Genomic DNA, 57,671 nt, shown 5'->3' with positions numbered 1-57,671 from the left:
TGTCCAGCCACTCGATGGCCAACCGGATGTTGACGTTGGGCGTGGGAATCTCGCCGTCCTCGAGCATGCCCCAGCGCTTCATCAGCGCCAGTTCCGCATTGGCGTGACGCTGCTCCTCGGCGTGGAAATACCGGTAGATTTCCGCGATTGTCGCGTTGGGCGCCTTCTTGGCGAGCGCCGCGAAGCCCCGGGCTCCGATGTTCTCGATCCAGCACAGGTCAGCCATGAAGGCCTTGAGCTTGGGCCGGAACTCGGGCCGAATGGTGTCGGTGCCCGGCGCGTCCCAGTCGATGTCGGCGAGCGCCCACTGCCGATCCTTGATTTTGGCGAGCATGGCTTCCATATCCATGGCCATAACAGTTTCCTTCCCCTCCGGTTTATCAGTGCATGTTCGCGCGGGATAGCAACCCGACCGCGCGGGTATATGACTGTGGGGCAATGCGTTTGATGTTCCAGCCGATCTTGGCATCGAGTTGCGGCATGCAGTAGAGCTCGCCGCGGTCATGTGCGTCCAGACAGGTTCGTGCCACTTTCTGCGCCGACAGGCCCGTCCAGCGCATCAGCTTGGCGGCGAGCTCGCCGGATTCCTGGGTGATCCGTCCCGATTCGACGATGTTGGTTTTGACGAACGTTGGGCACAGCACGGTGACCCGGACCGCGGTGCCGGACAATTCGGCGGCCAGCGTTTCGGAAAGCGAAAGCACACCGGCCTTGCTGACGTTATAGGCGGCCATGCCGGGTGCCGCGCCGAACGCGGCGGCCGAGGCGACGTTGATGATGCCGCGTGGGGCAACCGATGGCCCTGCCTCGCGCAGGATCGGGGTGAACACATGGCAGCCGTGTATCGGTCCCCACAAGTTGATGCCCAGGGCCCATGCCCAATCATCCAGGGGCACATCGCCGATCGCCGAACCGCCGGCGCCGACGCCGGCATTGTTGACGACCAGGGTTGGGGCGGCCCCGAAGAAGGACTGCGCTTGGTCGGCCAGCGTGCTCACGTCCTCGAATCGCGAGACGTCGCATCCGATCGCCACCGCTTTCGCGCCATGCTCGGCGATCGCGTCGACGGTCTGCTGCGCGGCGACTTCGTCGATGTCGCTGCAGACCACCGCTCCGCCGCGGCGCGCGAGCTCGACGGCGAACGCGGCGCCGATGCCGCTGCCGGCCCCGGTCACCACCGCCAACGCGTCGCGGCTGGTGCTTGTCGAATTGCCGAGCAGCTTGTCCAGTGGACCCAACATGGTCAGCCCACCTCGTCGGCGCGGGCATGCGCATCCTGCAGCGCGTGGGCGATGAACCGTGCCACATAGGCCATGGCCTTGGCGGCTTCCGGCGCCATTCGCGGAAGTGCCTGGAACACATGGACTTGGTGCGGCCACACCTGCAGCTCGCAGCGCCCGCCGGCCGCCAAGATATCGGCGGCCAGCCCTCGCGCGTCGTCCTGCAGCATTTCGGCGCCACCGGCCTGAACCAGGGTCGGGGGCAGCATCGCTCCGCCGGCGACGTCGAGCGTCAGGCGGGGGTGGGTGAGATCGATGCCCGGGTGATAGAGCGCGACCAGGCGGGCCGCGTCGCGCACCCGGATGGCGGGATCGCGGCGTATCCGCTCGCGTGCGAGTGACAGCGCGAAGGTCATATCGATCAGCGGTGAGAACAACACCAGCGCGGCCGGCGAGTTCGCGGCGACGTCGGGCTGCAACAGCATGTCGACCGTCAGGTGACCGCCCGCCGAATCACCGGCTACCACGATCTGTTTCGCGGGCACGCCGCAGGTGTCGACCAGCCAGTCCCAGCCCGCACGGACGTCGTCGGCAGCGGTGGGGAAGCGATGGCGCGGCGCCAGCCGGTAGTCGACGCTGAAGACCGGCAATCCGGTCAGCGACGACAGCCAGGATGTCAACCGCCGGTGGGTCTTTGGCGAACACACGGCGTAGCCGCTGCCGTGCACGTAGTAGATCGCACCCGCGTTTGTCGACGAGCGCGCAGCTTCGCTCGTCGGAGTGCGTGGCCCGTACACCCATTCGCCCTTGACCCGGCGGCCGTCGGGCAACCTGGTGTCGACCTGCTCGACGCGGGTGCCCGCCAGCGACGGGCCGAAGGTGGCCATGACCCGCGAGATCATCCGGCGGGACAGCCAAATTCCCCACCCGCGCTCGGGCGGCACCAGCCCGCTGAACGGCCGCAATGTGTAGGTGCTTACCGCTGCCGCGCCGCGAGACCGCAGTGACCCCCGGGCCGGGACGACAATGTCCGCCATGCAACGGAGTCAACCGTAAATGGTGACATTCGTCAATGGCAGCTTCAGGAAAACGCGCAGCGCTGCGGTCAGCGGGTCAGCCCAATGCGCGGCGCTCACTCAACAATCGACAACAAGGCCGTGGTCAGCTCGTCCTCCTCGACCGCATCGGTGAAGTGTGTCAGGTAGCAGCCATTGGGTCCAAGGACGTAGGTGAACGCCGAATGCGGCATCCGGTACCCGTCGGGTTCCCCCTGGTCGGAGACCTCGGTGGAAAATACCCGAAACGATCTCTTAGCCCACTCGATCTGCTGCGTCGAGCCGGTGAGACCGGTGAAGCGCGGATACGACGACGCGAGAAACTCTTTCATCACCGCAGGGGTGTCGCGTCGCGGGTCCACCGTGACGTAGAGCGGCTGTATGCGCTCGGCACGCGGACCCAGGCGATGGAGCACCACCGACAGTCGGGACAGAGCCCGCGGGCATATCGCTTTGCAGTGAGTGAAGCCGAAAAAGATGATGACGTACTTACCCCGGTAGGTCCGTCCGTTGACTTCGTGCCCGTTGTGGTCGATGAGATCGAATGTTCCGCGAACCGGGGGCGCGGCAAGCGTGGGGGAGGGCTCATTCATCGTTGGACCTACTTGTCGCCGGTATCTGAAGCTCGAAAGCCCTTGGCGCGCCTGGGGGTATCTCGACTCGGATGCCCGCCGCGGTTCTACTGATTTGAATATCCGCCGCACCGCCGGTGACGTCGGCTCCGTTTTCGCGCAGCGACCAAGGGGCTTGGTCCGCGACGTTACCGAGGACGACAAAGCCATCACCGCGTCGTTCGCCGTGTCGTTGGATGCGGAACTTCAGTATCCCGGAAGCCGGCGTGAACCGTGCCTGGCTTACCGAGATGTCCCCGGCGACAACGGTCAGCGCGGGCTCGGCGAAATGCGCTGTGCCCCAGGGCTGGTTGTATAACTTCCAGATGCCGTCCGGCACATTGAGTCGTGCGTATCCGAGTAGGACGTTGCCGGTGAGTGGCTCCATCAGGGTGCGGTTGCCGTGCGCGTCGCAGTCGGCGTCGTTTCTCGGGTAGTACAAGCCGCCGTCGCGCCAAGTGGGAGACATGTATCGGTCGGCGTGCGAAAGCAGCCCGTCTAACGTCGCAGCATCACCCATCTCGGATGCCCACGTCGCGACCCAGCCGAAATTGCACGAATCGGTGATCAGTTGTTGCCCCATAACCTCGACTTTTGGCTCGGGGTGCACGAACTTCGTCTGGTCGGGCCCGTCAACCAGCAAGTCCTTGACTTGACGGGGATAGTTGGCGCGCACGAAGTCTCGGTTCCACATGTTCATCAGCATCCCGCACCATGCGTCGACCCATGCCGACATCGGCCTGTTGGGGACCGTGGTGCGGGAGTCTTGGGCGAGGTACATGTTGTAGTGCCCCGTGGAGTCGAGTCGGCCGAACGTCGACCACGCCCGCTCGTAGCTGCGCGTTACCTCTGCCGCCACGTTTTCGCCGGTCACCAGATCGTGCAAGCGAAAGCCAAGGATCGCCGGCTGGTTGCATATTTGAAAGGCGCAATTCGGCTCGCAGGCGACGCCGAGATAACCGCTCTGGACCATCTGCCAATAGATGTGCTCGTTGAGTGAGTTCTGGTCATAGGTAAAACGTTTGGCCTCTCCACCCCAGAAGTAGGTCCAATGCTCGAACGTGATGGCATCGGGCTCCGCATAACGGGCATCGCCGAACAGGTAGTTGTACATCAATGTCATTGATTGGACATAGGCGCTGTACATGATGTTGTCACGGGCGACCGGATCCCACTCCTCGTGGTAACTCTCGGACAGGTGGGCGTTGAACACGGCACCGCCGCGGCTGACATCACGCCAATACAACCACACTTCAGGCAGGGTGATCTTTTCAATGAGGCGTTCAAAGATCGGCTTGAATGCTCCCGGCGCGTTTGGCAGTCGGTGCATATGAGTCAACGCCAACGCGTACGCCATGTAAGCCAATTGGAACCGCAGGCCACCGAAATCGAACTGACCAAGTCCTTTGCCCAACATCAAAGACCAGTCGTTGGGCAGTTGCCGCGAAAGGTTGTCGAAATGCCGAATGTGCCCGAGTTGTTCTACCGAAAGCACCGGAGCATCGCTGTCGGAGCTCGGTTTAAGCGCGGGGCGTGAAGTGTTGTCGACTGACATGGCCGCCCGAAGTCAATTCCGACGCTGCAGCGTGAACACCGGGATGGTGCGCGTGGTCTTGGTCTGGTACACCCCGAAATTCGGGGAGACGGACACCACCGCGTCGAACAGCGAATTGTGCTCTGCGCCCAGGGCTTCGCGAGCGGTGGCCTCGAACATTTCGGTACCCACCTCCAGGCGAACTTGCGCAGTGGCGCGCAAGTTGTGCACCCATGCCGGATCCTTCGGTGCGCCCCCACGAGAACCGATGACCACCATGGAGCCATCGATGGTGAAGTACGCCAGAACCGTTAGGCGCGACAGACCAGACTTGGCGCCGGTCGTGGTCAGCAACAACATGCCGATGTTTTCGAAGACGCCACCGACTTTGCCGTCGTTTTCCCGAAACTCGCGAATGATCTGCTCGTTGAAAGTATTCAGCGCGGCCGTATCCGTGCGGAATCGTTCGGGGTCAAACTCTTGCATCCTCGTCAGGCTAGAGCGCCTCGCACCGTGCATGGGCTCAGCAACCGATTAAAAACTAACGTTGTCAGCTACTGGGAGGCGATAGCGGAATGCCGGCGTCCGACCTGATTTCCGCCGGCCCGTTTCGCCTCGTACATCGCGGCGTCGGCGGCCTCTACCAGGCATTCGATGATCTGCCGTCCGGGGGCTTCAATCGACGCGCAGCGAGGTATTCCGACAACCAGTCGTAGTGGTCGGGTTGACGCCACCACACGCTGACCCAATGCATTTACCGACGCCCCCCGCCCTCGGTGGCAGCACACAACCGATGCGGCCGACCGAACCTTGGTCGTATGTTACGTATCGCTAGCAAACACGCCGGGGCTTTTCAGACAATGCGGCTCAGGGGCCCCGACCTGTGCAATTGCCGGCCGGGAACATTGTCGATGCCCGAAATGTTCTGGGTTGGCGCCAGCATGAAGGAAGAAGGCCGTCAAATGACGATGCGAGCTCAGGAATCGTATGAGCCGCTGTTCACGCCCGCGGTGGTCGGGCGAGTTGATTTGAAGAACCGTGTCGCCGTTGCTCCGATGACCCGGATAAGCGCCACCACCGAGGGTCTGGTCACCGAACGGAATGAGTCTTATTACGGTGTCTACGCCGACGGCGGCTTCGGGCTTCTACTCACCGAAGGTCTCTACCTCGACGAGCAGGCCAGCCAGGGCTACTTCTTCCAGCCTGGCATTGCCACGGCTGCTCACGCGCAAGCATGGCAACCGGTGGTTGAGCGCGTCCACGGGGCAGGCGCCAAGATCTTCGCCCAGTTGATGCACGCCGGCAGTCAATCGCAGGGCAATCCCCACACCGCCACGACTCTGGCCCCGTCTGCGGTACGTCCCAGGCGCGAACAGCTGGCGATGTACCGCGGGTCAGGGCCCTACCTGATCCCTGAAGAAATGACCCTTGAGCAAATCCACGAGGTGCGCCGGGCGTTCGTGACCGCCGCGACGCTGGCCCGAGATGCCGGCTTCGACGGTGTCGAGATCCATGGCGCCAATGGATATTTAATCGACGAGTTCCTCACCGACTACCTGAATGTCCGCACCGACCAATACGGCGGCAGTGTCGCGAACCGCGTTCGACTGGCCGCCGAGATCAGCCGCGACGTCGCGGCTGCAGTGGGCTCGGAGATCACCACCGGAATCCGCATCTCCCAAGGCAAAGTGTCCGACAATCGCCACCGCTGGGCTGGTGCGCAAGACGATGCTGCCGTCATTTTCTCCGCGTTGGCAGACACCGGCATCGACTACATCCACACCACCGAATATCGGGCTCTGGCACCGGCGTTCGATAGCAGGCCGGAAACCTTGGCCGAACTCGCCAAACAACACAGCGGCCTGACCGTCATTGCCAACGGGCATCTCGACGATCCCCGCGACGCCGCTGCCATCATCGGATCCGGATCTGCTGACGTGGTCGCCCTGGCTAAACCTGCTCTGGCTAACCGTAATTGGCCGCACCTGGTGCGTACCGGACAAAAGCTTGCCGGAGATCTGCCCGCCGACCTGTTCGGCCCCGTGGCCTCCATCAAGGACTGGGAACTGATCAGCCCGGACAACAGGCTTTGACGATGCCTAGTGCTGCGGCAGTGGGCGACTACGCACCAGCGTCGGCCACCAGAACCACGGCCCGAGGATTCGCAGAATGCACGGCACGACGAACGACCGCACGATCAAAGTGTCGAGCAGCAGACCAATACAGACGGTGGAACCCACCTGACCGATTGTTCGCAGATCGCTTGTCAGCATTGCCAGCATCGTGAACGCGAACACCAACCCCGCAGACGTCACCACGCCACCGGTGCTGCCCAGCGCGCGGATGAGACCGGTGTGGATTCCGGCGTGCAGCTCCTCTTTGACACGAAGGATCAGCAGTAGGTTGTAGTCCGATCCCACCGCCACCAAGATGATGAACGTGAGTGGCAATATCAACCAATGCAGGGGCAAGCCAATCAGGTGCTGCCAGACCAGTATTGAGAGCCCGAACGCTCCGGCGTAGGAGAAGGCCACCGTGCTGGGAATGACCAAGGCGGCCATCAGGCTTCGGGTGAGGAACAACATGATCAAGAAGATCAGCACGAAGGCGGCGATCGCCACGATCAGCAGATCGGACGCGGCGTATTGCTTGATGTCCTTGTTGGTTGCTCCGGAACCGCCGATATAAACTTTCGAGCCGGCCAGCGAAGTCTCTTTGAGCGCCACGGTTATTGCGTTGGGGAACTGTTGCACATGCTGTACGCCTTCGGGGCCATTGGCGTCCCCCTCGTGGGTGACGATGATCCGGGCGGCCTGGCCGTCCGGCGACATCAGCAGTTGCATACCGGTCTTGACGTCCTCGTTGTCGAAACCCTCGTGCGGGATGTAAAAGAAGTCGTCGCTGCGGGATTGGTCGAAGTCGAGCCCCACGTTGATCTGGTCGTCGAAGGTCTGCGAGGTCTGGGTGGACTGTAGCGACGACTGGCCGTAGGTGCTGACCAACAACGAGGCCAAAGCCTCCGAGTCGTCGGCCATCTTGTCCAGGCCGTCGATCGACTCGAACAGCGACCTGAATGCGTAGCAGACCGGAATGTCGAAACAGTGCCTCTCCCAATAGAAATAGCTGCGCATCGGCCGGAAGAAATCTTCGAGGTTGGCGAGGTTCGACCGCAACTCGTCGGTGACCTGCTGCATGTCCTCCATCGTGAGCACCGTTTTGTGCATCTCATCCGACATCGTCTGGAAGAAGCCGATTTCCTTGCGCAACACCGCGACCGTGTGCTGCGTGATCTGCGCCTGCTGGTCTGTATTGGCGTTTTGCTGCTGGTTGAACGGGAGCTGTTGGCCACTCCCGCTGCCTTGTGTGGTGAACAAGTAGGGAATGGTGGCGTGTTCCAAAGCTCGGCCCATGGGTCTGGTGATGCTTTGCACCATCGCAACACCGGGAAGGCGTTCGAGGGCCTTGGCCGCGCGGTCCAATGAGATGAAGTCACCCGAGTTCCGCATGTCGTGATCCGTTTCGATCATCAGCATCTCGGAGAACAGCTTGCTCTTCGGGAAGTGCCAATCGGCCGCCTGGAAACCCAGATTGGCGGGCGCGTTGTGCGGCTGGTACTGACGGTCGTCGTAGTTCTGCCGGTACGTCGGCACGAAGATCGCTCCGAGCAGCACGGCAGCGGTACTGGCGAACAGGACCGGCACCGGCCACCGGACCACGCTTGTCCCGATCCGCCGATACAGGTGCGCTTTGGCCTTGCTTTTCGGGTCGAAAAGCCCGAAAAGGCTGCCCACGGTCAAGAAGGCCGGGCCGAGCGTCAGCGCCGCCGCGATAGTGAACAGCATGCTGATCGCAACAGCCGGCCCCATGGTGTGGAAGTAGTTGAGTCGCGCGAACGTCAGGCAGTAACACGCCCCCGCGATCGTCAGCCCCGAGCCAAGGATGACGGGCGTGACGCTCTTGTATGCGGTGTAAAACGCCTCCTCCCGGCCTTCGCCGTCGTGCCGCGCCTCGTGATAGCGGCCGATCAGGAAGATGCCGTAATCGGTCCCCGCTCCCAGGGTGAGCGCAACGACGATGTTCACGGCGAACGACGAGAGTTCGATGTACCCGAGGTGCCCCAGAGTTGAGATAACCCCCTTCGCGATCAGCATCTCGAACAGCACTCCGGCCAACGGCACGAACAGGGTGACGATGGAGCGGTACACCAGCAGCAGCATTCCGATGATGAGGAAGATCGTCACGATCGTGATGTCGTTCAAGCTTGAATTCGCAATAGCCACCGTGTCGGAGGCGAGTGGCGCCGCGCCGCTGACGTAGACCTTGAGCCCGGGCGGCGGCGTGTCCTTCGCGACGATATCTCGAACGGCGGCAACGGATTCGTTGGCTTGCATCTGGCCGATATCGCCGGCGAGACGCAACAGTACGTATGAGCACTTGCCGTCGAGGCTCTGCGCCCCCGCCGCGGTGATTGGCTTGCCCCACAGATCCATCGCGTACTGCACGTGCTTGGGGTCTTGCTTGAACCGCCGCATCAAATCGTCGTAGTAGTGGTGATCCGCGTCGCCCAACGGCCGGTTGGCTTCCAGCACGATCATGGCCAAGCTGGTCGAGTTGGACTCGCGGAACTTCGCACCGATGGACAGCAACGCCCGTTGCGACGGCGCGTAGTGCGGGACGACCGGCCCCGCCAGTTCTTCTGCGACCCGCTCTACCTGGGGCATGAAGGTATTCGTCGACACCGCGAGGAGGGCCCAAAAGGCGATGATCGGTATCGCCAGAGCGCGAACCATTCTTGGCACCAAGGGTCGTTTTACCCGAGGCTCTGCCTGGTGCTCGCTCACGCGGATTTCGCCAGGCAAAAGACGTGTGCATCCTGATTGATATCGGACTGTTCAGCACGGATTACGCCATTCACCCGCAGCCGGCAGCCGACTTGACCACCTTGAACCTGCGCCGAGATGCTGCCCGACACCACCGTGAGTGTGGTCGCCTCCGTGTGCGACCACGGCAAGGTCGTCAGATCAACCCGATGCGGATGCCCGCTGACGTCGACCCAAACGAGCATCCCGCCTTGCCCGACGGATCCGAACAACTCGTAGGTGAGCCGCTTGATGCTGAACTCCGGCGGTGCTGCCGGCTGATTGACGGTGATGACGGGTTCGGGATTGGAGGACTCGTGCACCTTCCACATGCAGACAGCCCCCACGGCGACCGCTACGACGGCTACCAACGGCATCCAGACTCGCGCCAACACAGTTCTGCCGACCGAACGAGGGCTCATTCGATCACCTTCTCGATCTCGGGTTCAGACCTTGCGCTCGCATCCGACTCCGCCCTCGCGCCGCCCAGATAGTAGACGGTCATGTGCCCAATTCCATGGACTGATCGTCAAGAGTAGCGGCTTTGCGCCAAAACGAGAACACGATGACCACGGACGTTGCCACCCGCCGGAGCTCACGGCAAGACGGGCGCGCTTGGTCAGGCCGACGGCATCACCAATTGACGCGACAATCCGTTTTGCTGATGGCGCTGCCGACGGCGTGAAAAGGCGCGTTAATCACGTGTCGGCGACGCACATACCGTTGCTCAGGACAATTCCCGGAGGCGCCGTTTCAGCCGCACGTGGCGGAGAATCTGCGTCGTGAAATTGATGGAGGCCAGCATCGGGAACACCCCGAGGAAGGTCCGTTCGGAGGGCGTCGCTCCGTGCAAGTGGTAAAGGCTGCCAAACACGTAAAAGCATCCCACCATGAATAAAGCGCCGGGGATGCAGAACGTCATCAGGGAACTACGGTCGGCAACGATTTGCTTCGCATAATTCAGCTCGTCCTCCGACATCGGTTCGCGTTTACGCACCTTTTTGGTAATCGCTTTGGCGATTCCAATCTCGTTGCTGATCGGAGTGGCAGGCCGGTCTCCCAGGCGTTTCACGTGGACGGCAGCAACGGCGGCGAACACCAGCGCCAGCGCCAAGGTGAGGACGGTCATCAGTCCATACAAACCCTGCGCCATGCTGTCGCTCCTTTGCTCCGCGGTGTTGTGGACGCGAGCGATCACTAGCTTAGGCCTGGGTCCGGTGCTGTGGGAATCGCTGCCAGCGTTGGGTCAGGCGACGGTAACGGTTCGGGCTCGTTTCGGTTATGCCTGCGCACGTCGGGCGCTGCCGCCGATCCCGCGGTTGAACAATTCGGGACATGACGCAATCGCGGAAGTCCGACGATGGCGCGTGAGATCTCGCGGCAGACGTTTCTGCGTGGTGCGGCCGGAGCGTTAGCGGCCGGTGCTGTTTTCGGCACCGGCCGGCTCGGCTCGGCCCCCGCTGCCGCCGCGCCGAATGCCACTGGCTGGGACGGACTTTCGACCGCTCTCGGCGGGAAAGTGCTGCTCCCGGACAGCCCGCAATTCGGGGCGGCCAAGCAGGTGTTCAACACCAACTACAACGGCTTCACTCCGGCGGCGATCGTCACCCCCACATCGGCGGCGGATGTGCAGAAGGCGATGGCCTTCGCGACCGCCAACCACCTCAAGGTCGCTCCGCGCAGTGGTGGGCACTCCTACATCGGCGCGTCGACGGCGAACGGCGCCATGGTGTTTGACCTGCGCCAGCTACCCGGCGGAATCAACTACGACGCCGCCACCGGCCAGATCACGGTGACGCCGGCGACGAGTCTGTACGCGATGCACGAGACGCTCGCAGGCGCCGGCCGCGGCCTGCCCACGGGTACCTGCCCATCGGTCGGTGCGGCCGGACACGCCCTGGGCGGCGGGATGGGCGCCGATTCCCGGCATGCCGGCCTGCTCTGTGACCAGTTGACGTCGGCCACGGTGGTGGTGCCCGGCGGCCAGGCGGTTACCGCGTCCGCCAACAGCAATCCCGACCTGTTCTGGGCGCTGCGCGGCGGCGGTGGCGGCAACTTCGGGGTGACCACCTCAATGACCTTCAACACGTTCGCCACCCACGACGTCGACGCCGTGAACCTCAACTTCCCGGCGCAGTCGTTCGCGCAGGTTCTCGTCGGTTGGGCCAACTGGCTGCGTACCGCCGACCCCAACAGCTGGGCATTGGCGGACAGCACCACCGACGGGATGGGCACGCAGTGTCGCATTCTCGCCACCTGCCCGGCTGGGTCGGGCCCCAGCGTGGCGAAGGCGATCGTCGCGGCCGTCGGGTTGCAACCGAGCGGGACCGACAACCACACGTTCAACCGCATGGATTTGGTGAGGTATCTGGCCGTCAACAACCTCAACCCGGCCCCGCTCGGGTATGTCGGCGGATCGGACGTCTTTCCGAGTCTCACCCCGGCCGCCGCGCAGGGAATCGCCGCCGCGGTCAACGCATTTCCGCGCGGCGCGGGCCGGATGCTGGCCATCATGCACGCCCTCGACGGAGCGTTGGCCACCGTGGCGCCGGGAGCCACCGCGTTTCCCTGGCGCCGCCAGGCCGCGCTGGTGCAGTGGTATGTCGAGACCGGTGACCCGGCGGCGGCGGCCAATTGGCTCAGCACGGCTCACCAAGCGGTGCAAGCGTATTCGGCTGGCGGCTATGTGAATTACATCGAGCCGAACCAGCCGCCCGCGCGCTACTTCGGCCAGAATCTCTCCCGGTTGTCGGCGGTACGACAGAAGGTCGACCCCGGCCGGGTCATGTTCTCCGGCCTGAACTACTAGCCGCCCGGGGCGCTCCGCCGTCGTTGAGTGTGCACTGATGGCGCCGAGTGTGCACTCGATGTCCCCAGAGCTCGACTACGCGGCGCCGACCTGACGGACGATCGCCTTCTTGTCGATCTTCCCGATCGGTGTGGTGGGCAGCGCCGGCATCGCAACCAACATGTCGGGCCGCGAGTGCGCGGCGACCCCACGCTGATCGAGATATGCGTTCAGCTCGGCCAGGCCGATCGGCTCACCGGTGAAAACAACTGCGGCGCAGATCTTTTCACCGAGATAGGGATCCGGCAGCGGCACCGCGGCGGCCGAGAAGATCGTCGGGTGACTTAGCATCTGCTCTTCGAGGTCCCCGGCGGCGATCGTTTCACCCGCGCGGGTGATGACGTCCTTAACCCGGCCGGTCACCACCAGGTAGCCGTCTTGTCGCCGACGGACCAGGTCGCCGCTGCGATAGAAGCCGTTGGGGTCGAAGCTGCGTTGATTGTCGCGCTCGGCGCGGAAGTAGCCGTTAAGGGTGTAAGGGCCGCGCACCAGCAGCTCACCCTCTTCGCCCGGCGCCACCGGCTCACCCGCGCCGTCCACGATCCGAAGTTCGTCGGCCACGCACAGTGGGCGGCCGACAGTGTTGTCAACCACGTCCGCCGGGTCCTCGAGGCGGGTGTAGTTCAGCAGCCCCTCGGCCATCCCGAACACCTGTTGCAGCCCGGGAGTCAGCGTCTCGCGGATCCGGCGGGCGTCGTCGGGTTCCAGCCGCGCTCCGCCGACCTGCAAGAGCCGCAATGTCTTTGGTGTCACCGGCTCCCAGTCGCAGGCTTGCGCCCACAGCTTGGCCAAGGCGGGGACCAGGGCGGTGACCGTGACGCCGTGACGCGCGATCGTGTCGAAGGCGGCTTCGGGGCTGGGATCGGTGCCGAACACCGTGCAAGCGCCGACCGTCATCGCGCCGAGCAGGCCCGGACAGGCCAGCGGGAAGTTGTGGCCCGCCGACAACAGCACCAGATAGATGTCGTCGGAGCGCAGGCCGCACAGCTCAGCGCTGGCGGACGCGTTGAACACGTAGTCGTCGTGCGTGCGGGGGATCAGCTTGGGCAGGCCGGTGGTGCCGCCGGAAACCAGCAGCAGCGCAGGCGATTCCGTGTCCGCCGGCGGCAGGGCCTCGGCGCGGGTGGCCGACTCGCACAGCTGCGTCCACGACACGAACGACTGGGGATCACCGTCGACGATGACGTGCCGCAGGTGAGGGTGTGCCCGGACAAGCTTGCGCGCCATCTCCCGGTAGTCGAAACCGTTGGCGGTATCGGCGATCAGTAAACCGGTGGCCTCGCTGACCGAGGCGAAGTGACTCAACTCCGCCGCGCGATGGCCCGGCAGACACATGACCGGGGTCGCCCCGGCCCGCAACAGCCCGAACAGCGCCACCGCGAACTGCGAGCCGTTGGGCAGCTGCAGCAATACCCGGTCGCCCGGCGCGATGCCCACAGCGCGCAGCCCCACCGCGGCGCGGTGAGCCCGCTCGTCGAGTTCGGCGAACGTCATCCCTTGTTCGCCGGAGGCTTCGACTACCGCGAGTTTGCTCGGCCAGCGCGCAGCCGCCTCGGTCAGGACGGAGTCCAGGGGTCGGCCCGCCCAATAACCAGCCGCGCGGTAGGCGTCGGCGCGGTCGGCCGGGAAGGGCACAAAACCGTCGATCGGTTGCGCTGTGTTCGGGATCACCGGGGCTCCTTAGAGGGGGCTTGGTAGCAAAGGCGCCGGGATAGAGGATAGGGTAGCCAAACAAAATTAGGGCAGCCTGTGCTAATTCAGGAGGATTCGTGGTGCGTGCCCCCGCGGGCTCGGAGGACATCCGTGCGGAGGTAGCCGAACTGCTCGGCGTCGATGTTGCCGCTGTTCAGCCAGCTGACAATCTGATCAGCCAAGGTCTGGACTCGATTCGGATGATGTCGCTGGCCGGTCGTTGGCGCCGCCAGGGCATCGACGTCGACTTCGCCACGCTGTCTGCCACGCCGACCATCGAGGCCTGGTCGGAGCTTGTAGTAGCCGCAGGCTCGCAAGCTTCCGAAGCCGATCGGACCCCCGACGAGCATGCCCGGGAGGCCGACGGCACCGACGCGTCCGGTGAGCCGTTCCCGCTCGCCCCGATGCAGCACGCGATGTGGGTGGGCCGCCACGACCACCAACAGTTCGGCGGCGTCGCCGGACACCTCTACGTCGAATTCGACGGCGGCTCGATCGATCCGGAGCGACTGCGCGCCGCGGCGACCCGGCTGTCGCTTCGTCACCCCATGCTGCGGGTGCGGTTCGGGCCCGACGGCACGCAGCGCATTGCTGCGACGGACGAATGCGGCGAGTTCCCCGTGGTCATCGAGGATCTGCGGCACCTGGACGCGGGTCGGGTCGCTGACTGGCTCGACGAGATCCGGGAGGACAAATCGCATCAGCAGCTCGACGGCGCGGTGTTCGAACTTGCGCTGACGCTGCTGCCCGGTGAGCGCTCGCGGCTGCACGTCGATCTGGACATGCAGGCCGCCGACGCGATGAGCTACCGCACGCTGATGTCCGACCTTGCGGCCCTCTACGTCGGTCGTGACCTACCTGAATTGGCTTACACCTACCGGGAATACCGTCAGGCCATGGTGCGCGATGAGGAGCGCCCCCAGCCGGCTCGCGACGCCGACCGCGAGTGGTGGGCGCAACGCATCCCGCAACTGCCCGACCCGCCGATGTTGCCCACGCTCGGAGGCCGGGACTCGCAGCGCGGAACACGTCGCTGGCACTGGCTGGACGCGGCAACCCGCGACGCCCTGTTCTCCCGCGCAAGGGCCCGCGGGATCACCCCGGCGATGGCGTTGGCCGGATCGTTCGCGACCGCCCTGGCCCGCTGGTCGGCCACATCCCGCTTTTTGCTGAACGTCCCGCTGTTCGGGCGTCAGGCATTGCACGCCGACGTCGACTTGCTGGTGGGCGACTTCACTTCGTCGCTGTTACTCGACGTCGATCTGACGGGCTCAGCAACGCCCGCGGCACGCGCGCGGGCGGTGCAGGACGCCATGCAAACCGCCGCGGCACACTCCGCCTATTCCGGGCTGTCGGTGCTGCGCGATCTGAGCCGTCATCGTGGCACCCAGGTGCTGGCGCCGGTCGTCTTCACCAGCGCGCTGGGGCTCGGTGAACTGTTCGGTGCCGACGTCACAGAGCAATTCGGCACACCCGAATGGATCATCTCCCAGGGCCCGCAGGTGCTGCTCGACGCTCAGGTCACCGAGTTCGACGGCGGAGTGCTGGTGAATTGGGATGTGCGCGACGGCGTTTTCGCGCCGGGCGTCATCGACGCGATGTTCTCTGACCAGATCGATGAGCTAATCCGGTTGGCCTCCGGCGACGAACCCTGGGAACTCGCGGGCCCGTCGGCGTTGCCCGCCGACCAGCGTGTGGTGCGGGACGCGGTTAACAGCCGCACGGCCGAGCCCAGCGGAGAGGCGTTGCACGACGGGTTCTTCCGGCAGGCCGAGCAGCGGCCCGACGCTCCCGCGGTGTTTTCCAGTTCCGGTGACCTGACTTATGCGCAGCTGCGTGATCAGGTGCTGGCGGTGGTGGCTGCGCTGCGCGCGGCCGGGGTCGAGGCCGCGGACACCGTCGCGGTGGTCGGCCCGAAGACGGCCGAGCAGGTGCCCGCGGTGCTGGGCATCCTGGCGGCCGGCGCCGCCTATCTGCCGATCGGCGTCGACCAGCCCCGCGAGCGCGCGGAGCGCATCCTGGAAACCGGAGGCGTGCGGCTGGCCCTGGTGTGCGGCGGACAGCAGCCGTCGTTGCCGGTGCCCGCGCTGACGCTTGCCGACATCCTCGGCGACGTGACGGCCGGCGCCGAGATTCATTTCGCGAGAGTTGATCCTTGCGACCTCGCCTACGTCTTGTTTACTTCGGGCTCGACCGGTGAACCCAAGGGCGTCGAGGTGACGCACGACGCCGTCATGAACACGGTGGAATTCATCGGCCATCACTTCGAGATCGGTGCAGCAGATCGATGCCTGGCCCTGTCGACGCTGGAAGGCGACATTTCGGTGATGGACCTTTTCGTCACCTTGCGGACGGGCGGATCGATCGTCGTGGTCGACGAAGCGCAACGCCGCGATCCCGATGCGTGGGCCCGGCTCATCGACCTACACAAAGTCACCGTGCTGCATTTCATGCCGGGTTGGCTGGAGATGCTGATCGAAGTCGGCCGTGGGCGGCTGTCGTCGGTGCGGGTGATTCCCACCGGCGGCGACTGGGTGCGGCCCGAGGTGGCTCGCCGCTTTGCAGCCGAGGCCCCCAACGTGCGATTCGCCGGCCTGGGTGGAGCGACCGAAACCCCGGTCCACAACACAATTTTCGAGGTGCTCGACGCCGCTGAGTTGCCGGCGGACTGGGCCGCCCTGCCGTTCGGCACGCCGCTTGTCAACAATGCGTGCCGCGTCGTCAGCGACACCGGCGACGACTGCCCCGACTGGGTGCCCGGTGAGTTCTGGGTGACGGGCCGCGGCATCGCGCGCGGCTATCGCGGTCGTGCCGATCTCACCGCGGAGCGCTTCGTCGAGCACGACGGCCGACGGTGGTATCGCACTGGTGATTTAGCCAGGTATTGGCCGGACGGTACGTTGGAGTTCGTCGGCCGCACCGACCACCGGATCAAGATCAGCGGGTACCGCGTCGAACTCGGCGAGGTCGAAGCCGCGATACGGCGGCTGCCAGGAGTGCGAATTGCGGTGGCGGCCTTGCTTTCCGGGTCTGGTGGATCTGAGGTGCTGGCCGCGGCGGTCTGCACGGAGGCAACCGGCGGCACCGAGCTCACTGCTGAGCAGATTCGCGACGCACTCGTTGATGTTCTTCCCGCGCACATGATTCCGCGTCACGTACTAGTGGTCGAGAACATCCCGTTCACCGACGCCGGCAAGATCGACCGTCGCGTAGTGGCCGGGCAACTCGCCGCCGCGGCCTGCGGCTCGGAAACCGACAAACCGGATTACCGGGCGCCGTCGACGGCGCCGGAATCCGCGCTTGCCGGCATCATTGCGGACTTGCTCAGCCTGGATAGGGTCGGTCTCGACGACGACTTCTTCGCCCTCGGTGGTGATTCGGTGCTGGCCACCCAGGCGGTGGCGCGAATTCGCTCCTGGCTGGACAGCCCGGATGTGATGGTCGCCGACATCTTCGCCAACAGAACCGTTTCGGCGCTTGCGGGCTTGCTGGGCCGCCGCGAGCGTGACCCTGGCCGACTCAACCAGGTCGCCGAGTTGTATCTGGAGGTTATCGGCATGGACGCTGAGTCGGTCCTGGACGCATCTGGGCAACCCGCGAAACATGAAGCAGCACAATGACATTCCGTGACCTGATTAGCATGACGTCCACATTTCCGTCCTGGATCAAGCTGGTGCCGGGGCGCAATGAGATACCGGCCACGGGCGCCACTGTGGTGTTCCCGCACGCCGGGGCCGCCGCCGCAAGCTACCGGGTGCTGGCCGCCGCACTGGCCGGCGGCGGCGATACCTACATCGTGCAGTACCCGCAGCGGGCCGACCGGCTCACCGAACCTGCCCACGAAACTGTGCACGACCTTGCCCTCGGGCTCTTTGCGGCCGGGCCATGGCGGGGCGTGGCACCGCTGCGGTTGTTCGGCCACAGCATGGGCGCCGTGGTGGCATTCGAATTCGCCCGGGTGGCCGAAGAGAACGACGTCGCCGTGCAGATGCTGTGGGCATCCGCGGGTCCGCCGCCGTGCGTCGTGGCCGACATGCCCGAGCTGCCGACCAGCGATGACGGAGTGCTTGCCGACATCGCCGACCTTGGCGGTACCGACCCCGAACTGCTTGCCGACGAGGAGTTCTCCGAACTGCTCACCACCGCGATGCGCGCCGACTACCAGGCCTTCAATCGCTATGACCCCAGTCCCGGCATCCGCATTGGTGCCGACATTCATGTCCTCGGCGGCCGTGACGATCACCGCATCGGTCTCGATGTGCTGCGGCAGTGGGAAAGACACACCGCCGGGACGTTTTCGCTCTCGCTCTACGACGGCGGGCACTTCTACGTTTATGACCACGTCGATGCGATCGCTGCGCAGGTGAACGCGGATGTCTGACAACGGATTCGATTCTGAAGGCGTCGACCCAGTGGTGATCGTCGGGATGGCCGTCGAAGCGCCCGGCGGCATTGACACCGCCGACCGCTACTGGGACCTGTTGGCGAACGGCCGTGAGGCGCTGGGCCCGTTCCCGGCCGACCGCGGTTGGCCGGTTGCAGAACTGCTTGCCGGATCACGTCGCAGTGGCTTCAAGCAGATCCATGACCGCGGTGGATTCCTGCGCGAGGCAGCCACATTCGACCCGGAATTCTTCGGGATCTCGCCGCGCGAGGCGGTCTCGATGGACCCGCAGCAGCGGGTGACACTGCGGGTTTCGTGGCGCGCGCTGGAGAACAGCGGCATCAATCCCGACGACCTTGCCGGCCATGACGTGGGTTGTTATGTCGGCGCATCCATGACCGGATATGGCCCTGAGATGGCCGAGTTCTCCCGGCACAGCGGCCATCTGCTTGCCGGGACGGCGCTGAGCGTGATCTCCGGACGGGTGGCGTACACGCTGGGATTGACCGGCCCGGCGCTCACCCTCGACTCGTCATGCGCGTCCGCGCTGGTGGCCTTTCACGTTGCCGTGCGTGCTCTGAGGGACGGCGACTGCGACCTGGCGTTGGCCGGCGGAGTCAATGTGCTGGGCTCACCCGGCTTCTTCGTCGAATTCTCCAAGCAACATGCCCTCTCCGACGACGGCTGCTGCCGTCCGTACAGCACCCAGGCCAGTGGAACGGTGTGGGCCGAAGGGTCGGCAATGTTTGTGCTGCAACGCAAATCGGCCGCGCTGCGGGCGGGCCGGCAGATCATGGCCGAGGTCCGCGCTACCGGGGTCAATCAGGACGGCCGCAGCGCCGGCCTGTCTGCCCCCAGCGAGGACGCGCAAGCCCGGCTGTTCCGCCGGGCGATCACCCGGGCCGGAATCAAGCCCGAGGAAGTGGGAATGATCGAGGGGCATGGCACCGGTACCCGGCTCGGCGACCGCACCGAATTGCGCTCGCTGGCAGCGACTTACGGCGATACCGAACCCGGCGCCGGAGCTCTGCTGGGTTCGGTGAAATCCAATGTTGGCCACTCGCTGGCAGCTGCCGGCGCACTCGGCTTGGCCAAAGTCCTCGTCTCGGCCGAACACGGCGCCATTCCGGCTACCCTGCACGCCACCGAAGCGAGCCCCGAAATCGACTGGGAGAGCCAAGGTTTACGGCTCGCACAGAGCTTGACGCCGTGGCCGGCGATCGCCGGACAGCGCACTGCTGCGGCGTCGGCCTTCGGGATCGCGGGCACCAACGCACATCTGATCGTCTCAGTGCCAGAGGTCGCATAGTGCTCGATCATGTGTTGCCCGATGGTCGTGTCCCGGTGTTGCTCACCTCGCACGACAAAGAACTCATCCACCAGGATGCGGCGGCCATCCTGGACTACCTCGACCGCACCGGGTCCACTGCACCGGATGTGGCGGCTGCGGTCGCGTCGACCCTGCTGCGGCTGCGGCGGGTACGCCGGCACCGCGTCGTGCTGCGGGCCGCCGATGGTACCGAGCTCGTCGACGGGTTGTCCGCGCTTGCCCGTGCCGAGGAGCACCCCCTGATCAGCTGGTCGGCGAAGAGCTCGGCGCCGCGTATCGCATTCGTGTTTCCGGGCCAAGGCAATCAATGGCAGGCGATGGGAGCCGACGCCTACCGGCGCCTGCCGGCCTACCGAAAGTCCGCGGACGAGTGCGTGCAGGCGTTCGCCGCCGCCGGGTTGCCGTCTCCGCTGCCTTATCTGGTGGGCGAGGTGGAGCAGAGCTGGTCGCGCACCGAGATTCAGGGTGCTCAGTTCACGCATGCGGTCTCGCTGGCCGCGGCGTGGCGAGACTGCGGTGTGGTTCCCGAAGTCACCATCGGACACAGCCTTGGCGAGGTTGCGGCCGCTTTCGTGGCCGCAACGATCACGCTGCCGGACGCGGTCACCCTGGTGGGTGCCCGCGCGACGGTCGTCGACCGGCTGACGGGCCGATACGCGATGGCGGTGCTGGGAGTCGGGGTCGAGGAGGCGGAGTCCGTGCTGGCCGATGCGCCCGGCTGGCTGGAAGTTTCGGCGGTGAACGGGCCGTCGTCGACGGTGGTGTCCGGTGACCACGACGCCGTGGCCGCCGCAGTGCAGCTGGCGGGGCGGCGAGGCATCTTCAATCATCAACTGTCCGTGGACTATCCGGGCCACACCAGTGCGCTACGGCCGTTGCGTACCCCGCTGATCGAGCTGATCCCCGAGTCGGCGTTCCGGCGCGGCGAGGCGCGCTTCATTGGGTCCACGTTCGGCGCCGAGGTGGACGTCGATGCTGACTTCTCCGAGTACTGGTATGAGAACCTCTGCGGCACGGTGCGGTTCGACCGAGCCGTGCGACATGCCCAAAAGGGCGGAATCGACACGTTTGTCGAGCTGTCCGCGCATCCGTCGCTGCTGTATCCGCTCACCGACATCGTCGACGACGAGTCGGCCGTGATCGTCGGATCGGGGCACCGCGACAAACCCATCACCGACTCGCTGTCGGCGAGCATCGCTGCCGTCGCAACCGCTCACCCCGCCAGCCCGTGGGCCAACGCCATACCGGGCGATATCGAGGCGCCACTGCGCAGATTCCCGAATGCGCCGATGCGGGCGGTGCATCTGTGGGCCACACCCGAACCGTTGACCGACACGGTGCCGGTTGCGGCGCTGACTGCCGCAGTCGAGGAATGGCAGCAGCTGACCTCACCCAGCCCGGCCAACGCAACGGGTTGCACCATCGGATTTTTCGGCGAGCCCGTCGCGGGCGCATTGACCCAGCAGCTGATCGACGCCGTTGCCGCGCACGGCGGTTGCCAGGCAGTGCCGCTGGGCGAGGCGGAGATCGTCGCGGTGATCGCCCCAGAGCTCGACCAGCTGGATGCTCTTGCCGCAATTGAGCAGATCGAGGGTCGCGCCGATGCGGGCCTGCCCGACTACGCCGCGGTCATCGGCCCACGATGCCGTGCCGTCTGGCTGCTCACTGTCGGTGCCGAACAAGTCGAGTCCGACGAGCCGAACGTCTCACCGGCGCAGGCGGCGCTGGCCGCGATGCATCGCAGCGTCGGCTTCGAATTCCCCGACCAGACCTTCGGCCACCTGGATCTGCTCAGCCGCGCCGTCAACCCCGAGACCGCGCTCGCGATCGTCGACGTGCTGCTCAGCGACGGCGCCGAGATTGCATTGCGGGGCACCGAATCACCGCGACGTTATGTCCGGACCTTCGGGGAGTGCGGCGAATCGGCAACCAACCGGCCCTTGGATGCCGCAGCACTGGACAACGTGGTAATCACCGGTGGCAGCGGCGCGATCGGCCTGCAATACGCCCGGTACTGCATCGAGCACGGGGCGCGCACGGTCACCCTGTTGAGCCGCAACGGTGTCGCTCCAGACGCGCTGGCACGGCTCTCCGAGAACCATGACGCGGTGGTCCAGGCACCGCTGTGCGATATCACCGACCGTGCCGCGTTGTCCGCTGTGGCCGCCGAGTATGGCGGTGCCGGTGCATCATTGCTGATCCACACCGCCGGGATCGCTAAAGCCGTTGCGCGCGCAGACCTCAACGGAACGGATGTAGCGGAGGTCTGTGACGCGAAGGTCCGTGGGCTGGCGCTGCTCGCCGAGGTGTGGCCGGCGCAGCCTGACAGCCGAATACTGGCCTGCTCGTCCGTGTTTGGCGTGTGGGGCGGCTACAACCATGCGGCGTACGCGGCATCCAACCGGATGCTCGACGTGCTGGCCGCGCAGTTGCGTGTCAGCGGCCGGGACTGCATGGCAGTTCGATGGGGACTGTGGCAGGCGGCCGGGGTAGTGGCGGCCAACGAGATCACTCGCACCGAGCGCTCCGGTCTGATTGCCATGGACCCCGAACTGGCGATAGAAGCTAGCCTCTACCGCTACGACGGCGATCCTTTGATTTTCGACGCAGACTTCGAGCGGCTCGCGGTCTTCTTCGAAAATCAGGGAATGCCAATGCCGTTCAGCGGGCCAGGCAGCAGCGACAGCTCCGAGAGCGACAACGGGTCGGCGGCGAAACCGCTCGCCGATGTGGTGCGCGCCGAGCTGGCCGCAACATTGCACTTGGGTGATTCGTCATCGATTGACCCGGGTGCGTCACTCATCGACCTCGGTGTGGACTCGCTGCTCGCGCTCGATCTGCGCAAGCGGTTACGCCGGACGGTGGGCAGCTCGGTTCCGGTGGCCCGGATGCTCGGCGGGATCACCGTGCACGAATTGATCGATGCGTTGGGCGTTGGCTCAACCGGCGGGCCGACGGCTCCGCCGAGGTTGGAAACCACCGCCGCCCCGATCGGGGCGCAACATTCGACGCTCGCGATGCTAGAAAGGTTGGACTCCTAGCGTGACTGAAACCTCCGGTGCCAGCGCCCGGCTCGACGAAAAGCGGCTGGAACTATTGCGCCGCAAGATCGCTGAGCGTGGCCTCGACAGGCCCCCGGCGCAGGGGTCGGTGGCGACATACGACGAGCCACGCATGTCGGGCGGTCAGCACCGGATGTGGTTCGTGCAATCGGTCGATCCCGACAGCGCGCTGCTCAACATCTGCGTCTCTTATCGCATCACCGGCACCGTCGATGTTGCCCGGCTGCGCGCAGCGATCGAGGCCGTGGCCGAGCGCCATCCGGTGCTGCACACCACCTACGAGACCGACACCGACGGCTTCCCGTATCCGGTGATCCGCGATGATCTGCGACCGGACTGGGCCGAACACGACCTGTCCGGCCTGACCGATCAGTCCCGGCGGTTGCGGCTCGATGTGCTGGCTCAGCGGGACTTCTGCCGGCCCTTCGACCTGGCCAAGGATTCGCCGCTGCGGGTCACGGTGGCGCGGTTGTCGACCGACGAACTGATGCTGCTGATCACCGCCCACCACATCGCCTGGGACGACGGCTCATGGTCGCCCTTCTTCGTCGATCTGACCCGGGCGTATACCGACCCGGATGGTTTCGCCGCCGCGCCGGCGGCCGGTGCCCCCGCGGTCGAGCCGGCTTTCGCCGACGCCCCGAGTCATGACGAGGATGCGGACTACTGGCGGCCACTCATCACGAATCTGCCGGAGCCGCTGGAGCTTCCGGGCGCCAACGGTTCCGTGGTGCCGAGCAGCTGGCGTGCGCAGCGCGCCACCGCGCAGTTGCCGCCGGCCCTTATCGACCGGGCGGCGGCGCTGGCTCGGGAAAGCGGCGCCACGCCCTACATGGTGTTGATGTCCGCGTTCGCCGCGTTGGTCCAGCGCTACACACAGTCGAGCGACTTCCTGGTCGCCGTCCCCGTGCTCAATCGCGGCGTCGGGACCGAGGACGCCATTGGCTATTACGGCAACACCGTGGTGATTCGGCTGCAACCGCACTCCCACCAGACATTCCGCGAACTGCTGACCCAAACTCGGGACAGCGCCGTGGGCGCCTTTGCGCATTCACGTGCCGACCTGGACTGGCTGGTGCGCGAATCCAACCCCGATCGCCGACACGGCGCGGACCGGATGACGCGGGTGAGCTTCGGACAGCGAGATGCCGATGGTGCCGGCTTCTGCCCGCCGGGCATCAACTGCGAGCGCGGTGAGTTGCGCGGTCACTTCAACCAGCTGCCACTGAGTTTCATGGTGGAGCTGGCGCGCTCGAAGGACGGCGGCGGATTGGTTGAGGCAGAGTATCTGGTCGAGGTGCTGGATCGTCCGCTGGTCGAACAGCTGCTGCGGCACTATGTCGTCTTGCTCGACAATGCGCTGAGCAACCCCGACGCGCCGCTGTCCGCGTGCGCGCTGATGAGCGGCGAAGACGCGGAGTGGCTGCGCCAGGTGTCGACGGGCGAAGAGTTCACCACCCCGGCTGCCACGTTGCCGGAGTTGGTCAGCCACCGCGCGGCCCATGCGCCCGATGCCGTCGCCGTCGGCTACGAAGGCCGCGACTACACCTACCGCGAGATCGACGAAGAGTCGAACCGGGTGGCGCACTGGCTAATCGAGCAGGGCATCGGCACCGAGGACCGGGTCGCGCTATTGCTGGACAAGTCGCCCGAACTCGTCATCACCGCGCTGGGCATCCTCAAAGCGGGCGCGGTATACATGCCGGTGGACCCCACTTACCCGCAGGATCGAATCTCCTTCATCCTGGGCGATGCGGACGCCAAACTGGTTCTGCACGAACCAGTTACCGGCCTGTCGAACTACCCGGCCAGCGCACCCGAGCTGATTCGCACACTGACCCCGTACAACACCGCCTACCTGATCTACACCTCGGGTTCGACCGGGCTGCCCAAGGGCGTCCCGGTGCCGCATGCGCCGATCGCCGAGTACTTCGTCTGGTTCGGCGACGAATACCAGATCGCCGCAACCGAATCGCTGCTTCAGGTCGCTTCACCCAGCTTCGACGTGTCGATGGGGGAGATTTTCGGAACGCTGATCATGGGTGCGCGGTTGGTGATTCCGCGGCCCGACGGGCTGCGCGATATCGGCTACCTGACCGACCTGCTCGGCCGCGAAGGCATCACCTCGATGCACTTCGTGCCGTCGCTGCTGGGGCTCTTCCTGTCGCTGCCCGGCGTCAACCAGTGGCGCAGCCTGCGCCGGGTCCCGATCGGCGGGGAGGCGCTGCCCGGCGAAATCGCCGACAAGTTCCACGCCACCTTCGACGCGCTGCTGTACAACTTCTATGGACCGACCGAGACCGTCGTCAACTGCACCAGCTATCCGGTGCAGGGCACCCAGGGCACCCGGATCGTGCCTATCGGTAAGCCCAAGATCAACACGCAAGTGTATCTGCTCGACGATGCGCTGCAGCCGGTACCGGTGGGTGTGATCGGCGAGATCTACATCGCCGGAAAGCATGTCGCGCAGGGGTATCACCGTCGGCCGGGACTGACGGCCGAACGTTTCGTCGCCGATCCGTTCGCCGCGGGCGGCCGGATGTACCGTTCGGGCGACCTGGCCCGCCGTAACGGTGACGGAGACATCGAGTTCGTCGGCCGCGCCGACGAACAGGTGAAGATCCGCGGCTTCCGCATCGAGCTCGGTGAGATCGCCGCCGCCATCTCGGTCGACCCCAGCGTCGGACAAGCGGTGGTGCTTGCGGTGGACCTGCCCCGGCTGGGCAAGAGCCTGGTCGGGTACGTCACTCCCGCCCCGGACTGCGGCACCGAAACCGTTGACGTTGAACGTATCCGAGCCCGGGTGGCCGCGGCGCTGCCGGACTACATGACTCCGGCCGGCTACGTTGTGCTCGACGAGATCCCGATGACCGTGCACCAAAAGATCGATCGTGCCGCGTTGCCGCAACCGGAGATCGCCGCCGGGGCCGAATACCGCGACCCGACGACCGCCACGGAACGCCGTATCGCCGCACTGTTTTCCACACTGCTGGGCCACGACCGGGTGGGTGTCGACGACTCGTTCTTCGATTTAGGCGGCCACTCTCTGGTGGCCACCAAACTTGTCACCGCGATCCGCTCGGATTGCGGTGTGGAGCTCGGCATCCGCGACGTCTTCGAGCTGGGCACGGTGGGCTTGCTGGCCGAGCGGGTAGACGAGCTGGGCTCCGGCACATTCGACCAGGCGCGGCCCAAGCTGATCGCGACCGCCCACGACGAGCCGCTGCCGCTGTCGGCGTCGCAACTGCGCAGCTGGTTCGCGTACCGCATCGACGGGCCCAGCTGGGTCAACAACATCCCGTTCGCTGCGAAGCTGACCGGGCCGTGGGACATCGAGGCGTTGATCGCCGGCATCAGCGACGTCGTGGCTCGTCACGAAATTCTGCGCACCAGCTATGTCGAAATAGACGGTGTCCCTTACCAAGTAGTCAATCCAGCCGGTGATCTGCCGATTCGCCGGGCGGCCTTTGACGGCGCCGCCACTGATAGCGACGGCTGGCTGCAGGAACAGCTTGACGCCGAACGCCAGCACTGCTTCGAATTGGACGAGGAGCGACCGATTCGGATCGCGTTGCTGCGCACCGGCGTCGACGCAGGCGAACACGTGATGTCCTTCGTGGTCCACCACATCGCTTCCGACCATTGGTCAGCAGGCGTGCTGTTCTCCGATGTGCTCACCGCCTATCGGGCCCGGCGTTCGGGAGAGGTGCCGTCCTGGGCGCCACTTCGCGTGCAGTACGCCGATTACGCGGCCTGGCAAAGCGAGTTCCTGGGTGACTCCAGTGGTCAGGAATCAACGATCGCCGCCGAGCAGCGGGAGTACTGGACCCGGCAGCTGGCCGGGATGTCGGAGGACACCGGGCTGCGGCCGGAGTTCCCTCGTCAACCGGTACCCAGCGGCGCGGGTGAGTCGGTCGACTTCCGCATCGACGCGGCCACCCGCGGCAAGCTCGCCGAATTGTGCCGCGAGTTGGGCATCACCGAATTCATGCTGCTGCAAACCGCCGTCGCCGTGGTCCTGCACAAGGCCGGCAGCGGCGTGGACATTCCGCTGGGCACGCCGGTTGCCGGACGCACCGAAGCCGAATTGGACCAACTGATCGGCTTTTTCGTCAACATTCTGGTGCTGCGCAACGATCTGGACGGTAATCCGACGCTGCGAGAAGCGCTGCGTCGGGCCCGGGAGACGGCCTTGGCTGCCTACGCTCACCAGGATCTGCCGTTCGACCGGGTTGTGGACAGCGTCAGCCCGGTGCGCTCGCTATCACGCAACCCGCTGTTCCAGGTCGTGGTGCACGTCCGCGACCACCTGCCCGCCACCCGGGTGATCGATGCGACGTCCGACGGCCGCGGCGGCGAGGACACGGTGTGCACCTCGTTGGATCCGATCTTCGACATGGCGCATGCCGACCTGAGCGTCAACTTCCTGGGCGCCGACGATACGGACGGCGCCGGGTACAACTGCAACGTGATTTTCCGTACCGAGCTGTATAGCCGGTCCACCATCGAGCGGCTGGCCGGTTGGCTGGCCCGGATCATCACCGCGTTCGCCAACGACGTCGATCAGACGTTGCGCGACGTTGCGGTGATCGACGACGACGAGCAGCACCGCATCCTGCAGGAGTGGAGCCGCGGCGTGCAGGCGCCACAGGACCGACCGCGTACCATTCCGGAATTGCTTGCTCCCAGCCGGAATTGGGGTCCGGACCGGATCGCGGTGCGCTGCGGCAGCGAGCAGATCGATTACCCATTGCTGCACCGGCGTTCGGACAATCTCGCGGTGCTGCTCGCCGAACACGGTGTGCAGCCGGGGTCGCTGGTCGGGCTCTCGACGCGGCGCGGCATCGACATGGTGGTGGCGCTGGTGGCCATCATGAAAGCCGGCGGCGGCTACTTCCCGATCGATCCCGGTTATCCGCTGGCGCGCAAGCAGTTCATGCTCGACGACGTCGCGCCGCCGGTGGTCTTGGCGACGGCCGACGCCGTGGACAGCACGCCGGAAGTGCCTGGGGTTACGGTGATTTCCTTGGACGACCCGCAGGTTCGTGCCGCGATGGAGAACAGCGACGCGGCACGCACGGAGTTGCCCGCGCCGCACCCCGACGACCCGATGTATTTGGTGTTCACGTCCGGTTCCACCGGCAAGCCCAAGGGTGCGGTGGGCACGCATCGGTCCATGTCGGCCCGGTTGGATTGGCAGTTGCGGCATTACCCGCCCTGCGCCAATGACATTCGATTGGCGCAGGCTTCGATCACCTTCCTCGAGGGCGGTATGGAGATGCTGGCCGGCCTGGCGGCCGGTGCCACGATGATCCTCGCCGACGACGCCGAGCACCGCGACGCCGAAGCGCTCGGGGATTTGATGGACCGGCATTCAGTGGCGCAGGTTACCGCGGTGCCCAGCCTGGTCTCCGCGCTGGTGGACACCCGACCCGATGTGGTGCGATCCCTGTCGAGGCTGGTCTGTGGTGGGGAGCCGGTGAGCGCGTCACTGTTGGAGCGGCTGGTGGCCGCATGTGCCGATGATGCGGACACCCAGCTGCTGAACAACATCGGCTCCACCGAAACCTCTGGCGCGGTGTCGCGCGGGCGGCTCGGTCTGCCGAATCCGCTTGTCGGCAAGCCGGTGCCGGGGGCCGATGCCTACCTGCTCGATGACAGCCTGCGTCCCGTGCCGGTGGGCGTGGTGGGCGAACTGTATTACGCCGGTGACCAGTTGGCCCGGGGCTACTGGAAGCGGTCCGCGTTGACCGCAACGCGGTTCGTGGCCAATCCGTATGCGCTGGAACCGGGGTCGCGGCTGTACCGCAGTGGCGACCTGGCCCGGTGGACCGAGGACGGCCAGCTGGAGTTCACCGGCCGTGCTGACCACCAGGTACAGGTGCGCGGATTCCGCGTCGAGCTGGCGGAGGTCGAGGCCGTGCTTTCGGCGGCTGACGGTGTCTCGGCGGCGGCCGCGCGTACCTGGGAGGTGCGCGGCGGTACATCGCTGGCCGGATATGTTGTGCCGCAACGAGCAATCGTCGATGACGCGGAGAAAGCAACCTTCGCGGGCGCGGTGCGTGCCGCAATCGCGACGACGCTGCCCGGATACATGATGCCCTCGTCGCTGACGGTTCTCGACGCGCTGCCCAAGACCGATTCGGGCAAGCTGAACCGGCCCGGGCTACCGAAGCCGGCCGTCAGCACCAGCGGGCAGATCGAACCATCGCGCACCGACACCGAACGGGCGCTGGCCAAGGTGTTCGCCGAGCTGCTGTCGACGCCCGAGGTCGGCCGGTTCGACGACTTCTTCGCGCTCGGCGGTGACAGCATCCTTTCGGTGCAGCTGGCATCGCGGGCCCGCGCAGCGGGCCTGGCGGTGAGTCCGCGGATGGTCTTCGAGCACCCGACGCCTGCGCAGTTGGCCGGCGTCCTGGACGCCCTCGGCGACGGACAGACCGATACCGAGCAGGCCGACGAGCCGGCGGATGCCCGCTTCGAGCCGATGGCCGCGTCCGGACTGTCAGCCGACGATCTGGCTGCGGTGACACAGCTTTGGTCATCCTCACGCGACGGCACGCCATGACCGCGACCAAAGCCGATGTCGTACCGGACATCGAGGACGTGATGGCGTTGAGCCCGCTGCAAGAGGGCTTGTATTCGTTGAGCACGCTTACCGAATTCGTCGAAGGCGAAGCGGCCGACGATCCGTACATGATCGGCATGGCCGCGGACATCTCCGGCGCGCTTGACGCCGAGCTGCTGCACGACTGCGCGACGAACATGTTGGTACGGCATCCAAACCTGCGGGCCAGCTTCTTCAGCCGGGGAATCCCGCGTCCGGTGCAGATCGTGCCGTCCCGCGTCGAGCTGCCCTGGCGAGTCGTCACGGCCTCGCCCGAAGAGGTGCAGGCGTTGGAGGTCGGTGAGCGACGCCGACCGTTCAATCTGGAACATGGGCCGGTTATTCGCTTCCTGCTGATCGAATTGCCCGGCGCGCAATGGCGGTTGGTGATCACCGCCCACCACATCGTGATCGACGGCTGGTCGTTGCCGGTGTTCGTCAACGAGCTGATGATCTTGTACGGCGCCGGGGGAGACCTTGCGGCGCTGCCCGTTGCCCCGCGCCCCTACCGCGACTACATCGGGTGGTTGGCAAGCCGCGATCCTGAAGCCAGCCAACAGGTTTGGCGCCAGCATCTGGCCGGCTTGCCTGGTCCGACCATGCTGTCGGCCGCGTTCGGCTCGGCGGAAGCGGCCGACGGGCGGCAGACCGGATTGCCGCGCACCACCGAACTGCGGCTGCCGCCCGAGGCCGCAGAGCGGCTGGTCGAAGGCACTCGTTCGCGCGGCATCACCGTCAACACCTTGATACAAATGGCGTGGGCGCTGGTGTTGTCGCGGCTGACCGACACCCATGACGTGGTATTCGGGGTCACCGTCTCCGGCCGGCCGCCCGAACTTGCGGGCGTCGAGACGATGATCGGCCTCTTCATCAACACCGTCCCGATGCGGGTGCAGCTCGACCCGATCGCGAGCGTCGGCGACCAGTGTCGTGCGGTGCAGCGCAATGCCGCACTGCTACGTGAGCACGGTTTCCTCGGGCATTCGCAACTGCGGACCCTCGGTGGGGTCGGGGAGATGTTCGACACCTTGCTGGTCTATGAGAACTTTCCCCTGGACGGATTGGCCGCTTCCGGCGAATTCAACGCTGCCGGTGCGACATTCCGCCCGTCCGCGCTGCAGACCCTGTCCCACTTCCCGGTCGCGATCGCTGCCCACATGGCCGGCGGCGAGCTGGTGGTGCTAATCGAAGTGCTGGACGGCGCGCTGGGTACCACTAGCGCGGAGCGGCTGGGCCGTCGAGTGCTGACCGCTGCCGAGCGGCTGCTGCGGGACTGGGAGCGACCCTTGCGTGAGGTCAGCGTCCTGTTCGAGGACGAGGCTGTTGCGGATGTTGCGGACGCAGCGGCCCCGCAGGCGCTTGGCATCCACACTCGCTTCGCCGAGGTCGCCGTCAAGACGCCCGACACCGTCGCGATCAGCTGGACGGGCGGCTCGCTGAGTTACCGCGAGCTCGACGATCGTGCCAACGCACTGGCCGCCCGGCTCGCGGCTCGCGGGGTAAAGACCGAAACCCCGGTGGCCATCCGGCTTTTCCGCGGGCCGGAGTACATCGTCGCGATGCTCGCGGTACTCAAGACCGGCGGCATGTGTGTGCCGATGGAGCCGGGGCTGCCCCCCGAACGGGTCGAGTCGATTCTGCGTCAGACCGGTGCGGCGATCATCGTCGACGAGGAGCTGCTGGAAGCCCGCGGCGAGGCCGGCGCCGATTTCCGTCCGGTCCAGGTGTCGCCCGAGCAGGCCGCTTATGTGGTCTTCACATCGGGGACGACGGGAGAACCCAAGGGCGTCATAGGAACTCACGCGGCAGTCGGCGCCTACGCCGACGATCATCTGGACAGCGTGTTGCGGCCCGCGGCGGCGCGGCTGGGTCGCCCGCTGCGCATCGCGCACGCGTGGTCGTTCGCGTTCGACGCTGCCTGGCAGCCTTTGGTTGCGTTACTGGACGGCCATGGTGTGCACGTCGTCGACGAGCTGACCCAGACCGACGCCGAGGCACTCGTCGGTGCGATCGCCGAATACGGCGTCGACATGATCGACACCACGCCGTCGATGTTCGCCCAACTCACCGCATGTGGATTGCTCACCACGGTGCCGTTGGCGGTGCTGGCGCTGGGCGGTGAAGCGCTCGGCAGCTCCGCGTGGGCCCTGATCCGTGGCGAATGTGTGCGAACCGGATTGTGCGCCTACAACTGTTACGGCCCAACCGAAACCACCGTCGAAGCCGTGGTGGGAGCCATTACCGAGTACGACGATCCGTCGATCGGGCGCCCGACCCGGCACTCCCGCGGTTACGTGCTGGACTCGGCGATGCGTCCGGTGCCCATCGGGGCGACCGGCGAGCTCTACCTGGCCGGATCCCAACTGGCCCGCGGCTATCTCGGCCGCCCGGGGGAGACGAGCCATCGATTCGTCGCCGATCCGTTCGCCGCCGGTGAGCGGATGTACCGCACCGGCGATCTGGTGCGCCGGGGGCCGGATGGCTCATTGCAATACGTGGGGCGCGCCGATGCGCAGGTCAAGATTCGCGGCTACCGGGTGGAACCGGGCGAGATCGCCGCAGCGCTCGAATCACACCCCGCCGTGCAGCACGCCGGCGTTCTGGTGCGGCAGCAGGACACCGGAGCGCGGCTCACCGCCTACGTGGTGATTTCCGACACGGCGGCGCACAAACCACCGGCAGCCGAGCTGCGCGCCATGCTAGGTACCCGGTTGCCGCGCTACATGATTCCGCAGCGGATCGTCAAGCTCGACGAAATTCCACTGACCGCCAACGGTAAGCTGGACGAAGCCGCGCTGCGTGCGTTCGATGCGGCCGCGACTGCGGACTGCGCCGGTTCTGAGCCCGAAACGCCCACCGAAGTCGCACTGGCCGAAGTACTTTCGGAACTTCTGCACCTGCCCTGCGTCGACGTGGCCGCGGACTTCCTGCAGCTGGGCTTGGACAGCATCATGGCGTTGTCGGTGGTGCAGGCCGCGCGGGCGCGGGGTCTGGCGTTGCGCGCCAGGCTGATCCTCGAGTGCGCCAACGTCCGGGAATTGGCAGAGGCAATCGACTCCGAAACCGCTACTGCTACAACTGATGTCGAAGAAGACGCGGAGCCCATGCCGGTGTTGCCCAATGGCCGCTGGCTCTATGAATACGGCGAGGCTCGACGGCTGGCCCAGACCGAAGCCATCCGGCTGCCCGACGACATCACCCGCGAGCAACTGGACGCCGCGCTGGCGAGCATCGTCGCCGGGCACGAAGTGCTCCGCGCGCGACTGGACCGCGCCACGATGACCCTGGTTCCGGCGCCGGCCACCGAAACCCTCGGTGAACTTGTCAACGAGGTTGCGGTCTCCGACGACCTGCAAGCGGTGGTTCCCGAATACGTCACAGAAGCTGTCGACCGTCTTGACCCCGAGCGGGGAGCGCTGCTGGCCGCCGTGTGGCTTCGGCCGCCGACCGGACGAAGCGTGCTGCTGCTGGCCGCCCACGTGCTGGCGATGGATCCGGCATCCTGGCGGGTGGTTCTCGGCGAACTGGATGCTGCCCTGCAGGCGTTGACTACCGGCCACTCGCCCGCACCGGTGCGGGAGCACACCAGTTACCGACGCTGGGCCGCGGCCCTCGCCGACCGCGCCGACCGGTTGGACACCGTGCAGTTCTGGGCAGCCCAGCTCGAAGGCGATGATCCCAACCTCGGCGCCCGGCGGGTTGATTCGGGCCGCGACCGGGCCGGCGATCTGATCGTCCGCATGGTCGCCGCCGACGCGGACACCACCCACCGGCTGTTGGATTCCGGCCTGCCATTGCCCCACCTGCTGGTCGCCGCCACCGCGGCGACGGTGACGCGCTGGCGGCAGCGACGAAACCAGGCCACGCCGCCGCCGCTGCTGGCGCTGGAAACCCACGGCCGCGCAGACAGTCTGGTCGACGAGCCCGGCTCGCACACCATCGACACCGGCGACACGATCGGACTGCTCAGCTCCATATATCCGGTGCGGGTGGACTCGACCGACCCGCAAGACGTCGGCGAGTGGTTAGCGGCCATCCCGGGTGACGGACTCGATTACGGGTTGCTGCGCTATCTGCGGACCGATACCGCCGGGCGTCTGGCCTCGTTGCCTGGCCCGCAGGTACTGCTGAACTACCTGGGCGCAGCACACACCGGCGGCGGGTCCGTGCTGACGATGGAGCGCGGGCTGCTCGCGGGGGTATCTCCGCAACCGGAACCGGATCTGGCGGTGCGCCACGAACTCACGATCATGGCCACCGTGCTGCCGTTCGAGGGGCAGCGCGTCTTGGCCGCGCAGTGGCGTGCACTGCCAGACATTCTCGATGACGCGGATATCGCTGCTTTGCAACAACTTTGGATTGAATCACTGCGGGAGGTGGTGACGTGAGCACGTTAGCGATCCTCGGCGCCGGCGCGAAGGCGGTGGCTGTAGCCGCCAAGGCGAAGGCGCTGCGCGACATGGGCGTCGAGGTCCCCGACGTGGTCGCCGTGGAACGCACCGGGGTCGGGGCGAACTGGCAGGCGAGCGGCGGCTGGACCGACGGTGCGCACCGGCTGGGTACCAGCCCGGAAAAAGATGTCGGCTTCCCCTACCGATCGGCGCTGGTGCCACGCCGCAACGGCGAGGTCGACGAGCTGATGACCCGCTACAGCTGGCAGTCCTATCTGATCGCGACCGCATCCTTCGCCGAGTGGATCGACCGGGGCAGGCCGGCCCCGCCGCATCGCAAGTGGAGCCAGTACCTGGGCTGGGTCGCCGATCAGGTCGAGATGTTAGTGGTGCGCGGCGAGGTCGACGGGCTGGGTGTCGCCGGTGACCGCTGGGCGCTGCGCACCCACGAGACCACCGTGCACGCGGACGCGTTGATGATCACCGGGCCTGGCCAGGCGGAGAAATCTCTGCTGCCCGGCAACCCGCGCATGATGTCGATCGCCCAGTTCTGGGATCGCGCCGCTGGCCACGACCGCATCAGCGCCGAGCGGGTCGCGGTGATCGGCGGCGGTGAAACGGCCGCCTCGATGCTCAATGAGCTTTTCCGGCACCGGGTTTCGACGATCACCGTCATCTCACCGCAGGTGACGTTGTTTACCCGTGGCGAGAGTTTCTTCGAGAACTCGCTGTTCTCGGACCCCACCGACTGGACCGCGTTGACGTTGGCCGAACGTCGCGACGCGCTGGCCCGCACGGATCGTGGCGTCTTCTCGGCAAACGTGCAAGAGGCGCTGCTGGCCGACGACCGCATCCGCCACCTGCGCGGCCGGGTGGCGCACGCGGTAGGTCGCGACGGGCAGATCCGGCTGACGCTCTCCACCAACCGGTTCAGCGAGAACCTGGAAACGGTGCACGGATTCGACCTCGTGATCGACGGCTCGGGCGCCGATGCGCTGTGGTTCACCTCGCTGTTCAGTCAGGATGCCCTCGACCTGCTCGAGCTGGGTCTGGGCGGACCGCTGGCCTCCGAGCGCCTGCAGGAGGGGATTGGCTACGACCTGTCCGTCAGCGACGTCACGCCTAAGCTGTTCCTGCCCAACCTGTCCGGCCTCACCCAGGGGCCCGGATTTCCCAACCTCAGCTGCCTGGGGCTGCTGTCGGACCGAGTGCTGGGGTCCTGGGTCGGTCCCGCGGGTTTGTCCAGATACCAAACGATGGTGGAGAAGCGATGAGTACCAACCCTTTCGACGATGACAACGGCACCTTCTTCGTGCTGGTCAATGACGAGGAGCAGCACAGTCTGTGGCCCGTCTTCCGCGACGTTCCGGCGGGCTGGCGCGTGGTGCACGGCGAAGCGACCCGGGCGGCGTGCCTGGACTATGTCGAGCAAAACTGGCCCGATATCCGGACGAAGAGCCTGCGTGATTCCGTCGCCGGGAACCGGTCAGCTGGCTAGCCAGCAAAGCCGAAACTCTGGGCTGCTACACAGGTTGCGCACAGATTAGTCAGTGCGATCCCGCGTAGCATCTGTCCCAAGGTGCACAACCACACCATCTACACCAGGTGCTGGTGTGGGTGACATTCCGTCACGACGCTGCACTTCGAAGGGGGAATCATGAAATCCGTGAAAGCTATTGCCACCGGTGTGGCAGCCCTGGGCGCTCTCGGCGCCGCAGCTATCGGCGTCACCTCAATCGCGTCCATCCCGGCCGACAGTGCCGCCCAGGTGCAGCTGGCCGCGGTTGGCGCACCGTTGCCGCAGGATCCGGCGCCGCCCGCCCCGGCTCTCGATGCCGGCGTTCCGACGGCGGACCAGCTGACCGGGCTGCTCAACAGCCTCGCCGACCCCAACGTGTCGTTCACCAGCAAGGGCAATTTGGTCGAAGGCGGGATCAGCGGGACCGCGGCACACATCGCGGACCACAAGTTGCAGAAGGCGGCCAAGAACGGCGACCTGCCGTTGTCGTTCAACATCACCAATATCCAGCCAAGCGCCGCAGGTTCGGTAACGGCGGACGTCGCGGTGTCGGGCCCGAAGCTGCCGAACCCGGTCACGCAGAATGTCACGTTCGTCAACCAGGGCAGCTGGATGTTGTCGCGCGCCTCGGCGATGGAGCTGCTGCAAGCGGCTGGACAGTAAGTAACATCCGTCACGTTGGCAGGTTGGTCTCAACGGGCCTCTGAAGGGGGAATCGTGAAATCCGTAGCTATGAGCGTGGCGGCGCTGGCCGTCATCGGCGGCGCGACCGCCGGCATCGCATCCGTCGTGCCGCCGGGGTCTGCGGTGCAGCTGACCACGGTCGGCGCGCCGTTGCCGCAGGATCCGCCGCCGCCTCCCGCGCCTGCGCCGGTGGGGCCGGGCCTGCCGACGGCGGAACAGTTGAGCAATCTGTGCATCCAGGCCACCGACCCAGGCGTGGGCTACTCCACCAAGGTCGGCCTGGTCGAAAACGGCATCAATCCCGACGAGGGCCACGTTGCCGACCACGACCTGCGTAAGGCCTACCGGAACGGCAACTTCCCGGAGACCTTCACGGTGACGAACATCGTGCCGAACGGGCCGAATGTGGCCGCCGCCCAGGTGGCCATCGCGGGTCCGAAGTTCGCCGGGCCGGTCAACAAGCAACTGGTGTTCGTCCAACAGGGCGGCAACTGGGTGCTGCAACACGACGCCGCGCTGGCGTTGCTGCAGGCAGCGTCCGCGACGAACTAGCCGGACACGGCTCTCAGGTCGAGCTTGGCGATTCGCTCCGCGTCGGCCAGGACGTCGATCGCGGCGACTCGGCCGTCGCGCACCACGAACGCCATGATCGAGACGGGTTGGCCGGCGACGAACACAACCGCGCCCGCCGCGCCGTTGACGATCGCGGCGCGGACTTCACGCTCGGGGCCTGCGTAGCCGCGGGCCAGCTTGGCCACCGATGGCGCACCCTCGGCGCGGAATAGCCCTGCGCCGGAGCCGAAGTCGCCGCGCAACACCACGCCGGGATGCAACACCGACACCAGCCGGTCGAAGTCACCGGAGCGTCCGGCGGCGAAGAACGCGTCGACGGCCTCGCGCTGCGCGGCGATGTCGGCGTCGGGCAGCGGGTCCGCCTGCTGGATGCGTCGGCGCGCGCGGCTGGCCAGCTTGCGGGTCGCTTCGGGGCTCCGTTCGACGATTGGCGCGATCTGGTCGAACGGGACGGTGAACACGTCGTGCAGGACGAATGCCAGCCGCTCCGCCGGCGGCAAGGTGTCCAGCACCACGAACAGCGCCAGCCCTACCGCGTCGGCGAGCATCGCGCGGTGTTCGGGGTCGAACTCGCCTGCTACGTCCACGATCGGGTCCGGCAGCTGGGCGACCGGTTCCTCGGCATGACGCGCGTGGCGGTCGCGCAAGGTGTTCAGGCAGATGCGGGCCACCACCGTGGTCAGCCAGGCGTCGAGGTTGACGATGCCCTCGCCGGAGTTGCGGTTCAGCCGCAGCCAGGCTTCCTGCACGGCGTCCTGCGCGTCGTCAATCGAGCCCAGCATGCGATAGGCGATGGCGCCCAGCTGTGGCCGGGCCGCCTCGAACCGGGTCGTCAAAGACGCCTGCACTGTCACACGCGGCCGGTGTCGGGGAGGGCGCACACCCGGTCACCGGAGAAGCCGGACGACCCGATGCCGAGCGCGAGGTTGAATCGGGCGCGCATGTTGCCCAGGTTGATGACGTGGGTGAGGGCGACCAGCTGCGGCGTGTCGAAGTGGGCGCGCAGCGCGTCGAACAGCTCGTCGGTCACCTCGACCGGGGTGCGGCTCATCGCGGTGGCGTACTCCAGGATCAGCTTGTCGACCTCGGAAAAGCACGGGGCATTGCGGTAGTCGGGTCCAGACATGGCCAGCAGTTCTTCGTCGGTGATTCCCCATTGCCGCGCGATCTGCGAGCCGAGGTCGATGCAGTACTCGCAGCGCACCGTCGTCGCCGCCTTCAGCTCGGCCAGCGCGCGGTGCCGCGGGCGCAGGATGTCCAGCTTCGATTCGGCCTGCTCGAGCCTGCCGTAGGCGCTGAGCAACTTGGGGACGTGGGCATACATCCGCAGCGGTTCGAGCATCCCGACCGTTTCGAGGCCGGCCATCTGTGCGAGCTTGCGTTTGGTGAAGAAGAACGCGATCCTGGCGCCCAGGCTGGCGTCGTGGTCAGAGACTCCCTGAAGCCGGGACATGGCGAACCTCCCGAATAGTCGCGGTGCGGACCCTCGTTGGCCCTCACTACGTCGACACCCCGCAACGCGCAAACGTGACCGGCTAATGCCCGAAAGTCGAACCGGATCCCTGGGTCTGCTGGCTCAGCGGTATATCCATGTCGTAAACCCGGGCATGGAACACGGTGCGATTTCGCAGCGCGGCGCGCACCGCGCGGTGCAGGCCGTCCTCGAGGTAGATGATGCCCCGCCATCGGACCGCGTGCGGGAAAAGATCGCCGTAGAAGGTGGAGTCTTCCGAGAGCAGCCGGTCCAGGGCCAGCACCGTGGTCGTGGTGACCAACTCATCGAGCCGGATCTGCTGCGGCGGTATCTGGGACCAGTCCCGGTAGGACAGTCCATGTTCCGGATAGGGCTTGCCGTCTCGTACGCCCTTGAAAATCATTGGCGGATCGTCTCCGATGCGTCGTCGAGGCCCGACGGATACATGCTGGACAGGCTAGCCGCAAACTTATCGGCAGCGCGCGGCGGACGCTCACGTACGGAGGTCAGCGCGCCGTGAGACCGTAAAATGAACGCAATCAAGGAGGTGGCAACTGATGGGCAGTGCTGACGACCGTCGCTTCGAGGTGCTGCGCGCCATCGTCGCCGACTTCGTCTCCAGTAAGGAGCCCATCGGTTCGAAGTCGCTCGTCGAGCGGCACAACCTCGGGGTGTCCAGCGCCACCATCCGCAACGACATGGCGGTACTGGAGGCCGAGGGCTACATCACCCAGCCGCACACCAGCTCCGGGCGAGTACCCACCGAGAAGGGCTACCGCGAGTTCGTGGACCGGATCGACGACGTCAAGCCGCTGTCGTCGGCGGAGCGACGGGCGATCCAAAGCTTCCTGGAATCCGGCGTGGACCTCGACGACGTGTTGCGACGGGCGGTGCGGCTGCTGGCTCAGCTGACCCGTCAGGTGGCAGTGGTGCAGTACCCGACGTTGTCGACGTCGACGGTTCGCCACCTGGAAGTCATCGCGCTGACGCCGGCGCGGCTGCTGATGGTGATCATCACGTCGTCCAGGCGGGTGGATCAGCGCATCGTCGAGCTCGGCGACGTCGTCGACGATCATCAGCTCTCCCAGCTGCGGGAGATCCTCGGCCAGGCCCTGGAAGGCAAGAAGCTCTCGGCGGCCTCGGTCGCGGTGGCCGAGCTGGCTCAGCAGTTGGGCGGCACCGGCGGGCTGGGCGACGCGGTCGGCCGTTCGGCCACGGTGCTGCTGGAGTCGCTGGTCGAACACACCGAGGAGCGGCTGGTGATGGGCGGCACCGCGAACCTGACCCGCAATGCCGCGGACTTCGGCGGTTCGCTGCGCTCCATCCTGGAGGCGCTCGAGGAGCAGGTGGTGGTGCTGCGATTGCTGGCGCACCAGCAGGAATCCGGCAAGGTGACGGTGCGCATCGGCCATGAGACGGAGGCCGAGCAAATGGCGGGCACCTCGATGGTGTCTACCGTGTACGGCACGATGGACACCGTGTACGGCGGTATGGGTGTGTTGGGACCCACCCGCATGGACTATCCGGGAACTATCGCCAGCGTGGCCGCGGTTGCTCTTTATATTGGCGAAGTCCTGGGTGCTCGATGAACGTGCACCCTTAGGGTTTGTGGACACACGTAGTAACGCGGCCTTAAAAGGGCCCAGAAAGGTCAGGCGTGGCACGCGATTATTACGGGCTGCTTGGCGTGAGCAGAAACGCCGGCGATGCGGAGATCAAGCGCGCGTACCGGAAGCTAGCGCGCGAACTGCACCCCGACATCAACCCCGATGAGGCCGCGCAGGCGAAGTTCAAGGAGATCAGCGCGGCCTACGAGGTGCTGAGCGATCCCGAGAAACGCCGGATCGTCGACCTGGGTGGCGACCCACTGGAAAACGCGGCCGCCGGGGCCGGCGGATTCGGCGGATTCGGCGGTCTCGGTGATGTGTTCGAGGCCTTCTTCGGCGGCGGCTTCAGCGGTGGCGGGACATCCCGCGGTCCGATCGGCCGGGTTCGGCCGGGCTCGGACTCGTTGCTGCGGATGCGGCTGGATCTCGAGGAGTGCGCGACCGGGGTGACCAAGCAGGTCACCGTCGACACCGCGGTGTTGTGCGACCGCTGCCAGGGCAAGGGCACCAACGGCGATTCCGCGCCGATTCCGTGCGACACCTGCGGCGGCCGCGGTGAGGTGCAGACGGTGCAGCGCTCGCTGCTGGGCCAGATGGTGACGTCGCGCCCGTGCCCCACCTGCCGCGGCGTCGGCGTGGTCATTCCGGACCCCTGCCATCAGTGCGTGGGCGACGGCCGGGTGCGGGCTCGCCGGGAGATCAGCGTCAAGATTCCCGCCGGTGTCGGCGACGGCATGCGGGTCCGGCTGGCCGCTCAGGGTGAGGTCGGGCCCGGGGGAGGGCCGGCCGGCGACCTGTACGTCGAGGTCCATGAGCAGGCCCATGACATCTTCGTCCGCGACGGCGACGACCTGCACTGCACGGTGTCGGTACCGATGGTCGACGCGGCGCTGGGCGCCACGCTCAGCGTCGAGGCCATCCTCGACGGCATGAGCGAGATCATCATTCCGCCTGGCACGCAACCGGGTGCGATCATCGCGCTACGCGGCCACGGCATGCCGCAGCTGCGCGCGGCCACCCGCGGCAACCTGCACGTCCACGTCGAGGTGGTGGTTCCCACCCGGCTGGACAACCACGACAGCGACCTGTTGCGCGAGCTGAAGAATCGCCGCACCCGCGACGTGCCCGAGGTGCGCTCGACGCACAGCGGTGGTGGGCTGTTCAGCCGGCTGCGCGAGACCTTCACCGGGCGCTGACGCAACTCCTGAGGGGCCCCTGCACATGGTGGCGACGCTGTTCTACGTCAAAGCACTGCCCGACACCGGTGGACTGGCCGTCGTCGACGGCGAGGAGGGATTTCACGCCGCGACGGTGCGCCGGATCCGGTCCGGCGAGGAATTGGTGCTCGGCGACGGCGCCGGCGGCCTGGCCCGCTGCGTGGTCGAGCAGTCCGGCCGGGACGGATTACGAGCCCGGGTGCTGAACCGCTGGAGCGTCGATCCTGGCAAGCCGCGGGTGACGGTGGTGCAGGCGCTGCCCAAGTCGGAGCGTTCGGAGTTGGCGATCGAATTAGCCACCGAGGCCGGGGCCAACGCGTTTGTGCCCTGGCAGGCGGCCCGATGCGTGGCCAGCTGGCAGGGTGCCCGCGCCGAGAAGGGTCTGCGCCGCTGGCGTGCCGTGGTCCGCTCGGCGGCCCGGCAATCGCGGTGGGCGCACATCCCGCCGGTTGACGCCGTGTTGTCCACTTCGGCGCTCACCCAGCGGATCCGCGCCGAAGTGGCCGCGGGCGCGGCGGTCTTGGTGTTGCACGAATCGGCGAGCGATCGGATCGCGGATGTTGCGGTGGCGCAGGTGAGCGCGCTGTTCCTGGTGGTCGGTCCCGAAGGAGGCATCGCGCCCGATGAGCTGGCCGAGTTGACCGACGCGGGAGCGGTCGCGGTACGGCTGGGCCCGCAGGTACTGCGGACCTCGACGGCCGCCGCGGTGGCCCTGGGCGCCCTCGGCGTGTTGACCCCGCGATGGGAGCAAACCGCCGAGGTCGGGCCGCCCGGGCCGCTCGCGGCTGACCAGGCGGAGCCCTCGGCGTAGACTAAGGCATCCCGAACTACCCTGACGAGCCGAGAAGGCAGGCACCGGAAACCACGTGACGCCACGCGAGACCAACGCTGTTGACGCAGCTAGGGCCCTGCAGGCCGACGCTCAGGTTCGCAGCAGCATCGACATTCCTCCTGATCTCGTCGTGGGCTTGCTGGGTTCGGCAGACGAGAATTTGCGCGCCCTCGAACGGATACTCGCCGCCGACCTGCATGTTCGCGGCAACGCCGTCACGCTGTCGGGCGAACCGGCCGACGTCGCGCTGGCCGAGCGGGTGCTCTCCGAGCTGGTCGCAATCGTGGCCAACGGCCAGCCGTTGACGCCCGAGGTGGTGCGCCACAGCGTCGCCATGCTGGTCGGTACCGGCAACGAGTCACCGGCCGAGGTGCTCACGCTGGACATCCTGTCGCGCCGCGGCAAGACGATCCGGCCCAAGACGCTGAACCAGAAGCGCTACGTTGACGCCATCGACGCCCACACCGTCGTGTTCGGCATCGGGCCCGCCGGCACCGGCAAGACCTATCTCGCCATGGCCAAGGCGGTCAACGCGTTGCAGTCCAAAAAGGTCACTCGCATCATCTTGACCCGTCCGGCCGTGGAAGCCGGTGAGCGTCTTGGTTTTCTGCCGGGCACGTTGAGCGAGAAGATCGACCCGTATCTGCGGCCGCTGTATGACGCGCTCTACGACATGATGGACCCCGAACTGATCCCCAAGCTGATGTCGGCTGGGGTGATCGAGGTGGCGCCGCTCGCATATATGCGGGGTAGGACGCTTAACGACGCCTTCATCGTCCTGGACGAGGCGCAGAACACCACGCCCGAGCAGATGAAGATGTTCCTCACCCGGCTGGGCTTCGGGTCGAAGATCGTCGTCACCGGCGATATCACTCAAATCGACCTGCCGGGCGGCGCACGGTCGGGTCTGCGGGCCGCAGTCGACATCCTGGACAACATCGACGACATCCACGTTGCGGAGTTGACCAGCGCGGATGTGGTCCGCCACCGGCTGGTCTCCGAGATCGTCGATGCCTACGCCCGCCACGAGGACTCGGACTCCGGGATGAATCGGGCTGCTCGGCGGGCATCCGGAACCCGGAGTCACCGATGATGGTGCGGTGAGCAGCCCATGACTATTGAAGTGAGCAACGAATCGGGCATCGACGTCTCGGAAGCGGAATTGGTGAGCGTCGGGCGGTTCGTCATCGCGAAAATGGACGTCAATCCGGGCGCCGAGCTGTCGATGGTGCTGTTGGACACCGCCGCGATGGCTGACTTGCACATGCGCTGGATGGACCTGCCGGGCCCGACCGACGTGATGAGTTTCCCGATGGACGAGCTCGAGCCCGGTGGCCGTCCGGACGCCCCCGAGCCGGGGCCGTCGATGCTGGGTGACATTGTGTTGTGTCCGGAGTTCGCGGCCGAGCAGGCTGCCGCGGCAGGTCACAGCCTCGGACATGAATTGGCGCTGCTGACAATTCACGGCGTGCTGCACCTGCTCGGCTATGACCACGCCGAGCACGATGAGGAGAAGGAGATGTTCGCTCTACAGGGGCGACTTCTCGAAGAGTGGGTAGCCGAACAGGTCGAGGCGTACCACTACGACCGGCAAGACGAGAAAGACCGCCGGTTGCTGGACAAGTCAAGGTATTTCGACAATTGAGCATTTTGAAGAGAGCATTCTGGATCGCGGTCTCGGCCGCCATGGTTTTGGCGCCGTCGGCGCTGCTGGTCAGTATGCCTGGTGTGGCACAGGCGTCTCCGTGCGCTGGCGAGGGGTCAAACCCCGTGTCCTGCCAGCACTGTCTGTTTTATGTGCAGGCCTATCACACCGCGAACGTGTGCAACGCGCCCGCGCCCCGGCCGGCCCCGGCGCCCTCGAGCACCGTCCCGGTCTACATTCCGGAGCCTCCGCCCTTGCCGCCGCCGACTTCTACACGTCCGGCGCCGGTGCCGGTGCAAACTCCGAAGATCAGTCCGCCGTCCCCGGGGGCACCAAGAAACGTCGCCGTGTTGTCACCGCCGAAGAAGCTCGAGGCGCCACCGCAGGCGATCGCGGCCGCCAAGGTCGCACCGGCCGCCCGGCTCAATCCCGCCGATCCACCGAAGCCGCCGACCCAGGCGGACTTCAACCAGCAGGTGCAGAACGTCGTCAGCCTCCACAGCGACAACATCGAGCTGGTCAAGGCCGATAACAAGGCGCTGGTCCGTCCCCGGCACTGGGACTACGTCGACTACGACGAGTATCACCGTCCGATCCTGTACAACCCGCTCGGTCAGGCGATGACCTTCCGCTACACCTACGACGGTGGGTCCCGTGAGGCGTACCTGCCGGCCGGTGGCCGCATCGTGCTCGATGCCGGCACCGTTGGCCTGGTCGCGTTCACCGCGGTCGGCGATAGCTATCTGGCATCGGGCAGCTTCTACGGCGGCGCCTTCGTGCCGCCTGACAACTTCACGGGCCCCCCGCCGCCGGACTACGTGGCGCCGACGCCTTCGACGCTGTACCAGAGCGTCATGGCCGATATCCCCGCCGTCAACCAGAGCGTGCAAATCGGCCAGGTGGCGGTGGTGGGGCACGACGATAGCGAGCCCGCGGGTAGCCAGGACTCCTTCCTGCTCGACGACTCGACCTTGGCCTGGGGTCAGGTCACCGATCCCGCCGACGGCGTGCAGATCCGGGTGACCAAGACCCAGTCGCTGCCCAGCTTCGGGCCGACCGACAATGGCGACTTCTTGGTGACGCTGGCAGTTCACGGCGATCAAGGCCAGCCCGCCGCTCAGCCTGCGCCGGCTGCCCAGCCTTGGTGGCCGTGGGGAGTGCGGTACGGGCTGTTGGTGATGGCGGTTGTCGTCATCGCGGGGTTGCTCAATCGTCGGAACAAGAGCGGCGACGTAACAGACAAGCCCGTGGCCGAGCCAAGGCATACCCACCATTGAGCGGCTTGTTCCAGCTGCTCCTCGCGATCGCGTTGATCGGTCTGGGCGGGGCTTTCGCGGCGATCGACGCTGCGATTAGCACCGTCTCGGTGGCTCGGGTGGCCGAGCTGGTGCGCGATGAACGGCCCGGGGCTCGGGCCCTGTCGAAGGTGATGGCCGACCGACCGCGCTACATCAACCTGGTGGTGCTGTTGCGGATGATCTGCGAGGTCACCGCGACCGTGCTGCTGGTGGTGTTCCTGTACGACAACTTCGGTCTGAACTGGGCGGTGTTCGGCGCCGCCACCATCATGGTGCTGACCAGCTTCGTCGTCATCGGGGTCGGCCCGCGGACCCTCGGGCGCCAGCATGCGTACTCCATCTCGCTGGTGACAGCCCTTCCGCTGCAGGTGATTTCGTCGCTGTTGATGCCGATCAGCCGGCTGCTGGTGCTGCTGGGTAATGCGCTCACGCCGGGTCGCGGCTTGCGCAATGGCCCGTTCGCATCCGAAATCGAGCTGCGCGAGGTTGTCGACCTGGCCCAGCAGCGCGGCGTGGTGGCCGCCGACGAGCGCCGGATGATCGAGTCGGTGTTCGAACTCGGCGACACCCCGGCGCGTGAGGTGATGGTGCCGCGGACCGAGATGATCTGGATCGAGAGTGACAAATTCGCTAGCCAAGCGACGAACTTGGCTGTGCGCAGCGGGCACTCCCGCCTTCCGGTGATCGGCGAGAACGTCGACGACATCGTCGGCGTGGTGTATCTCAAAGACCTTGTCCAGCAGGCGTTCTTGTCGGCCGACGGTGGTCGCGACACCAAAGTGTCGCAGGTGATGCGCCCGGCCGTATTCGTGCCGGACTCCAAGCCGTTGGATGCGCTGCTGCGGGAAATGCAGCGCGATCGCAATCACATGGCGCTGCTAGTCGACGAATACGGCGCGATTGCCGGCCTGGTCAGCATCGAAGACGTGCTGGAGGAGATCGTCGGTGAGATCGCCGACGAGTACGACCAGGAAGAGACGGCTCTGATAGAAGACCTGGGCGACAAGCATTTTCGGGTGTCCTCGCGGTTGGCCATCGAAGATGTCGGCGAACTCTACGGCGTAGAATTCGACGACGACCTCGACGTCGATACGGTGGGTGGCCTGCTGGCGCTGGAATTGGGCCGCGTTCCGCTGCCCGGCGCCGAGGTGGTCTCGCACGGCTTGCGGCTACGCGCCGAGGGCGGCCCCGACCATCGCGGCCGGCTGCGGATCGGCACCGTGCTGCTCAGCCCGGTCGAACCGGAGGACCACGAGTTTGAAGACACGCATCATGGCTGAGCAGCTGGCTCCCGAGGACGAGAAGCTGGTGGTGCTGGCGCGCGCCGCGATGGCGCGTGCGGAGGCCGGCAGCGGGGCCTCGGTGCGAGACGTCGACGGCCGCACGTATGCGGCTGGGCCAGTGGACTTGTCGGCGCTGCGGCTGACCGGACTGCAAGCGGCGGTGGCCGCAGCCGTCTGCAGCGGGGCGACGGGCCTGGAGGCCGCCGCGCTGGTGGCAGGATCGGCTGACGACGCCGGCATTGCCGCGGTCCGCGAGCTCAGTCCGACCGCCGCGATCATCCTCACCGACCGCGCCGGCAAGCCGTTATGAGTGAATTCCGTTCGGGCTTCGTGTGTCTGGTCGGCCGGCCGAATACCGGCAAGTCGACGCTGACCAACGCGCTGGTCGGCAGCAAGGTGGCGATCACCTCGAAGCGCCCGCAGACCACTCGGCACACCATCCGCGGCATCGTGCACCGAGAGAACTTTCAGATCATCCTGGTCGACACCCCGGGGTTGCACCGGCCGCGCACCCTGCTGGGCAAGCGGTTGAACGACTTGGTCCGTGACACCTACTCGGAAGTCGACGTCATCGGGCTGTGCATCCCGGCCGACGAGGCGATCGGCCCTGGAGACCGCTGGATCGTCGAGCAGATCCGTTCCGTCGCACCCAAGACCGCCCTCGTCGTCATCGTCACCAAGATCGACAAAGTGCCCAAAGACCGCGTGGCCGCACAGTTGGTCGCGGTCAGTGAACTCGTCGACGGTTCGGCCGAAATCGTCCCGGTGTCAGCGGTCGCCGGCACCCAGGTCGACCTGCTGACCGACGTGCTGGCCGCCACCCTGCCCCTCGGCCCGGCGTATTACCCCGACGGCGAGCTGACCGACGAACCCGAAGAGATTTTGATGGCCGAGCTGATCCGCGAGGCCGCCCTGGAGGGAGTGCGCGACGAACTTCCGCACTCGCTGGCGGTGGTGATCGACGAAGTCAATCCGCGCGAGGACCGCGACGACCTGATCGACGTGTATGCCCTGCTCTATGTCGAGCGGGACAGCCAGAAGGGCATCATCATCGGCAAGGGTGGGGCCCGATTGCGCGAAGTAGGCACCGTGGCGCGCGGCCAGATCGAGAAGTTGCTGGGCACCAAGGTCTATCTCGACCTGCGGGTCAAGGTCGCCAAGAACTGGCAGAGTGATCCCAAACAGCTTGGACGGCTAGGCTTTTAGCGCGTCTCAATCCTGTGGTTGGCCGTGCTCATGCTCCCACCACGCCTTCGGCTGCTTGGACACCCAGCCGCAGACGGCCTCCAGCTCGGCGGCCAGTGAGATCAGCATGCCTTCGCTGTTGGCCGGTCCCATCAGCTGCACACCGATCGGCAAGCCGTCCGCGGTGAACCCCGCCGGCACGTTGATCGACGGCCAGCCCAACAGATTCCACGGCCACGCCACCGGGCACGCCTTGATCATCGCGCGGTCGGTGCTCAAGCCGCCCAACCGGTCGAAGGACCGCGCCAGCGGCGGCGGCTGCGCCGTGGTCGGAGCCACCACCACGTCGACGATGTCGAAGATCGAGCCCACCCGGCGCTGCAGCGCACCCTCATGCAGGCGTGCGTTGCGCAGGATCGCCTGTCCCAGAACATGTCCCATTCGCAGGTTGGACAGGGTGCGGGGGTCCAGTGCGACACCGTCGCCCAGCCGCTCCTCCCATTCCCGCAGTCCCGCGGTCGAGCGGGCCAGAAAATCCCATCCCATCCGCACGCCGTAGTCCGGATTGCCGGAAACGACTGTGTGGCCAAGTAATTGGAGTTGCTTGCCCACTGCGCGGGTCGCGGCCAGAATCTCGGGATGCAGCTTGGCCCGAAAGAAGGTGTACGGGAACCGGGTTGACAGCGCGATGTTCAGCGGCCCGGGCGCGATGCTGACGTAGTCGGATGCCGTGATCGGGGGTGGCTTGTGCCGGTCGCCCGCGACGTTTCCGGACGCGGCGTCGAGCACCAGCGCCGCGTCGGCCACCGTGCGGGCCAGCACGCCATTGACGGTGATCCCGTTGAACGACTCCGGCAGCGGCCAGGTGGAGATGCGGCCGCGCTGTGGCTTGATGCCGACCAGGTGTGTCCAGGCCGCCGGAATCCGGACGCTGCCGGCGCCGTCGGAGCCGATCGCGGCGGTGACCAGACCGGCGGCCACCGCGGCCGCGCTGCCGCCCGACGACCCGCCCGGGGTGTGCCGCCGCGACCACGGGTTGCGGGTGTGGCCGAACCCGGGTCCACTGGTGAACGGCCACTGACCCAGTTCGCAAGCGTTGGTCTTGCCGACGATGACGGCCCCGGCGGCCTTGAGACGACAAACCACCTCGGCGTCCTGGGCGGCGGGCCGCACGTAGCCGTCGGCGCCGAAGGCGGTAGGCACGCCGGCAACATCGACGTCGTCCTTCACCGCGATCGGGACGCCCAGCAATGGCGCGGTGTCACCGGCGGCGCGGCGCCGGTCGGCCTCGGCCGCGTCGGCCAGCGCCGACTCGGTCAGCACCACCCGGAATGCGTTCAGCGTGGATTGGCTGGCGTCGATCGCGTGCAGCGAACGGCGTACCAATGTGTCGGACGTCACCGAGCGGCTGGCCAGCTGATAGAGCAGGTCAGTGAGCGTGGGCAGGCGCGTGCCACGGAATCCGTAAGCGGACCCAGAAACGGGACCAGAAGCGCCAATCACGGGGTACGAGACTATCGGCGCGGATACCCGCGATGTCGCGGCGGGGTGCAAAACTGTTGAGATGCGGCTGTATCGAGACCGAGCGGTAGTGCTGCGCCAGCACAAGCTCGGCGAAGCCGACCGGATCGTCACCCTGCTGACCCGCGACCACGGGTTGGTCCGCGCGGTGGCCAAAGGGGTGCGTCGTACCCGCAGCAAATTCGGCGCTCGGCTGGAGCCGTTCGCGCACATCGATGTGCAGCTGCATCCCGGCCGCAATCTCGACATCGTCACCCAGGTCGTCTCGATCGATGCGTTCGCCACCGACATCGTCAGCGACTACGGCCGGTACACCTGCGGGTGCGCGATGCTGGAAACCGCCGAACGCCTCGCCGGTGAGGAGCGGGCGCCCGCCCCGTCGCTGCACCAGCTCACCGTGGGCGCACTGCGGGCGGTGGCCGACGGCCACCGGCCCCGTGAGCTGCTCCTGGACGCCTACCTGCTGCGTGCCATGGGCATCGCCGGCTGGGCACCGGCGCTGACCGAGTGCGCCCGCTGCGCCACGCCCGGTCCGCATCGGGCATTTCACATCGCCGCCGGGGGCAGCGTCTGCGGCCACTGCCGGCCCGCTGGTTCGACCACGCCGCCGCTGGGCGTGCTGGAACTGATGTCCGCGCTGCACGATGGCGATTGGGAAGCCGCCGAGGCGACGCCGCAGTCCCACCGCAACCATGTCAGCGGATTGGTGGCCGCCCACCTGCAATGGCATCTGGAACGCCAGCTCAAGACGTTGCCGCTGGTGGAGCGTAATTATCGGGTGGACCGGACAATCGCCGACCGGCGCGCAGCGCTGATCGGGCAGGATGAGGCTTGTGGCTAAGAACCACGAGCGCAAGCTGAAGTCCACCGACTTCCCACAATTGCCCGCTGCGCCCGACGACTATCCGGCTTTTCCCGACAGGTCGACGTGGCCGGTGGCGTTTCCCGAACTACCGCCCTCGCCCGACGGCGGCCCAAGCCGGCCACCGCAGCACGTTTCGAAGGCGGTGGCGCCGCGGATTTCGGCGGATCGGATGCCCAACCACGTGGCGATCGTGATGGACGGCAATGGCCGCTGGGCTACCCAGCAGGGACTGACCCGCACCGACGGCCACCGGGCGGGCGAGGCGGTCGTCATCGACGTCGTCTGCGGGGCAATCGAAATCGGGATCAAGTGGCTCAGCCTGTACGCCTTCTCCACCGAAAACTGGAAGCGGTCCCCCGAGGAGGTCCGCTTCCTGATGGGCTTCAACCGCGACGTGGTGCGCATGCGGCGGGTCAACCTCAAGGCGATGGGCGTCAAGATCCGCTGGGTGGGTTCGCGGCCACGCCTGTGGCGCAGCGTGATCAATGAATTGGCGATCGCCGAGGAGATGACGAAGGGCAACGACGTCATCACCGTCAACTACTGCGTCAACTACGGAGGCCGCGCCGAAATCGCCGAAGCCACAAAGGAAATCGCTCGTTTGGCTGCCGCGGGGCGGCTCAACCCGGAGCGCATCACCGAGTCGACGGTGGCACATCACCTGCAGCGGCCCGACATCCCCGACGTGGATCTTTTTCTGCGGACCTCGGGGGAGCAGCGCTCCAGTAATTTCATGCTGTGGCAAGCGGCGTATGCCGAATACATCTTTCAGGACAAGCTGTGGCCCGACTACGACCGTCGCGACCTGTGGGCGGCCTGCGAGGAATATGCGGATCGCAACCGACGGTTTGGGAGTGCCTGATGTCATCACTGCAGGAGCGTCTTGGAACGATCCTTCGCGAAGTGCTGCCCGTCGACGACGAGCCCGATGGAGGGCTGACGGTGCACCACGACGCCACGTTCGCGTCGTTGCGGGTGGTGAACATCGCCGAGGGACTCGACCTGGTGTCGCTCACCCAGATCGTGGCGTGGGATCTGCCGCTGACCAAAAGGCTCAGCGATCAGGTCGCCAAGCAGGCGCACGCCAGTAACTTCGGCAATGTGACGCTGGTCGAGAAGCTCGGCGACAAGGCCGCGCAGCGCAACTCCGGCAAGAGCGGATCCAAAACCGCGGACGTGATGCTGCGCTACAACTTTCCCGGTGCGGCGTTAACCGACGACGCCCTGCGCACCCTGATCCTGCTGGTGCTCGATACGGGCGCCCAGATGCGGCGCGCACTAACGGCCTGACGCTCTCGCGCAGTGTTCACGGCTTGCCTGTGCGGCGGCTTCGGTTTTGGACAGCCTCGCTTGGCGGATACGGAAACTCGGGCCACCAGAAGGCGGTGCGTTGAGAAAGCGATATCGCTGCCACGACGAATTCCCGGTGCGTGCATCGCGCGAGCATGTTGGTCGACAGTAGTTTGCTGTGCGCTGCGGCTGATTCGCCGACAGTCATCGATATTCACCCCTATCGTCTAGCTGTGGTTAAGTACGCAATCCCCGCCTTGCTGGGGCGGACCACTGTGCGTCTAAATCGCATAGAAGAGCGGCCCGAACGGACATGGCGCGCAAAGGCTCGCGGACGACTGACCTTGTATGCGTAATCGAGACGAGTTAGGGATTCGGATGGAACTTGACCATCGGGCTTTGCCGCTGACACGCGGACAGCAGGGGATATGGCTTTCGCAGGAAACGGGGCACGCCGGTACGGAGTGGCAATTGGGCCTGTTCGTGCGAATCGAGGGAACGATTCAACAAGACCTTCTTAGGCAGGCTATCCGCCAAGCAGTGGCTGAGGACGAACCCAGCAGGGCCGCATTCTTTGAACTTGACGGTCAGGTTTTCCAACGTGCAATCGATTGGCCCGATGTGGAGCTCGAATTTTATGACTTGAGCAGCTCGCCTGACCCGAAGCGCAAGGCTGAAGAGCTCGCATCGTCGATTCGACGCACGCCGATGCCGTTTACCGGCCCGCTGTTCAAGTTTGTGTTGTTTCGGGCGCGACCCGATGAATTCTATCTGTTTGCGTGCTGGCACCACATCGTGATCGATGGGATGGGCATGGCGCTGGTGTGCCGCCGAATCACCACCATCTACTCTGCGCTTTTCTTTGAAAGGCCGGTCCCCGCACCATATTTTGGATCATTGCAGGATTTGGTCGACTACGAATCGGATTACAAGGCCTCCACCGACTGTCTCGATGACCACGCCTATTGGCGGAGCAACCTTCCCTCGAAGACCGAACCGCATTATTGGTCGCCTCGGGCCGCCAGAGAACGGGATCCGTACTCGCCCTCCGCAGCGGTTCAGTTAGACCCGTCGGTGGTACGCCGGATCAACGAGTTGTCCAAGTCTTTAGGAGTTCGTCGAATCTCGGTGATCACTGCGGTGTGCGCATTAATGGTGCGTGGGTTGAGCGGTAGAGGATCTGAGGTGGTGCTTGACTTCCCGGTCAGCAGGCGAACCCGTCCGGAGTCAAAGATGCTGCCGGGGATGTTTGCCGGGGTGGTGCCGTTGGTATTGGCTTCGCCGCCAAAGGCTTCGGTTGCCGATTTCAGTCGGCATGTTGATAGGCGACTTCGGGAACTGATGAAGCATCAGCGGTATCCGGTGCTCGATCTTGAGCGTGGTAACGGTCTACACGAGCTTGGTCAGACCTCGAATCGCGCTGTTGTCAACTTCATTCCCTCGAGGTTGACGCTGAACCTAGGCGATGCTCCGGCGACGGCGACGTATACCAATCTCGCTCCCGTCGGCGACTTTGTGCTGCTATTTCTCGGCACCGGCGATCAGCTTTTTCTCCTGACCGCGGGCCCTAGGGCGACCTTCCCGAATGTTGATGTTTGGAATGTCGCCAGACGGTTGGAGCGGGTGTTGTTGGCGATGAGTGCCGATCCGGCCCGGCCGCTTTCGTCGGTTGATGTGCTTGATGAGGTTGAGCGTGTCCGGCTGGATGAGTTCAGCAACGGAGCCGCATTGACCCTGCCGGTACCAGTGGCGGAGTCGATCCCGCAGTCATTCGGTGCTCAGGCTGCGGTTGCTCCGGAGGCGGTGGCGGTCAGCTTCGAGGGTCGGTCGATGACGTACCGGGAGGTGGATGAGACATCGAGCCGGTTGGCGCACCTGTTGGTCGAACGCGGCGCGGGCCCGGGTGAATGCGTTGGGTTGCTGTTGCCGCGCTCGGCGCAGGCGGTTGTGGCGGTCCTGGCGGTGCTGAAGTCTGGGGCGGCATATCTGCCCATCGACCCGGCTTTGCCTGATGCGCGGGTCGAGCTCTTGGTCACTGATGCCGCGCCGATCGCAGTGCTCACCACCCCGGGACTGGTTGACCGGCTGGATGGCCATGATCAAGTTATCGATGTCGGCGATCCCCGCATTGACGCCCAGCCCAGTACCGCACTGCCATACCCGCATCCCGACGACATCGCCTATTTGATTTACACGTCGGGTACCACTGGCACCCCCAAAGGGGTTGCGGTTACTCATCGCAACGTCACCGAGTTGGTGAAGTCCCTGCAGCAGGAGGTCGGGTGCGCGGGGGTGTGGTCGCAGTTCCATTCGTTAGCGTTCGACTTTTCGGTGTGGGAGATTTTTGGTGCGTTGCTCGGTGGTGGGCGGTTGGTGGTGGTGCCTGACGAGGTGGCGCGTGCGCCCGAGGAGTTCCAGGCACTGCTGATCGCCGAGCAGGTCACGGTGTTGAGTCAAACTCCGTCGGCGTTTTATGCGTTGCAAACCGTGGATGCGGCGTCCGCCGAATCCGAGCGTTGTTTGAGTCTGCAGACAGTGGTGTTCGGTGGAGAAGCTCTGGAGCCGCAGCGACTCCGGAGATGGCTGCAGAACCATCCGGGGTCACCACGTCTGATCAATATGTATGGCATTACCGAGACGACGGTGCACGCGTCGTTCCGAGAGATCGGGGCGAGCGATGTCGATGGCTCGGTGAGCCCGATCGGGATGCCGCTGACTCAGCTCAGCCTGTTTGTGTTGGATCCGTGGTTGTCTCGGGTGCCGGTGGGTGTGGTGGGGGAGTTGTATGTGGCTGGTGCCGGGGTGGGTGTCGAGTATGTCGGGCGGGCGGGGTTGACGGGGTCGCGTTTCGTGGCGTGTCCGTTTGGCGCGTCGGGGGCGCGGATGTATCGGACTGGTGATCTGGTGCGTTGGGGCGAGGATGGGCAGCTTGACTATCTGGGTCGGGCGGATGAGCAGGTCACGGTCCGTGGGTATCGCATCGAGCTCGGCGAAATACAGGTGGTACTCCACGAATTGGAGGGTGTTGAGCAGGCGGTAGTGGTTGCCCGTGAGGACCGTCCGGGCGATAAGCGTCTGGTGGGTTACGTCACCGGTACCGCGGAGTCTGCTGCGATCCGCGACGCGCTGGCTGATCGGTTGCCGGGGTATATGGTTCCGGCTGCGGTGGTGGTGCTCGAGGCATTGCCGTTGACGGTGAACGGCAAACTCGACGTACGGGCGCTGCCGGCGCCGGAGTACACCTCCGGTGAGTATCGGGCTCCGAGCACGATCGCCGAGGAGACACTGGCCGGCATCTACGCCCAAGTCCTTGGTGTGCCACGGGTCGGAGTCGATGACTCCTTCTTTGAATTGGGTGGGGACAGCATTCTGTCGATGCAGGTGGTGGCGCGGGCGCGTGCTGCCGGATTGCTGTGTCGGCCGCGCGATATCTTCGTGGAGCAGACGGTGGCTCGGCTGGCTTCGGTAACCAAGGTGGTGGGCGGTAAGGCGGCTGTTGTCGATGAGGGTATCGGTGCGCTGTTGGCCACCCCAATCATCCTTTGGTCGAAGGGTTTTGATTCTCCAAGTGTCGGTCAGTTCAATCAGACGGTGGTGCTGCAGGCCCCGGCTGGCGTGACCGAGGCCGACGTGGTGGTGGTATTGCAGGCACTGCTGGATCACCACGCCATGTTGCGGCTGCGCGTCGAGTCCGATGACGCCGGGGATTGGATTTTAGAGGTGCCCGCGGTGGGGGCGACCGAAGCGCGCCGGTGCGTTCAGGTGGTGAACGGGTTGTCGGATGAGACGGTGGCTGCCGCGCGGTCGCGGTTGGATCCGGCCGCGGGGATGATGTTGAGTGCGTTGTGGGTGCCCCCTAATGGTCAGTTGGTGCTGATCGTTCACCATCTTGCCGTCGACGGGGTGTCATGGCGGATTCTGTTGGAGGACCTCAACATTGCCTGGATCCAGCACAGTAGCGGGCAACCGGTGATGTTGCCGGTGCAGGGCACGTCGTTTGTTCGGTGGTCGGCGCTGTTGGCCGAGCATGCGTGCGCTGCCGAAGTGACCGAGCGAGCCGAGGAGTGGCGTCAGGTCCAGGCGACGCCGGCGATAATGCAGGCAGTGCAACCCGCGGTCGACACGCACCAAACTGCCGGGCACTTGTCAGTGTCGCTGGACATCGAAACCACGCGGATGCTGCTCGGTGAGGCGCCTACGGCGTTTCACGCTGGGGTGCAAGACATCTTATTGATCGCGTTCGGGTTGGCTTTTGCGGAATTCTCGGGGACTGGCGAGACGCCGATCGGTATCGCCGTCGAGAGCCATGGGCGCCAAGAGGAGCTGGCAGTCGATGTGGATCTGTCACGCACGGTGGGGTGGTTCACCGCGATTTATCCGGTGGCGTTGGCCGTTGGTGGCCTGGACTGGTCCGATGTGGTGGCCGGTGAGGCGGCGCTAGGAGCGGTAGTGAAGGACGCGAAAGAACAATTGCGCGCCCTCCCGGAGCCGTTGACCTACGGTCTGTTGCGCTATCTGAACGCCGATGCTGAGCTCGCCGGCCCGGACCCGACGATCGGGTTCAACTATCTGGGGCGGCTGGGCGCGGCGGCGGCGGAGATCTCCGATGATGTCTGGCGGATCAGCCGAGAGGGCTTGTCGTTGACTGGTGCCGCCGCCGCGATACCGATTCCGCTGGCGCACACTGTGGAGCTCAATGCCGGCACAGTCGACACTGAGATTGGTCCGCGGCTGCATGCCGACTGGATGTGGGCACCCTCCGCGCTGAATCGAGAGCAGGTCGCCCGGCTGAGCCGGTTGTGGTTTGAGGCCCTCGCCGGGATTTGCGCACATGTGCGCAGTGGTGGGGGCGGGTTGACCCCCTCGGATATCGCGCCTGCCCGACTGAGCCAGCAGGAGCTCGACGAGCTTGCGCAGCAATACCGGATCGCTGACGTGCTGCCGCTGACACCCCTGCAGCAGGGGCTGTTCTTCCACGCCTGCACCAAGTTATCTAGCGACGACACTGCGTATGCGGTGCAGCTGGATATCACCATGACCGGTCTGCTTGATCGGGAGCGGCTCCGTGCGGCAGTGCACACAGTAGCGGCTCGGCATCCGAATCTGGCGGCACGGTTCAGCGACCAGTTCGACGAGCCAGTGCAGATCATCCCGGCCGATCCGGTGGTGCCCTGGCGCTATGTCGAGTTGGACGCCGACGACGTGGAAGTCGATGGGCAGGTGCAACTGGTGTGCGCTGCTGAACGTGGCGCCGTCTGTGACCTGTCCGACGGACCGGCCTTTCGGGCGGCGCTGATCCGCACTGGATACAACCGGTACCGGTTTGTGGTCACGAATCACCACATCGTGCTCGATGGCTGGTCGACGCCGATTTTGCTGAAGGAAATATTCGCCAGCTACTACGGGCAGCGACTGGTTGCGGCGATGCCGTATCGCAGATTTGTTAGCTGGCTGGCGGATCAGGACCTCGATGGTGCGCACGCGGCGTGGAGCACGGTGCTGGCCGGTTTCGACACACCCACCTTGGTAGGTCCGCCGGGCCGGGTGAGGTTGGGGCGGCGAGGAGTTGCGTCGATTCGGCTAACCGAGCAGACCACCCGGGCGGTGAGCGAACTCGCGCGCTCCTGTCAAACCACCGTCAACCTCGTGCTGCACGGTGCCTTCGCGCAGCTGCTGCGCTGGCTGACCGGCCAGCACGATGTTGTCTTCGGCACCCTCGTCTCAGGGCGGCCGGCCGAGCTGGCCGGCGCCGAATCGCTTATGGGCCTGTTGATCAACACCGTGCCGGTGCGGGCAACCATTACAGCTACCACTTCCACCGCAGAGCTGCTCGAACAACTGCAGGGCGCGCACACTCATACCCTTGAGCACCAGCATCTGGCACTGTCCGAGATCCACTCCATCACTGGCCATGAGCGGTTGTTCGACACCCTTTTCGTCTACGAAAACTACCCGATCGACACCATCGCGTTGGCCGGCGAGCACGACCTTACGATCACGGGGTTTACCGCGTGGGAATCCAACCACTACCCGCTTTCGGCGCAAGCTCAACCGGGAGACCAACTGGGCCTACGTATCGAATACAACACCGACGTGTTCGACACCGCCAGCATCGATGCGCTGATGGAGCGATTCGAGCGGGTATTGGTGGAAATGACTGCTGATCCCACACGGTGATGTTGACGTGGCCCCCCCGATAGTGTCGATCCGCAGGCCGGCCTTGCGCATTGAGCTGCGTGACTAGACCGCCGCGCGTGCGGCACACCACGGTTACAGTTCGCGCCCATGCGGAGTGCGCTCGGTAGCGCGCCTGATCCCGTTACGCAGCGCATTCGCAAACGAAGCGTCCTTTTACGGCTTGTTGAATCGTTTGTGCACCAACGTATTACCGATCCGTCCACTTGATCAGGCGCCCTATATGCGATTGGTAGGTCGACACTCGCGTCGATCTCGCAGCCGTTGCCGACAGCGACTGAAAGCGGAGCGCAATCGCCACGCAGGTAAGGTACCTTCTTCGGGATCAACGCTCAGTTCTTTGCTGGCCATCTCGGCATACCGCACTTTAATTAATTGATTAGTCACTATCGATAGCACGCCGCATTGAACGCTCCCACGTCGAAATTTGATGGGCGATAAGGCATTAGCGCTTGGCGCTGCTGGGAAAATACCGACTAAATCAACGGAAAAGCGCCAGAAAATGTGCCCCGACTCCTACGATAACCGCATGGGTCAGGTTAGCGGCTTTGGTGTTTATGAGTTGTCGGTGTATCCGAGGGATGGTTCGTTGTTTGGGTTGTTTGAGGGGTGTGTGGGGAGGTTTGCGCGGCGGGTGGCGGTGCGGTTTCGGGATGAGGTGTTGACGTATGCGCAGTTGCATGCGCGTGCGGAGTCGATGGCGGTGCGATTGCTGGATTTGGGTGTGAGGCCGGTGGAACCGGTGGCGTTGATGACGGCGCGTTCGGTGGAGATGGTGGTGGGTATTTGGGCGATTCTGCGGGTGGGCGCTACGTATGTTCCGATTGACCCGGGGTATCCGCAGAAGCGGGTTGAGTCGATTCTGCGTGATAGTGGGGCGCAGGTGTGTT

Annotated in this window: 39 protein-coding genes and 1 pseudogene (1 of these 40 running past the window's edge); 26 read left to right on the top strand and 14 right to left on the bottom strand. The window is 65.7% G+C overall.

The features are described from left to right. From DB708_RS21235 to DB708_RS21210, 6 genes are all read right to left on the bottom strand, one after another. A protein-coding gene (locus tag DB708_RS21235; protein WP_108925403.1) for a reductase crosses the window boundary here: on the bottom strand, positions 1 to 355 show its start. 566 nt of this gene lie to the left of the window's left edge; the window shows 355 of its 921 coding nt (coding positions 1-355); its start codon is at positions 353 to 355; its stop codon lies off the left edge, out of view. A gap of 25 nt (positions 356 to 380) precedes the next feature. Beyond that, positions 381 to 1,241 carry an SDR family NAD(P)-dependent oxidoreductase gene (locus tag DB708_RS21230; RefSeq protein ID WP_108925401.1) on the bottom strand — a complete coding sequence of 287 codons (861 nt, stop codon included), beginning with the start codon at positions 1,239 to 1,241 and terminating at the stop codon, positions 381 to 383. Positions 1,242 to 1,243: 2 nt separating this feature from the next. After that, positions 1,244 to 2,257 carry an alpha/beta hydrolase gene (locus tag DB708_RS21225; protein ID WP_108925399.1) on the bottom strand — a complete coding sequence of 338 codons (1,014 nt, stop codon included), beginning with the start codon at positions 2,255 to 2,257 and terminating at the stop codon, positions 1,244 to 1,246. A gap of 95 nt (positions 2,258 to 2,352) precedes the next feature. Then, positions 2,353 to 2,868, bottom strand: a complete 516-nt coding sequence (locus DB708_RS21220) for an SCO family protein (RefSeq protein ID WP_108925398.1) — start codon at positions 2,866 to 2,868, stop codon at positions 2,353 to 2,355. Next, positions 2,861 to 4,381 carry a linalool dehydratase/isomerase domain-containing protein gene (locus DB708_RS21215; RefSeq protein WP_133251041.1) on the bottom strand — a complete coding sequence of 507 codons (1,521 nt, stop codon included), beginning with the start codon at positions 4,379 to 4,381 and terminating at the stop codon, positions 2,861 to 2,863. The genes DB708_RS21220 and DB708_RS21215 overlap by 8 nt, the downstream gene beginning before the upstream one ends. Positions 4,382 to 4,453: 72 nt before the next feature. After that, a complete protein-coding gene (locus tag DB708_RS21210; protein WP_108925394.1) occupies positions 4,454 to 4,906 on the bottom strand; it encodes a nitroreductase family deazaflavin-dependent oxidoreductase in 453 nt (150 codons plus the stop codon). A 476-nt stretch (positions 4,907 to 5,382) separates the two neighbouring features. Here DB708_RS21210 and DB708_RS21200 point away from each other — a divergent pair, with 476 nt between their 5' ends. Beyond that, the gene (locus tag DB708_RS21200) at positions 5,383 to 6,513 is read left to right on the top strand and encodes an oxidoreductase (RefSeq protein ID WP_235616878.1); all 1,131 of its coding nucleotides are present in this window, start codon (positions 5,383 to 5,385) and stop codon (positions 6,511 to 6,513) included. Positions 6,514 to 6,519: 6 nt separating this feature from the next. Here the strand turns inward: DB708_RS21200 and DB708_RS21195 are convergent, their stop codons facing one another. The 3 genes from DB708_RS21195 to DB708_RS21185 all read right to left on the bottom strand — a co-directional run bounded on the left by DB708_RS21195 (position 6,520) and on the right by DB708_RS21185 (position 10,432). After that, a complete protein-coding gene (locus DB708_RS21195) occupies positions 6,520 to 9,210 on the bottom strand; it encodes an MMPL/RND family transporter (RefSeq protein ID WP_235616877.1) in 2,691 nt (896 codons plus the stop codon). Between the two features lie 47 nt (positions 9,211 to 9,257). Further along, entirely contained in the window at positions 9,258 to 9,701 is a 444-nt protein-coding gene (locus DB708_RS21190; RefSeq protein WP_108925390.1) for an MmpS family transport accessory protein, read from the bottom strand. A gap of 305 nt (positions 9,702 to 10,006) precedes the next feature. Further along, positions 10,007 to 10,432, bottom strand: a complete 426-nt coding sequence (locus DB708_RS21185) for a hypothetical protein (protein WP_108925509.1) — start codon at positions 10,430 to 10,432, stop codon at positions 10,007 to 10,009. 207 nt (positions 10,433 to 10,639) lie between these two features. Between DB708_RS21185 and DB708_RS21180 the strand changes: the two genes are divergently transcribed. Beyond that, a complete protein-coding gene (locus DB708_RS21180) occupies positions 10,640 to 12,088 on the top strand; it encodes an FAD-binding oxidoreductase (RefSeq protein WP_108925388.1) in 1,449 nt (482 codons plus the stop codon). Between the two features lie 75 nt (positions 12,089 to 12,163). Here DB708_RS21180 and DB708_RS21175 read toward each other — a convergent pair whose 3' ends face one another. Then, the gene (locus DB708_RS21175) at positions 12,164 to 13,798 is read right to left on the bottom strand and encodes a (2,3-dihydroxybenzoyl)adenylate synthase (protein WP_108925386.1); all 1,635 of its coding nucleotides are present in this window, start codon (positions 13,796 to 13,798) and stop codon (positions 12,164 to 12,166) included. Positions 13,799 to 13,896: 98 nt separating this feature from the next. Between DB708_RS21175 and DB708_RS21170 the strand changes: the two genes are divergently transcribed. The 10 genes and pseudogenes from DB708_RS21170 (at position 13,897) to DB708_RS21125 (ending at position 36,348) form a co-directional block, all read left to right on the top strand. Next, positions 13,897 to 17,439: a non-ribosomal peptide synthetase gene (locus tag DB708_RS21170; protein WP_108925385.1), complete on the top strand. Its 3,543-nt coding sequence runs from the start codon at positions 13,897 to 13,899 to the stop codon at positions 17,437 to 17,439. A 20-nt stretch (positions 17,440 to 17,459) separates the two neighbouring features. Further along, complete coding sequence (locus DB708_RS21165; RefSeq protein ID WP_235616876.1) at positions 17,460 to 18,200, top strand: thioesterase II family protein; 741 nt, start codon at positions 17,460 to 17,462, stop codon at positions 18,198 to 18,200. Further along, positions 18,193 to 19,512, top strand: a complete 1,320-nt coding sequence (locus DB708_RS21160) for a beta-ketoacyl [acyl carrier protein] synthase domain-containing protein (protein WP_108925381.1) — start codon at positions 18,193 to 18,195, stop codon at positions 19,510 to 19,512. The genes DB708_RS21165 and DB708_RS21160 overlap by 8 nt, the downstream gene beginning before the upstream one ends. Next, positions 19,512 to 22,574 (top strand): mycobactin polyketide synthase MbtD, encoded by a 3,063-nt coding sequence (mbtD, locus tag DB708_RS21155; protein ID WP_108925379.1) that lies wholly within the window; start codon positions 19,512 to 19,514, stop codon positions 22,572 to 22,574. The genes DB708_RS21160 and mbtD overlap by 1 nt, the downstream gene beginning before the upstream one ends. Position 22,575: 1 nt before the next feature. Continuing rightward, on the top strand, positions 22,576 to 29,163 hold the full coding sequence (locus tag DB708_RS21150) for a non-ribosomal peptide synthetase (RefSeq protein WP_108925377.1): 6,588 nt from the start codon (positions 22,576 to 22,578) through the stop codon (positions 29,161 to 29,163). After that, a complete protein-coding gene (locus DB708_RS21145; RefSeq protein ID WP_108925375.1) occupies positions 29,160 to 33,590 on the top strand; it encodes a non-ribosomal peptide synthetase in 4,431 nt (1,476 codons plus the stop codon). The genes DB708_RS21150 and DB708_RS21145 overlap by 4 nt, the downstream gene beginning before the upstream one ends. Beyond that, a pseudogene (gene mbtG, locus DB708_RS21140) lies at positions 33,587 to 34,889 on the top strand (NADPH-dependent L-lysine N(6)-monooxygenase MbtG). Before DB708_RS21145 ends, mbtG begins: the two are co-directional and overlap by 4 nt. Beyond that, positions 34,864 to 35,091, top strand: a complete 228-nt coding sequence (locus tag DB708_RS21135; RefSeq protein ID WP_108925372.1) for an MbtH family protein — start codon at positions 34,864 to 34,866, stop codon at positions 35,089 to 35,091. The pseudogene mbtG and the gene DB708_RS21135 overlap by 26 nt, the downstream one beginning before the upstream one ends. Positions 35,092 to 35,250: 159 nt before the next feature. Beyond that, a complete protein-coding gene (locus DB708_RS21130) occupies positions 35,251 to 35,775 on the top strand; it encodes a hypothetical protein (RefSeq protein ID WP_108925371.1) in 525 nt (174 codons plus the stop codon). 69 nt (positions 35,776 to 35,844) lie between these two features. Continuing rightward, positions 35,845 to 36,348: a hypothetical protein gene (locus tag DB708_RS21125; protein WP_108925369.1), complete on the top strand. Its 504-nt coding sequence runs from the start codon at positions 35,845 to 35,847 to the stop codon at positions 36,346 to 36,348. Here DB708_RS21125 and DB708_RS21120 read toward each other — a convergent pair. The 3 genes from DB708_RS21120 to DB708_RS21110 all read right to left on the bottom strand — a co-directional run bounded on the left by DB708_RS21120 (position 36,345) and on the right by DB708_RS21110 (position 38,246). After that, on the bottom strand, positions 36,345 to 37,223 hold the full coding sequence (locus DB708_RS21120) for a sigma-70 family RNA polymerase sigma factor (RefSeq protein ID WP_108925367.1): 879 nt from the start codon (positions 37,221 to 37,223) through the stop codon (positions 36,345 to 36,347). The two genes, DB708_RS21125 and DB708_RS21120, sit on opposite strands and share 4 nt — an antisense overlap. Next, complete coding sequence (locus tag DB708_RS21115) at positions 37,220 to 37,822, bottom strand: carboxymuconolactone decarboxylase family protein (RefSeq protein WP_108925365.1); 603 nt, start codon at positions 37,820 to 37,822, stop codon at positions 37,220 to 37,222. The genes DB708_RS21120 and DB708_RS21115 overlap by 4 nt, the downstream gene beginning before the upstream one ends. Before the next feature lie 82 nt (positions 37,823 to 37,904). After that, entirely contained in the window at positions 37,905 to 38,246 is a 342-nt protein-coding gene (locus DB708_RS21110) for a type II toxin-antitoxin system VapB family antitoxin (protein ID WP_108925364.1), read from the bottom strand. Positions 38,247 to 38,400: 154 nt separating this feature from the next. Between DB708_RS21110 and hrcA the strand changes: the two genes are divergently transcribed. From hrcA to era, 9 genes are all read left to right on the top strand, one after another. After that, positions 38,401 to 39,432, top strand: a complete 1,032-nt coding sequence (gene hrcA / locus DB708_RS21105) for a heat-inducible transcriptional repressor HrcA (protein ID WP_108925362.1) — start codon at positions 38,401 to 38,403, stop codon at positions 39,430 to 39,432. Positions 39,433 to 39,500: 68 nt separating this feature from the next. Next, positions 39,501 to 40,646 (top strand): molecular chaperone DnaJ, encoded by a 1,146-nt coding sequence (gene dnaJ, locus DB708_RS21100; protein ID WP_108925360.1) that lies wholly within the window; start codon positions 39,501 to 39,503, stop codon positions 40,644 to 40,646. A gap of 25 nt (positions 40,647 to 40,671) precedes the next feature. Beyond that, on the top strand, positions 40,672 to 41,478 hold the full coding sequence (locus tag DB708_RS21095; RefSeq protein ID WP_108925358.1) for a 16S rRNA (uracil(1498)-N(3))-methyltransferase: 807 nt from the start codon (positions 40,672 to 40,674) through the stop codon (positions 41,476 to 41,478). A gap of 55 nt (positions 41,479 to 41,533) precedes the next feature. Continuing rightward, positions 41,534 to 42,592 carry a PhoH family protein gene (locus tag DB708_RS21090; protein ID WP_108925357.1) on the top strand — a complete coding sequence of 353 codons (1,059 nt, stop codon included), beginning with the start codon at positions 41,534 to 41,536 and terminating at the stop codon, positions 42,590 to 42,592. Positions 42,593 to 42,610: 18 nt separating this feature from the next. Beyond that, positions 42,611 to 43,144 carry an rRNA maturation RNase YbeY gene (ybeY, locus tag DB708_RS21085; protein ID WP_108925355.1) on the top strand — a complete coding sequence of 178 codons (534 nt, stop codon included), beginning with the start codon at positions 42,611 to 42,613 and terminating at the stop codon, positions 43,142 to 43,144. 41 nt (positions 43,145 to 43,185) lie between these two features. After that, on the top strand, positions 43,186 to 44,421 hold the full coding sequence (locus DB708_RS21080; RefSeq protein ID WP_108925507.1) for a hypothetical protein: 1,236 nt from the start codon (positions 43,186 to 43,188) through the stop codon (positions 44,419 to 44,421). Next, on the top strand, positions 44,418 to 45,722 hold the full coding sequence (locus tag DB708_RS21075; protein WP_108925353.1) for a hemolysin family protein: 1,305 nt from the start codon (positions 44,418 to 44,420) through the stop codon (positions 45,720 to 45,722). The genes DB708_RS21080 and DB708_RS21075 overlap by 4 nt, the downstream gene beginning before the upstream one ends. Next, the gene (locus tag DB708_RS21070; RefSeq protein ID WP_108925351.1) at positions 45,715 to 46,035 is read left to right on the top strand and encodes a cytidine deaminase; all 321 of its coding nucleotides are present in this window, start codon (positions 45,715 to 45,717) and stop codon (positions 46,033 to 46,035) included. Before DB708_RS21075 ends, DB708_RS21070 begins: the two co-directional genes overlap by 8 nt. Beyond that, positions 46,032 to 46,931, top strand: coding sequence for a GTPase Era (gene era / locus DB708_RS21065; RefSeq protein ID WP_108925349.1), 900 nt, complete (start codon positions 46,032 to 46,034; stop codon positions 46,929 to 46,931). The genes DB708_RS21070 and era overlap by 4 nt, the downstream gene beginning before the upstream one ends. A gap of 6 nt (positions 46,932 to 46,937) precedes the next feature. Here era and DB708_RS21060 read toward each other — a convergent pair whose 3' ends face one another. Next, complete coding sequence (locus tag DB708_RS21060) at positions 46,938 to 48,413, bottom strand: amidase (protein WP_108925348.1); 1,476 nt, start codon at positions 48,411 to 48,413, stop codon at positions 46,938 to 46,940. Positions 48,414 to 48,474: 61 nt separating this feature from the next. On the opposite strand from DB708_RS21060, the gene recO reads away from it, so the two are divergent. The 5 genes from recO to DB708_RS21035 form a co-directional block, all read left to right on the top strand. Continuing rightward, positions 48,475 to 49,272 carry a DNA repair protein RecO gene (recO, locus tag DB708_RS21055; protein WP_108925346.1) on the top strand — a complete coding sequence of 266 codons (798 nt, stop codon included), beginning with the start codon at positions 48,475 to 48,477 and terminating at the stop codon, positions 49,270 to 49,272. Next, positions 49,265 to 50,158, top strand: coding sequence for a decaprenyl diphosphate synthase (locus DB708_RS21050; protein ID WP_235616874.1), 894 nt, complete (start codon positions 49,265 to 49,267; stop codon positions 50,156 to 50,158). Before recO ends, DB708_RS21050 begins: the two co-directional genes overlap by 8 nt. Then, complete coding sequence (locus tag DB708_RS21045) at positions 50,158 to 50,586, top strand: hypothetical protein (RefSeq protein WP_108925343.1); 429 nt, start codon at positions 50,158 to 50,160, stop codon at positions 50,584 to 50,586. The genes DB708_RS21050 and DB708_RS21045 overlap by 1 nt, the downstream gene beginning before the upstream one ends. Before the next feature lie 378 nt (positions 50,587 to 50,964). Further along, positions 50,965 to 56,763 (top strand): non-ribosomal peptide synthetase, encoded by a 5,799-nt coding sequence (locus DB708_RS21040; RefSeq protein ID WP_165839884.1) that lies wholly within the window; start codon positions 50,965 to 50,967, stop codon positions 56,761 to 56,763. Between the two features lie 448 nt (positions 56,764 to 57,211). Beyond that, positions 57,212 to 57,671: AMP-binding protein (locus DB708_RS21035; protein ID WP_235616873.1), on the top strand; the 460-nt coding region annotated here is incomplete at its 3' end.

It is taken from the genome of Mycobacterium montefiorense (genome assembly GCF_003112775.1).
GTDB classification, from domain to species: Bacteria; Actinomycetota; Actinomycetes; order Mycobacteriales; family Mycobacteriaceae; genus Mycobacterium; species Mycobacterium montefiorense.
This window is presented reverse-complemented; position numbering and strand designations above follow the sequence as displayed.

Coding starts and splice junctions, on each gene's coding strand:
- DB708_RS21230 (WP_108925401.1), bottom strand. CDS start 1,241: ATGTTGGGTCCACTGGACAAGCTGCTCGGCAATTCGACAAGCACCAGC.
- DB708_RS21225 (WP_108925399.1), bottom strand. CDS start 2,257: ATGGCGGACATTGTCGTCCCGGCCCGGGGGTCACTGCGGTCTCGCGGC.
- DB708_RS21220 (WP_108925398.1), bottom strand. CDS start 2,868: ATGAATGAGCCCTCCCCCACGCTTGCCGCGCCCCCGGTTCGCGGAACA.
- DB708_RS21210 (WP_108925394.1), bottom strand. CDS start 4,906: ATGCAAGAGTTTGACCCCGAACGATTCCGCACGGATACGGCCGCGCTG.
- DB708_RS21200 (WP_235616878.1), top strand. CDS start 5,383: ATGACGATGCGAGCTCAGGAATCGTATGAGCCGCTGTTCACGCCCGCG.
- DB708_RS21195 (WP_235616877.1), bottom strand. CDS start 9,210: ATGGTTCGCGCTCTGGCGATACCGATCATCGCCTTTTGGGCCCTCCTC.
- DB708_RS21190 (WP_108925390.1), bottom strand. CDS start 9,701: ATGAGCCCTCGTTCGGTCGGCAGAACTGTGTTGGCGCGAGTCTGGATG.
- DB708_RS21185 (WP_108925509.1), bottom strand. CDS start 10,432: ATGGCGCAGGGTTTGTATGGACTGATGACCGTCCTCACCTTGGCGCTG.
- DB708_RS21180 (WP_108925388.1), top strand. CDS start 10,640: ATGGCGCGTGAGATCTCGCGGCAGACGTTTCTGCGTGGTGCGGCCGGA.
- DB708_RS21165 (WP_235616876.1), top strand. CDS start 17,460: ATGACGTCCACATTTCCGTCCTGGATCAAGCTGGTGCCGGGGCGCAAT.
- DB708_RS21160 (WP_108925381.1), top strand. CDS start 18,193: ATGTCTGACAACGGATTCGATTCTGAAGGCGTCGACCCAGTGGTGATC.
- DB708_RS21145 (WP_108925375.1), top strand. CDS start 29,160: ATGACCGCGACCAAAGCCGATGTCGTACCGGACATCGAGGACGTGATG.
- DB708_RS21135 (WP_108925372.1), top strand. CDS start 34,864: ATGAGTACCAACCCTTTCGACGATGACAACGGCACCTTCTTCGTGCTG.
- DB708_RS21130 (WP_108925371.1), top strand. CDS start 35,251: ATGAAATCCGTGAAAGCTATTGCCACCGGTGTGGCAGCCCTGGGCGCT.
- DB708_RS21125 (WP_108925369.1), top strand. CDS start 35,845: ATGAGCGTGGCGGCGCTGGCCGTCATCGGCGGCGCGACCGCCGGCATC.
- DB708_RS21115 (WP_108925365.1), bottom strand. CDS start 37,822: ATGTCCCGGCTTCAGGGAGTCTCTGACCACGACGCCAGCCTGGGCGCC.
- DB708_RS21110 (WP_108925364.1), bottom strand. CDS start 38,246: ATGATTTTCAAGGGCGTACGAGACGGCAAGCCCTATCCGGAACATGGA.
- hrcA (WP_108925362.1), top strand. CDS start 38,401: ATGGGCAGTGCTGACGACCGTCGCTTCGAGGTGCTGCGCGCCATCGTC.
- DB708_RS21095 (WP_108925358.1), top strand. CDS start 40,672: ATGGTGGCGACGCTGTTCTACGTCAAAGCACTGCCCGACACCGGTGGA.
- ybeY (WP_108925355.1), top strand. CDS start 42,611: ATGACTATTGAAGTGAGCAACGAATCGGGCATCGACGTCTCGGAAGCG.
- DB708_RS21080 (WP_108925507.1), top strand. CDS start 43,186: ATGGTTTTGGCGCCGTCGGCGCTGCTGGTCAGTATGCCTGGTGTGGCA.
- DB708_RS21070 (WP_108925351.1), top strand. CDS start 45,715: ATGGCTGAGCAGCTGGCTCCCGAGGACGAGAAGCTGGTGGTGCTGGCG.
- era (WP_108925349.1), top strand. CDS start 46,032: ATGAGTGAATTCCGTTCGGGCTTCGTGTGTCTGGTCGGCCGGCCGAAT.
- recO (WP_108925346.1), top strand. CDS start 48,475: ATGCGGCTGTATCGAGACCGAGCGGTAGTGCTGCGCCAGCACAAGCTC.
- DB708_RS21045 (WP_108925343.1), top strand. CDS start 50,158: ATGTCATCACTGCAGGAGCGTCTTGGAACGATCCTTCGCGAAGTGCTG.
- DB708_RS21040 (WP_165839884.1), top strand. CDS start 50,965: ATGGAACTTGACCATCGGGCTTTGCCGCTGACACGCGGACAGCAGGGG.